Source organism: Streptomyces sp. B8-7 (genome assembly GCF_058833805.1).
Map to the genome: position 1 here is coordinate 173,015 of NZ_JBYRRL010000002.1, position 57,671 is coordinate 230,685.

Genomic DNA, 57,671 nt, shown 5'->3' on the forward strand with positions numbered 1-57,671 from the left:
GGCGTGCCCGCCGGGCAGATCCCCTCCGCCGGGGACCAGCGCGCCGGCCTCTACCGCTCCCTGCTCGCCCAGCGCAGGCTCCTGGTGCTGCTGGAGAACGTGCACAGCGAACGCCAGGTCCGCCCCCTGCTGGCCGACTCCGCGACCAGCGTCACCCTCGTGGTGGCCCGCTCCGCGCTGCTCGGCCTCAGGGACGTCCACCGGGTCCGGCTGGATCTGCTCCCGCGGGCCGACTCCGTCGCGCTGATCGCCCGCGGTCTGCCCGAGCGCGCCCTGGCCGACCCGGCCGGCGCCGACCGGCTCGCCGAGCTGTGCGGCGACCTGCCCCTGGCGCTGGACATCGCCACCCGCAAGCTGCTCGCCCACCCCGAGATGTCGCTGCGCTGGGCCGTCAACCGGCTGGACCACCCCGAGGCGCTGCTGGACTGGCTGAACGTCGGCGACCTGCGCATGCGCGAGGTCCTCGACGCTGCCCACGCCCGGCTCAGCGACGGCGCCCGCGAGCTCCTGGACCGGCTGGTCCGGCTGCCGCAGCAGGAGCTCAGGGCCGACGAATCAATCCTCGCCGGCGCCGACCAGTTGATCGACGAACTCGCCGAGGGAGGCATGCTCCGGCCCACCGAGCGGCTCGGGGCGTACCGGCTCGACGCGCTGGCCCGGACCTTCGCCGCGAGCGGCGGCCCGGAGGGCGACCTGCGCTCCCGCCGCCCGGTGCCGTTCGCCCGCATCCGGCCCCTGACGGAGGCGCCGCAGCTGACCTGACCGGCCGAACAACCCCGCCCCACCCCGCGTTGATTGTCCGAATCGGACAAGTCTGTCGATCAATGGCCGTCTTCGTTGTACTCGTCCTACCGAACGGATCCGAACAGCAGAACGGCCGTTCACCTGCCTGCTCGAACGGGCGGTAGGACGAGTAGCGAGGTGGCAGAGCATGACCAACCATGAGGTCGAGGTCCTGGCGATCGGCGCCGGCCCGTCCAACCTGGCCCTGGCGGTGGCGATCGAGGAGTCCGGCGCCACGGGCCTGGCATCCGACACCCTGATCCTGGAGCAGCACCCGGACGTCGTGTGGCAGCGCAACCTGCTGCTGCCGTTCGCCCGCAGCCAGGTGTCCTTCATCAAGGACCTGGTGACGCTGCGCAACCCCCAGAGCCGGTTCTCCTTCCTCTCCTTCCTGCACGCCAAGGGCCGACTCGACGAGTTCGTCAACCTCGGCACCTTCAACCCCTTCCGCAAGGAGATCTCCGAATACCTCCAGTGGGTGGCCAACTCCCTGGACCACGTGGACATCCGCTACAACACCAAGGTGCAGGGCGTCACCCCGCGCAAGGCCGACGACGGCACCGTCGTCGGCTGGCGGGTCAGCCTCGCCGGCGGTGACACCGTGGACGCCCGCGACCTCGTGGTCGGCACCGGCCGCGACGCGCACATTCCCGCGGAGTTCGCCGACCTGCCCCGCGACCGGGTCATCCACAGCACCCAGTACTCCACCCGGATCGCCCAGTACCCCATCGACCGGCCCGTGCGGGTCGTCGTGATCGGCGCCGCGCAGAGCGCCGCCGAGATGTTCGTCTCGGTGCACCAGGACCTGCCGCTCAGCCAGCCGACCCTGGTGCACCGCTCGATCGGCCTGATGAACTACCAGACCAGCAAGTTCGTCAACGAGCTGTTCTTCCCGTCCTTCGTCGACGAGTTCCACTCCAGCTCGGCCCAGGCCCGCAAGCAGATCCTGGACGAGGTGAGGCTGACCAACTACGCCGGTCTGGCCGCGCCGTTCCTGGACCAGACCTACATGATGCTCTACGAGCAGAAGCTGACGGGCTCCCAGCGCTCCGCGGTCCGCTCGATGACCGAGGTCGTCTCCGCCCGCGAGGAGGACGGCGAGGTCGTCCTGATGCTGCGCGACCGCAAGACCGGCGACGTCGAGCCGTGCCGCTGCGACCTGGTCCTGCTCGGCACCGGCTACGACCAGCGGATGCCCGCCATGGTCCGCAAGCTCGCCGGACAGGTCGGCCTGGACGACGTCTCCGTCAACCGCCGCTACCGGGTCCAGCTCGGCGACGAGACCCGCGCCGGCCTCTACCTCCAGGGCTTCAACGAGGCCACCCACGGCATCTCCGACTCGCTGCTCAGCGTCCTCGCGCAGCGCTCCCACGAGATCACCAAGGACCTGCTGGACCGCCGCAGCGTGGCCGCGACCGCAGGGGCCCGCTGATGGAGATCCGCCGACTGGACCGAGCCGGCCTCACCCCCGCCTACGGCATCGAGGGCGAGCGCCTGAAGCCCTGGGACGTGCTCAACGCCCCCTTCGAGGGCGCCTGGTGCGTCGTCCGGGCCGGGGGCGAGTCCACCCCGCACCACCACCACGAGTACGAGATCTTCATCGCGATGAGCGGCAGCGCCGCCCTGGTGGTGGACGGCGAGCAGCACGAGTTCGTCGCCGGCGACATCGTCCACCTGCCCCCGGGCTGCACCCACAAGGTGGTCAACCCCTCCGCCGAGGACTTCGAGTACTACGGGATCTGGTGGGACTCCGGCATGTCGGAGGACTTCCTGACCCGCCATCAGAAGGAGACCGCAGTATGAGCAAGCGTGTGGCGGTGATATCCCCCGCCCCGACCGCCAACGGCGATCTGCACCTCGGGCACCTGGCCGGGCCGTTCCTGGCCGCCGACGTCTTCACCCGCTACCAGCGCGCCGCCGGCCGGGACACCGTCTTCGGCTCCGGCGCCCAGGACACCTCCACCTTCGTGGTCACCACCGCCCGGCGGCTCGGCACCACCGCGAAGGCCCTGGTCACCGACTCCACCGCCAAGATCGAGGCCACGCTCGCCGCGATGGGCATCGAGGTGGACGGCTTCACCAGGGACGAGGAGCGCTTCACCAAGGCCGTGCTGAGGTTCGTCAGCCGGCTGCACGAGGAGGGCAGGCTCGTCCTGCGGCCCACCCTCTTCCCCTACTCGCCCGCCACCGGGCAGTACCTCGTCGACGGCTTCGTCAAGGGCGGCTGCCGCAACTGCCTGGCCGAGGGCTGCGCCGGACTCTGCGAGAGCTGCGGCCACCCGCTCCCGGCCGGTGAACTCATCGACCCCCGCTCCACCGAGAACCCCGAGGAGGTCCTCGAACTGCGCGAGGTGCCCGTGCTCGTGCTCCCCCTGGAGGAGTACCGGGAGCAGCTGCGCGAGTACTTCGCGAGCACCGGCGCCGCCCTGCGCCCGCACATGGCGCAGGCCGTCGCCGAGATGCTGGCCCGGCCGCTGCCCGACTTCCCCGTCACCTACCCGATCTCCTGGGGCATCCCCGCCCCCTTCCCCGAGGTCGCCGGGCAGTCGGTCAACCCCAACGCCGAGACGATGGCCTGGTCCATCCACACCACCGGCGTCGCCGCCGAGCGGCGCGGCGAGGTCCTCGCGGCCGACGACCAGATGTGGTGGCCGGAGTCCGGGACCGAGGCCGTCTACTTCCTCGGCTTCGACAACACCTTCCCGTTCGCCATCGCCGGGGCGGCCATGCTGCTCGCCCTGCAGGACCGGTACGCCCTGCCCGCCCGGTTCGTCACCAACGAGTTCTACGAGCTCGAACACCAGAAGTTCTCCACCAGCCGGGGCCACCTGGTCTGGGGGCGGGAGCTCGCCGAGCGGCTCCCCCGCGACGTGGGGCGCTACCACCTGGCCGCCACCAGCCCCGAGAACCAGCGCACCGACTTCGGCTGGCCGGCGCTGCCCGCCGTCACCGGAGCCCGGCTGATCGAGCCGTGGAACCGGGTCGCCGCCAGGGCAGCCGCCTGGGCCGGGCAGACCCTGCCGGTGTCGGCCGCCTCCCGTGAGGCCGCCGACCGGATCACCGAGCGGTTCGCCGCCTCCTACGAGCTGGACACCTTCAGCCTCGTACGGGCGGCGGAGACGCTGGCCGAGCAGCTGGGCCGGCTGGACCGCTGGGAGCCGGCCGAGGCGCAGGCGGGCGACTTCTGCCACCAGGTGGAGGCCGTGCTGCGCAACGCCGCACCGATCCTGATCGACCTCGCCGAACAGGCCGGCATCGACACCCGGCTGACCCGCGGCGACCGGACGACCGAGATCACGGTGCGGGAACTGCCGCGGCTGGACGGCGGGGCGGTGTGACATGCCCACCGACGCACGTCGGGTCCTGGTGGTCGGCGCCGGTGTGACCGGACTGCTCTCCGCGGTACGGTGCGCGCTGGCCGGACACCAGGTCACCATCCTGGACCGGGACGCCATCCCGAACCCCGGCTCCACCTCCTTCGACCAGCACCGGGCCGTCCGCGCCCTGGACACGCACGACCTCGCCGCGTCCCGGCGGATCGCGGTGGCGCACCGGCGCTGGATGGGGCTGGAGGCGCTGACCGGCGCCAGGTTCTACCGCCGGGTCGGCATGATCACCGCCTGGGCGGCCGACGAGGTCGACGAGGTGATGTCGGCGGCGAAGGCCGTCGACCTCCCCGTCAGCGTCGTGGAACCGGACACCCTGCCCCACGTCCGGTTCCCGGAGGGCTCCGTCGGGGTGCTGGAGCGGCACGGCGGCATCCTGCTGGCGGACCACGCACTGCAGGTGCTGGTCCGCTGGCTGACCGAGCAGCCGAACGTGACGCTCCGCCCCTGGCAGGAGGTCAAGGCGGTGGACGCGGAGACCGGCCGGGTGTACCTGCCCGACGCCGAGATCCTCGACGCCGACCTGACCCTGGTCGCCACCGGCCCCTGGTCCAAGGACCTGGTCGACCTGCCGATGGTGCTGCACCGGCAGACGCTGGTGTACCTCAAGCCGCCGGAGCAGCTGGCCGAGGCGTGGGAGCACACCCCCGGCGTCGGCCGGATCGGCACCTCGGGGCTGGCCTGGCTGCTGCCCCCGGGCGACGGCACGCTGCTGAAGGTCAGCTCCGCCACCGCCTGCCGGGAGGCCACCGTGGTCACCGCCGGCACGCCGGAGGAGGAGCGCCAGTGGGCCGAGCAGGTGCTCTCCGAGCAGTTCCTGGGCGAGCCCGACCGGTACACCGTGATGGCGGTCAAGCGCTGCCACTACCTGGTGGACGCCCAGACCGGCTCCGCCCACCTGGTCCGGATCGGCCCGAGCACCTGGGCCCGGACCGCCAGCGGCGGGGACGGCTTCCGCACCGCGCCGCTGGTCGCCGAACGGATTCTCGAAGCACTCACCACCGACTTCCGGGAGGAGACGATATGACCGCCGACGACCGCGTGCTGCTGGTGATCGGCAGCGGGCTGAAGGTCTACCGCGAGTACCTGATCGAGTCCGCGGCCCGGCGGGCCGCCGAACTCGACCTGAAACTGGTGCTCGTCAACAACCTCAAGCCCACCTGGCAGCAGGAGTACTTCGACGAGATCACCGTCGTCAACGTCTTCGACCACGACGAACTGCGGGCCGCCGCACGGGAGATCGCCTCCCGCCGGAACGTCGTCGGGCTGTTCTGCTACGACGAGCCGCTGGTGATGCCGTCCGCCGAGCTGGCCGCCGAGTTCGGCGTCCCGGGCCTCGGCCCCGACGGGGTGCAGGGCTGCCGCGACAAGCACCGCACCCGGTCCCTGCTGACCGCGGCCGGCCTGCCCCAGCCCGGCTTCGAACTCACCGACACCCTGGAGCAGGCCCGGGCGACCGCGGCCCGCATCGGCTACCCGGTGGTCGTCAAGCCGCGGGCGCTCGGCGCCTCGATGGGCGTCGTGCTCGCCGAGGACGAGTCCCAGCTGGACCAGGCCTACCTCGTCGCCTCCAACGCCAGCCTGGTCGGCGACGAGCCGTACCGGGGCGGGGCGATCGTGGAGGGCTACGCCGACGGCCCCGAGATCAGCGTCGACGGCGTCGTCCACCAGGGCGAGTACCGGGTGATGTTCGTGGCCCGCAAGGAGACCGGCCACCACCCGTACTTCGAGGAGGTCGGCCATGTCGTGGACGCCGCCGACCCGCTGCTCGCCGACCAGGAGCTGACCGACGTCCTCACCAAGGCGCACGAGGTGATCGGCGTCGAGAACGGCCTCACCCACACCGAGGTCAAGCTCACCTCCCACGGCCCGGTGATCATCGAGATCAACGGCCGGCTCGGCGGGGACCTGATCCCCTTCCTCGGCCGGATCGCCACCGGCATCGACCCCGGCGAACTGCTGGTGGAGGTCGCCTCCGGACACCGTCCGGACACCTCCTTCACCCGGCACGGCGTGGCCGGCATCCGCTTCGGCTACCCCGCCGAGGACGTCACCGTCCGCGCGGTGCGGGTCCCCGAGGGCCTGCCCGGACTGGTGACGGCCTCCCCGATGGTGGAGCCGGGCACCGAGCTGCGGCTCCCGCCCGGCGGCTACCTGGCCCGGCACTCCTTCGTGGTGTGCTCCGGCGAGGACCGGCAGACCTGCCGGGAGCGGCTGGACGCCGCCGTCGCGGCCGTCGGGCTGGACGCGGAGCCGCTGGAGCGCAAGGACGTCACCGCACGGCTGGAGATGCCCGCCGGACTGCTGGACGTGGACGAATGACCATCGACTACGACGGACGCCGGTTCCGCAAGCTGGCCGCCGCGGACGGGGTGACGGCCCGCTACCACCAGAAGGGCGACCTGGTCTGGGCGGACTTCGCCGGCGGACCGGTCCGGCGGGGCAGCGTCAACGGGGTCTGCGGTCCCGACGGCACCCTCCGACTCGCCTACACGATGGTGCTGACCGGGGGCGACGTGATCTCCGGCAGCACCGTCAACACCCCCGAGCGCGGCGCCGACGGCGGACTGCTGCTGCGGGAGGAGTGGGAGCGCTACGGGCCGCACGCCGAGACCGGAGTCTCGTACCTGGCCGAAGTGACGGAACCGGAGGAAGCCCGATGACCGACTGGCAGAGCCTGCGCGAGCAGGTCGACGGAACGGTGCGGCTGCCGGGGGAGACCGGCTTCGAGGAGAACAGCAGCGCCTTCAACAAGCGCTACGCGGACGTCCGCGCCGCCGGGGTCCTCTCGGTGGCGAGCGTCCGGGACGTCGCCCGGGGCATCGCCTGGGCCCGCGGGCAGGGCATCCCGGTGGTGGCCCGCGGCGGCGGCCACAGCTACTCCGGCCAGGCCGCCACCACGGGACTCGTGCTCGACCTGCACGGTCTGAACACCGTCGCCGTGGACCCCGACCGGGAACTGGTCACGGTCGCCGGCGGGGCCCGCTCCGGCGACCTGTACGCCGCGCTCCAGCAGCACGACCTGGCGGTGCCGCTGGGCAACTCCGACGAGGTCGGCATCGGCGGCCTCACCCTCGGCGGCGGCGTCGCCGCGGTCTCCCGGGCCTTCGGCCTGACCTGCGACTCGCTGGTGGAGACCGAGGTCGTGCTCGCCGACGGCACGGTGGTCACCTGCAACGAGACCGACCATCCCGACCTGTTCTGGGCCTGCAAGGGGGGCGGCGGCGGCAACTTCGGCGTCAACACCTCCTTCACCTTCCAGGCCCGCCCCACCGTCCCCAGCGCCACCTGCCTGCTGCTGTGGCCGCTGGAGGACGCCGAGGCGGTGCTGCCGGTCATGCAGCGCATCATGCGGGACGCCCCGGACCGCTTCGCCGCCCGGATCGGCGTCAGCCGCTCCGCCGGCGACGACGGGGTCGTCTCGGTGATCGGCCAGCACCTGGGCCCCGCCTCGGAGCTGCGCGAACTGCTCGCACCCGCACTGGCGACCGGCACCCCGTCCAAGGCCGACATCGAGGACCGCACCTACTGGGAGGCGAAGGACTACCTGCGCCACGAGACCTCCGGCGACCCCTTCGCGGTCCGCACCCGCACCATCGGTGAGCCGCTCACCGAAGCCGGCGTCGACACCCTCCTCACCGCCCTCGCCAAGTGGCCGGGCAGCAGCAACCCCGACGGCGCCGGCATCGCCCTGTTCACCTGGGGCGGCGCCATCAACCGGGTGCCCGTCACCGAGACCGCCTTCCCCCACCGCGACGTCCTCTTCCTGATCTCCATGGACGCCTCCTGGTCCACCGACGACCCCGCGGACGTGCGGCAGGCCAACCTCGACTGGCTGACCGACCTGCACGCCGCGATGGGCGAGCACGCCCGGGACGCCTCCTACGTCAACTTCGCCGACCCCGACCTGACCGAGGCCCAGAGCGCGTACTACGGGCCCAACCTGGACCGGCTTCGAGAGATCAAGCGCCGCTACGACCCCGACCGGGTCTTCACCTTCCACCAGGCCGTCTAGCTTCAGAGAAGGAGCGTCATGTCACCCGATCTGCGCGGCGCGATGCGTAATTTCGCCACCGGAGTGTGCGTCGCCACCACCTACGCGGACCACGAGGGCCTCCGCCGCCACGACGCGGTGACACTCAACTCGCTGTCCTCGGTGTCGCTCGACCCGCCGCTGGTCTCCCTGTCGCTGCACCGCGACTCCCAGTTCCTGGGCGATCTGCTGGAGACCAAGAAGTGGGCGGTCTCGATCCTGGACAGCGACGCCGAGTCCCTGGCCCGGCAGCTCGCCAGGGGCCGCGGCGACCGCGCGGAAGCGGTCGCCGCCCTGCGGGCCAACCCCGGGCCGGCCACCGGAGCCCTGATGCTGGACGCCCAGAGCGCCCTGGAGTGCGTGCTCTGCGACAGCTTCGACCTCGGCGACCACACGATGGTCATCGGCGAGGTGGTCTCCACCGGCATCCGCGACCACCAGCCCCCCCTGCTCTTCCTGCACGGCAAGTTCCAGCAACTGGCGACCGCTTCCACCAAGGAGTCCTGAACATGACGAACAACCGAGCGGTCCCCAACACCGCCGCCGGCATCCTCGCCGCCGCCAAGGCGCTCGCCCCGCAGCTGCGTGAGCGCGCCACCGAGATCGAGCACAACCGCCGCCTGCCCGCCGACGTCGTCGAACTCATCCGCGCCACCGGCGCGTTCCGGATGGGATTCAGCCGCGCCTGGGGCGGCCCCGAGCTCACCTCCGCCGAGCAGACCGAGGTGGTCGAGGCCCTCGCCTACGGCGACGCCTCGGCCGGCTGGGCGGCCATGATCGGCATGGACTCCGGCCTGTACGCCTCCTTCCTCGACGAGACCGTGGCCAAGGAGATGTTCCCCCGGCTCGACATGACCACCGCCGGACTGCTCTTCCCCACCGGCCGCGCCGAGAAGACCGACGGCGGCTACCGCCTCACCGGCCGCTGGCAGTTCGGCAGCGGCATCACCCACGCCGACTGGGTCATCTCCGGCGCCTTCATCTACCAGGACGGCGAGCCCTGCCTGGCCGACGGCGCCCACGACTCCGTCCTGCTGATGGTGCCGCGCTCCGAGGTCGAGATCATCGACACCTGGAACACCACCGGCCTGGCCGGCAGCGGCAGCTGCGACTACGCCATCCACGACGTGTTCGTCCCCGAGGGCCGCACCCTCACCTTCGGCACCGTCCGCGGCGACGAGGGCCCGCTGGCGCAGCCCGAGGTCCACATGCGCAACATGCCCGGCGTGCCCCTCGGCGTCGCCCGCGCCGCCCTGGACTGGGTGCGCGAACAGGTCGTCGCCAAGTCCCGCCCCGGCGGCGGAGGCTGGAACGACACCTGGCGGGTGCAGGTCACCCTCGCCGAGTGCGAGGCCGACTTCCACGCCACCCGCAGCGCCGTCTACGCCGCCCTGGACCGCCAGTGGCAGGTGCTGTCGGCGGGCGGCACCCTCGACGACCTCACCTCCGAGGAGCGCGCCGCGCTGCCGCTGTCCCGGCTGCACGCCTTCCGCACCGCCCGCTCCATCGTGATGAAGCTCTACGACCTGATGCAGACCGCCGCCATCTACAAGCCCAGCCCGCTGGACCGCTGGCTGCGCGACACCATGACGATGTGCCAGCACGTCGTGGCCCAGGACAAGATCCTGCAGTCCGCGGGCGCCCACCTGCTCGGCAGCCGGCCCAGCTTCCCGCTCAGTCTCGGGATCACCTCCTGACCGGGCCTGCCCCGGCACCACCCGCACCTCCCCCGCACCTCCCCCGCACCTCCCCCGCACCCCACCACCGGAAGGACACCCGCATGACCGGTCTCCTCGCGCCCGAGGCGAACCCGACCCGGCGCAAGGCGCGCCTGCGCAACTTCGCGATGTGCCGCCCCGACCATTTCGAGGTCACCTACAGCATCAACCCCTGGATGGACCCGCAGAAGCCCACCGACAGGGAACTCGCCCTCGCCCAGTGGGAGAACCTCCGCAACCTGTACGCCGAACTCGGCCACTACGTGCAGACCATCGACGCCGCCCCCGGGCTGCCGGACATGGTGTTCGCCGCCAACGGCGCCCTCGTGGTGGACGACAAGGTCCTCATCTCCCGGTTCCGCCACCCCGAGCGCCAGGCCGAGGCCGAGCTGTGGGCCGCCTGGTTCCGCGACCACGGCTACCGGGAGGTCGTCCAGGCCGACTACACCAGCGAGGGCGAGGGCGACTACGTCACCACCCGCGCCGCCATCCTGGCCGGCAACGGCTTCCGCTCCGACCCCCGTTCCCAGGCCGAGGCCGAGGCCCTGTTCGACCGCCCGGTCGTCAGCCTGAGACTCGTCGACCCGCGCTTCTACCACCTGGACACCGCGCTCGCCGCCCTCGACGACGACCACATCGTCTACTACCCCGGAGCCTTCGACGCCGAGAGCCTGCGCGCGCTGCAGACGCTGTACCCGGACGCCGTCCTCGCCGACGAGGAGGACGCCCTGCTCTTCGGGCTCAACCTGGTCTCCGACGGCTGCAACGTGATCCTGCCCGAACCCGCCACCGCCCTGGCCGCCGCACTCCGCGACCACGGCTACCTCACCCACCACGTCGACCTGTCGGAACTGCTCAAGGCCGGCGGCAGCGTCAAGTGCTGCACGCTGGAGATCCGCCACCCCTGACCCGCACCTTCCTCCGCCTCTGGAGAAGCCATGACCGAACAACCCTGGATCATCGTCGGATACGTCAACGTCCTGCCGTACATCAAGGAGTTCGCCCCCGGCTCGGTGATCGTCGTCGACGAGCCCGACGTGATCCGCAAGCGCGACGTCAAGAACGCCCTGGAGGGCGCCGGGATGCTGCGCGAGCTGATCGAATGGGAGTACCAGCTGCCCGCCGCGGCCGACGAGTTCTACAACACCTACCCCGACCTCGACCCGGCCGTGGTCGCCCCGCTCGTCGAGTACGCCACCCCGTTCGCCGCCCGGCTGGCCGAGCGCTACGGCGTGCCCGGCGCCGGCGCCGGGGCGTCCCAGGTGCTGCGCGACAAGTCGCTGCTGCGCCGCGTGTCCCGGGCCGCGGGCGTCCTCAACCCGGCCTCCGCCGAGGTCGCCTCGCCCGACGAGGTGCGCGCGTTCGCCGCCGCCCACCCCGGCTCCCTCGTCCTCAAGCCCGCCAACCGGCAGGCCTCCGTGGGCACCAAGGTGCTGCACTCCCTGGACGGCCTGGACTCCACCTGGGCGGAGTGCACCAGCCAGGACGAGGGCAGCTTCGTCCCGGACCGCGAGCGCGAACTGCGCATGCTGATCGAGGAGTTCGTCCAGGGGGCCGAGTACAGCGTCGAACTCCTCGTGCACGAGGGGGAAGTGCTCTTCTCCAACGTCACCGGCAAGCTGCTCTACCCCGGCCCGCGCCCCATCGAGCGCGGCCACACCGTCCCGGCCGCCGGCATCCCGGACGAGCTGAACGAGCTGCTGGTCTCCCAGACCGAGACGGTGGTGCGCGCGGTCGGCTTCGGCAGCGGCATCGTGCACTGCGAGTGGATCGTCAGCGACGGCCGCCCGTACCTGGTGGAGTGCGCCGGCCGGTTCCCCGGGGACGGCATCCCGATGCTCATCGAGGAGGCCTACCGGATCAACCTGGCCGGAGCCTTCTACGAGGTCATGCAGGGCCGCCGCCCCGAGCGGCTCCCGCAGTCGGCGGCGGGCGGCGCCGCCGTCCGCTTCATCGACGCCGAGCCCGGCGAGGTCGTCACCGTCGACGGCACCGAGGAGGCCGGCAAGCTGCCCGGTGTGCTCTCGCTCTCCCTGCATCTCGCCCCCGGCGACACCGTCCGCGAACTGCGCAGCTCCTGGGACCGCGTGGGCTCGGTGATGACCCGGGGGGCCACCTCGGCGGACGCCCTGGCCAACGCGGAGGCGGTGGTCGACGCGATCCGCATCGCCACTGCCTGAGCGGGTGCCCGAGGCCAGGCCGCCACGATCCGCAGGACGGCACCACCACCGCACGACGGCACCACCCGCGCCGGGACTCCACGCCACCCACGGCACCCCGCACACCGGGGCACCGTCCGCACGACGGCACGACGCCACGACGCCACGACGCCACGTCGGCGCGTCGGCGCGTCGGCACGGCGGCACGACGGCGCGACGCCACGACGCCACGACGCCACGTCGGCGCGTCGGCGCGTCGGCGCGTCGGCGCGTCGGCACGGCGGCACGACGGCACGACGGCACGACGGCACGACGGCGCGACTCACACCACGGCACCGCGGCGCACCACGGCACCACCCGCGCCCGGCGGCCGGCGGCCGGCGGCGAGGCCGGAGATGGCTGCCCTTGGACGGGCACCACCGGACTCGCCGCTTCCGGCTGTCACCCGTCCGGGTCCCCACCCGGCGGAACAAGGCCCCCGGCCCGGCAAGGCCCCCTATAATCCAGGGCATTGACACAGGGGGACGTATGGCGCAGGTAGTGATGTGTCACGGCATCGGTTACCAGTACAAGCATCGGGAGACGTCACTCACCGGCTGGTACGAGGAACTGCGCCGCTCGATGCACGACGCGGCGCTGCCCGTGCCGGCGCCCGGCCAGGTCGACGCCGTCTACTACGGCAACTGCTACCGCAGCCTCGCCGGCAAGGGCGTTACGGCCGACGAGGACGAGTTCGCCGGCATCCCCGGCCTCACCTCCGACGACGTGACGCTGCCGCTGGAGAGCGAACTGCTGGAGGCCTTCGCCGAAGGACTCGGCCCCGCCCCGGCGGGCGGCAAGGGCATGGTCCAGGCCGCGCTGCGCCGGCTGGCGAGGTCCGAGAGGCTCGGGCGTCCGGCGGAGGAGTGGGTGATCTGGCTGGTCCGCCAGGTGCGCCGCTACCTCGACCCCGGGGACGGCGTCCGCGCCTGCGCCCAGCAGCGGTTCGCCCGCGTCGTCACCCCCGGCACCAGGGTCGTCGTCGCCCACTCGCTCGGCTCCGTCGTCGCCTACGAGGCGCTGTGCGCGCACCCGGACTGGAACGTCGACACCTTCGTCACCCTCGGCTCACCCCTGGGACTGGGCACGATCCGCGACCGCCTGGTGCTGCCGGACGACGTGACCTGGCCGCCCGTCCGCCGCTGGGTCAACATCGCGGCCGAGGACGACCCGGTCGCCCTGGTCAAGAAGCTCGCCCCGCTCTACGGCGACCGCCTGGAGGACCGGCCGGTCGTCAACACCCCCTGGTACAGCCCCGCCAAGTACACCCTCGGCGGTCACGCCCTGCCGCGCTACCTCACCACCGCCGAACTGGCCGAGTCCGTCGCCGACGCGCTGAGAGCCCCCGAGCGGTGACCGTCGCGGCGGAGCAGGGCGGGGCGGGCGCCGCGCGTGCCGAACGCGTCGCCCTGGTCCTGGGATCCAGCGACTTCGGCGGCGGCTTCGAACGGCTGATCCGGGTCCCCGACGAACTGCGCATGATGAAGGCCGTCCTGGCGGAGACGGCGGGCTACGCCATCCACCCCGACTCCCGCCTCAACCCCTCGAAGACCGAACTGGAGGGCAGCTTCCGCCGGGCCGTGCGCGGCGACGGCGCCACCCCGCCCCCCGACGTCCTGCTCTTCTACTACTCCGGACACGCCTTCGAGAACAGCAGGGGCACACTCACCATCGCCGCGGCCGACAGCCACAAGGACGCGGACGAGACGCTCTTCGAGGTCGACGCCCTCTTCAAGGTGCTCACCGCGACCCGCAGGCCCCGCCCGCGCGAGGTGGTCATCCTGCTCGACGCCTGCCACGCCGGGCTCGCCGTGGCCCACCTCGAGAAGCGGGTCGGGGAGGAGCGGGTCAGGGGCACGCCGCTGCCGGTCCTGACCGCCATCGGCGCCATCGACCGCCTCCGGGAGGCCCGGCAGCTCCAGTTCGTCGACTCCTTCGCCGCGGCCCTGCGCACGACCGTGGCCGGCGACGAGGAGAAGTACCTGCCGATGGCGCGGCTGTGCACCGAACTCACCGTCCGCATGAAGCAGCTGGACGGCGACGAGGGCCCGCCGCTGCCCGAGCCGCTCCAGGCGGCCGAGGAGTCCCGGGCGTTCCTCAACCCCCGCTACCTGCCCCGGACCCGCCTACGCCGCCCGCTGGAGGCCACCGAGTCCAGCGGATGGGCGTTCTGCGGGCGCGCCGCGGCCGTCGACGCGGTCGTCTCCCACCTGACCGACGGGGCCGGGGAAGCCCTGTTCGTCACCGGGGCGGCCGGCTCGGGCAAGTCGGTGCTGCTCGACTGGATCCACACCGGCTCCCGCGGCGGCAGGCCGCTGCCGTCCGGCCCCGGCGCCCCCGGACCCGCCCCGCGGAACTGCCTCGACACCCTGGTGGACGTCCGCGGGACGACCCTCGACGGCGTGCTGTGGAAGCTGGACGCCCAGTACCCGGTGCACGACTCCGACGAACTCACCGCCCAGACCCTGCTCGACGCCGTCGCCCGCGCGGCCGAGCAGCGGCCCCTCCGGCTGTGCTTCGACTCCCTGGACGCCGCCCGCGACCCCCACGAGCTGTACGCCACCCTGCTGGCCCCGCTGGCCGCCCTGGACAACGTGGGCGTCGTGCTCGCCGGCAGCAGCGTCCCGTCCGGCTTCACCGGCCGCGTGGCCGACCTCGCCGGGCCCGAGTTCTTCGCCGCACAGGACGTCGCCGCGCTCGTCGCCCACGTGCTGCGCCACCGCGCCGGCACCCGGTGGGGGCACGAGAACCAGCAGACGGTCGACGACATCGCGCACAAGACGGCACAGGCGGCCGGCCGGTCCTGGCTGAGGGCGTATCTTTTCGCCGTGTCCTTCAGCTCCGAGGACCCGGCCGACGCGCGGCTGCAGGCCGACAAGACCACCGCGGACCTCTTCCTGGAGCAGCTCGGATCGCTCGCCGAGGACGAGGACGACCCGCGGTGGGCACCCGACCTGCTGCTCCCGGTGGCCCTCGCACAGGGTGAGGGCCTGCCCGCGGACGGACTGCTCTGGACGGCCGTGGCCGAGGCCGTGACCGGCCGGAGCGTGCCGCCCGCCGAACTGGCACTGCTGCAGGACAAGGCACGCGAGATCCTCGCTGCTCCGGAGGGCGGCATGCACGGACACGGCTGGCGGTTCCAGGGTTCCGCCCAGGCCGAATACCTCGTCCGCGACCGGGGGGAGGCCACCGCGCACGCGGCGTTCGTCGACGCCATGACCGGCCGGCTGCCCAGGCGCGCCTCGGACGACTCGCCCGACTGGACGGCCGCCGACCGCTACACCCGCGAGCACTTCGCCCACCACGCCCGGCTGGCCGGACTGCTGCGCGGCTACCTCGACGACCCCGAGTTCCTGCTGATGATGAACGCCGAGGCCCTGCACCGGGCGCTGACGCTCACCCAGGAGGACGCCCGGGACCCGGTCGCCCACGTCCGCCGGCTCTGCACGGAGCTGCGCCGCGCGGACCGCACCGACGGCAACACCCTGTCCCGGGTGGCCCTGCTCGCACAGGTGCACGGGCTCTCCGGCCTCGCCCGGCGGGCCGCCGAAGCGGCCAACGGCTGGCAGCCCTCGCTCACCTACCGACAGGGCCCGGTCCGCACCGTGCACTGCCTGCCCGGCGGAGGCGAGGTCCTGCTCGACGACGAGGGCGACGTGCAGCTGCGCACCGGCACCGCCTGGCGGAGCGTCGGCCTGCCGCTGCGCCGCGGCGTGGTCACGACCACCTCGCTGATCGACGCGGGCGGCCCCGCCCTGTTCGCGGGGGAGGTCACCGGCCGCGCCTGGGTCCAGCGCCTCGATCAGCCCGACGCGTGCCAGGTCTTCGACGACCTGGAGCTCGACTGCGAACTCGTCGCCTGCCGACTGACGGAGGCAGGCCTGCTGTTCGCGGGCACCGAGGGCTGGCAGTGGCGTGCGGACGGCACCACCGGCCCCGTCGTCCCCCGGCGCGACCTGCGCCTGGGCGGGGCCACGGCCGCGGTCGCGGACGGCGTGCCGCACGTCGCCGCGCGCACCGCGCGGGAGGTCTGCGTCTGGCGCGCCGACGGCACCTTCCTGCACAGCTACCGGCCCGACCAGAGACGGGCCCTCACCGCCATCGCCTCCGACCACGAGGGCGTCTACACCGGCGCCGGCGACGGCACCGTGCAGTGGACGTCCTGGGACGGCGCCTGGACCGAGGACGTCACCCGGCACGGCAGCCCGGTCGCCCAGCTCCGCGTGCACGCCGACGCCGACGGCCCGCTGCTGGTCAGCGCGGGCAGCAAGGGCGACATCCGGCTGACCCCGCTCCCCGGCAGCACCGGGACACCGTACGAAGTGGTCCTCGGGCTGAACGTCAGCTCCGTGGACGTCGACAGCTCCGCGGACATCGGCGCGCAGCAGCGGCTCGTCGTCGGCACCAGCGCGGGCGTGGTCCGTATCGCCCGCTGAACAGCAAGCGGCGCGCCCCCGGGCACGCCGACCGAGGGAGGACACACCGTGACCGTCGCGGACGCCGCAACGCACCCCTTACAGCGGGAGAGCGCCCTGGAGTACGAACTGCGCATGGCGCTGCACGCCCTGGCGCGCGCCGTCGAGCAGAGGCCGGCCGACGCCGGCCGCGTCGAGCAGCTGCTCCGCACCGTCATCGACCTCGGCCGGCGCACCCTGCGCACCGCGGCCCTTCCCGAACGCCCCTTCGAGTACGCCGCGCCCCGGCCGCTCGGAGCGGGCGCCCTCCTCGCCGAGTACCTCGACGGCGGCAACACCCCGCTCACCTCGCTCGTGCGGCGGCTGGACCCGGGACTCCTCACGGAACTGGCCGAGCTCGTCACCGCCGCCGAGACACCCCCCGCCCCGGCCGCCACCGTGCCGGGCGCCCGCTCCGCGGTGAGCGCCGACGAGGTCCCGCTGCTCATGGACCCCCTCGACGACTGGTACGCCGTCGCCCGCGCCACCGTACGCTTCACCACCCCCGCGCCCCCGGCGACCCCCGCGCCCCCGGCGACCCCCGTGACCCCCGCGCCCCCGGCGACCTCCGCGCCCGCCGCCCCCGCCCCCGCCCCCGCCCCCGCCCGCGACGGCGCCGAGCGCGCGGTCCGCACCGCCTGGACCGTGCTGCCGTCCTCCGTGGGAGCCGAGGTGGAGCGCGGGCTCGACGCCGCGCGCCGGCTCGTGGACGACGTCGGCCGGGCCCAGCCGCCCGCCGTCCACGCCTGGGTCGACGTCCGCGGGGCGGTGCCTCCCTCGCAGGTCGCCCCGCACGCCTGCGCCGCCGCCGTGGCCCTCACCTACCTGGCCCGTCAGGGCGACCTGCCCACCCCCGCCCAACTCGGCGTGCTGCCCCTGGCCGGCTGCACCGACGACGGCGACTGGACCCCGTACGACCGGGCCGGCCGGACCGCCGCCGCGGCCGCCGCGGCCGGGCTGCGCCGCCTGTGGCGCGAGGAGGGCGGCTGGTGGCTGGAGACCGGCACCGGCACCGGGCACGACCCCGCCCCCGGCCTGGAGGGCGCCGCCCGCCTGCTGTGGGGCGAGCGCTGGGAGCGGACCCGCCGCGGCTGGGCGCGCGAGACCCTCGACACCCACCAGTGGAGCCTGCTGCACAGCACCGGCGGCGACGACCCCTGGCTGCGCGGCGACGGCACCCGCCTCGTCGACCTCGACCAGGCGGCCTTCCTCGCCGCCCACTTCCGCAGGTGGAACACCGCCCGCGTCATCCAGTCGGGCACCGAGAACAGCGGCAAGAGCGTGTGCGCGCGGCAGCTCGTCACCACACTGGAGCGGCTCCAGTGGCAGACCGTCGTCGTCGCGCCGCGACAGCGCCACCTGCCCACCGACGGCAGCCTGCCCGGCATCGTCCGGGCCGCCCTGATCGACGCCGGCACCGCCCCCGGCCGCCCCACCCTCGTCGTCCTGGAGGACCTCCAGCCGCTCAACGACGGCCGCGTCGGCGAGGCCCTGGAGTCCCTCGGCGAGCTCGACGTCGGCGTCCTGGCCCTCACCCGCTACGTCGACGGCGCCACCAGCAACTGGGAGAGCAACGGCGTCCTCCACTACATGACGCCGCTGGCCGCCGAGGAGATCCCCGGCTTCGCCCGCCGCCTGCTGCGCACCCACCCCGACGTGTACCGGGCATCCGGCGGAGAGGCCGCCGTCACCGTCGCCACGGACGCGGCCCAGGGTGACCTGAGCGTTCTCACCTGGCTGCTGCGCGACGGCGTGGGCGCCGTCCCCGGCCCCGAGACCGGACGCCGGGACGCCGCCGTCCGCGTGCTGCGCGGCCAGGCCGAACAGGCCTGCGCCGGCCTCCCCGAGGAGGCCCGGGCCGCGGTGTGCCGGCTGGCCGCGGTGTCCATGATGGACGACGGCGTGCCCACCGCCCACCTGGCCGCCGTGCCCGCGGAGACGCTCACCGCACTCCGCGTCGTCGAGTTCCGCGGCCTGACCCGCATCCCCAGCGAGATCCGCGCCCGCGCCGTCCTGGACTGCGTGAACACGGACGCCGCGTCCGGCCCGCTCCCGCACGCCGAGCGCTACATCGTCGACGTGCTGCGCGAGGACGACGGCCATGAACGCGTGGCCGCCCTGCTCGCCAACCGCGCCGCCTACGCGCCCGACCATCTCGTCGAGCTGCTGGCGCGCGACCCGGTCCGGCAGGCCCTCACCGACTGGGCCGCCGCGGCACCCGCGCCCACCGCACTGCGCCTGCTGCGGCTGTGCGCACGGCAGGGCGATCCCGCCTGGATCGGCGCCGCCCTGCCCGCCGTCGTGACCCGCGTCCCCGGCACGCCCGCTCTGACCGTCCGCGACCTCACCACGGCGCTGAAGTCGCTGTGGGACCACCAGTACCAGATGCCCGGCACCGAGATAGCCGACCTGCTCACCTGGACCGGCCGCGACGGCCTCGACGCCGTCCTCGCCCGCCCGGCCACCGTCCGCGACCGCTACCAGCTGGCCCGCGCGCTGCTCCGGCTCGCCGGCGAGGACACCACCCCCGTCGGCACCGTCTGCGACTGGCTGCGCGACCGCGCCGACGCCCTGGTCCAGGGAGCCGACCCACGGCGGGCCGGGGACCTCATCCACATCCGCAGGCTCGACGAACTCATCCACCGCTGGTCCCGCGAGGCGGCGGGCCCCAGCCCCGAACTCGGCACCCAGCTCCGCCCGCTGGAGAGGCCGGCCGTGTGGATCCTGGACCACAACAAGCCCACCCGCGAGAGCCGGCTCGCGACCGTCCTCGCCTGGATGTCCCTGTATCTGCACTACCGCGCCGCCGACGACTGGGACGACCTCATCCGGGAGTACGAGGGCCCGCTCAAGGCGGGTCTGGCGCACGCCGACGCGATCCAGATCAGCAGCGCCCTGCACGACCTGGCCCGCAACAACCGCGGCCTGTGCAACCGGCTGCTGAACAACCTCCAGCCCGGCAGGGCGCTGGCCCGGGTGCTGCGCGCCGCCACCCCGGCCGAGGCGGCGATCCTCATCGCCACCGTCCGCAACATCCACGGCGCCACCATCAAGGGCCTGCTCTACCGGGGTGCCGCCGGAGGCAGCCCCACCGCCGACCCCGACCTCGCCCGGGACCTCGCCCGGTCCATCGCCCAGCTCCGGGACGGACGCGGCGCGGGCATGCTCCTGAGCAGCGTGGCCAAGGCCGACGACCTGTACTGCGACACCCGCGAGGGGTTCGGCCACCGCCTGGCCGCGGAACTCGGCCCGCAGTTCGCCCGCGACCTGATGCGGCACGAGCGCCGCCCCGCGGTCATCTACTACTTCCTGCGCGGCCTGTGGGAGGCGGGCGCCGACTACCGAGACGAACTGGAGGAGCAGGCCCTGGACCTGGTCGTCACCAGCATCCAGTCCCAGCGGGGCACGGCCCGCCCGTGGGGGCCCCGCCTCGGCATGCTGCTGATCGAGGACGACTACTTCGGACAGCGGTTCCTGGAGCGGCTCGCGCAGCGCCTGGAGACGCGACTGCTCGTCGACCGGATGCGCAACCCCGTCCTCGACCCGGAGAGCATGGTCCACACCCACCGCCTGGCGCTCGCCCTCGACCCCGGCATCGGGCGGGAGTTCGCCCGCCGGGTGGAGCTCGACCGGGCCGTCGGCGGGCAGACGCAGCGCAGCGCCGGCGACACGGCGCAGAAGCTCCAGGTGATGGCGAGCACCCTGCGGGCGGGCGGCCGGCGCGAGGCGGCCACCCTGGTGCTCCGGGCCTTCCGGGAGCAGAACCCCCAGTGGGACTGGACCCGCAACCTGCGTGCCGTACGCGGCATCGGTGCCTTCACCACCGCGCTCGGCCAGCTGCGCAAGCTCGCCCCCGGCGAGGCGGCCACCGCCGTGCAGGCGCTCGGCGTCCCGCAGGGCGACGAGGAGATCTCGCACCTGACGGACCTGGTGATCCGCAGCGTGGTCCATCCGCCGATGGCCGCCGACCTGCTCAGCGCCCTGGAACGCTGCGAACGCGGCCTGGGCCGGAGGGAACTGGCCTCGCTGCGCGATGTGCGGGGCAACCGCTGGGCCACCTTCACCGAGATCTTCAAGTTCGGCCAGGACCCCATCACCCAGGGGGACGTGGGCCGCAAGCTGGCCCGGCTCGGCGTGATGCCCGCCACCGAACCCCGCACCTGGATGCGGACCCTGGTCACCGACGTGTGGCAGTCCACCATGCCGCTGCTGGCCAGCCCCCGGGCGATCACGGAGATCCTGCTGCTCGGCTACACCTGGCGGCCGCAGTGGGGCGAGCAGCTCGCCGAGACCGTCGACGCCCGCCGACTCCTGCGGCGGCTGGGCGGGCACATGCGAGCCGACCTCAGGGAACTGCCCTCCCTGCTGACCGGCCTGCGGCTGACCCGGCGCGACGACATCGTCGAGGAGATCGTCCGCGAACTCCTCGGCATCGAACCCGACCGGATCGTGGAGTCGATCGGTCTCAACGACTCCGCCCGGCTGCTGAAGTCCCTGCGCCACGCCGGGCAGTCGGCGGACTTCCTGCTGCCGGCCACGGGGCGGCTCCTGGACCGCACCCTGCGCCGGCCGCTGGCGGTCGACGCCGAGAAGCACTGGACGGACATCGGCTGGGCCGCGCAGGCCCTCGCCGACTGCGGCGGGCAGAGCTGGCTGCCGGTCACCGAGCCCGTGCTGCGGCCCAACACCGTCGCCTACCCCGCCGCCGTCGCCTGGGCGGCCACCTGGCTGCCCGACACCGAGTGGTCCACCGCCGCGGCCGGCGAGGCGCTCGACTCCTTCGCCCGCGAAGGCAGCACCCACTGGCACGCCCGGGACATCTGCACGGCCCTCGTCGCGGCGGCCCGGCGGGGAGGCATCCCGGACGGGGAACCGCTCGCCACGGACTGGCTGACCGCGACCGACGCCGGCCCGGAGCTGATCACCCTGCTGTGCCGCGAGGCGGACCGCACGCCGGCCGTCGCCGCGCACCTCAGGGCGCCGAACGTCGCCGGACGGCTGCGCGGGCTGGTGAAGGCCCCGGGCGTGTCCACGCACACCTGCTACGAGGAACTGCGCGCCGCCGTCCGGCGCCTGTGCCCGCCGCCCCCCGGGCCGACCCCCGGACCGCGTCCGGGCCTGGGGCTGTGAGCGCGCCGCCGCGCGGGCGGGTCCGCCCGTCGGCGCGGCGGCGCGACGGTCCTCCCGCGGGGCGGGCCCGACCGGTCCGCCTCGTCGGGTCCGCCCGGTCCGCCTCGTCGGGTCCGCCCGGTCGCCCACCGTGTCGTTGTTGGGCCGAACGGGTGACATGGCGTAAGAATTGGCTGGTGCAGGAGATGAACGCGAGTCGGATCGGGGGGAGCCGGTGAACAGCCACGACGTCACCGATGAACAGTGGGAGGGGCTCGCCCAGGTCGTGCCGCTGCGTGGCCGTGACGCCTGGCCGTCGTCGGTGGGCCACCGCTCCCTGCCGGACGCGGAGACCGAGACCCGGCGCCGCTTCGTGGTGCTGCGGGTCAACGTCTTCGCGGACGCCCGCGAGGTGGCCGAGACGCTGATGGCGGGCATCCCGGTGCTGCTGGACCTCACCGGAGCCGAAGGCGACGTCGCCAAGCGGGTCCTGGACTTCAGCACCGGCGTCGTCTTCGGTCTCGCCAGCGGGATGCACCGGGTGGACCGCAACGTCTTCCTGCTGACCCCGCCCGGCACGGAGGTCCGGGGCCTGATCGAGAGTGCGACGATGCCCGGCGTGTGACCCCTCCCGGCCCGGCGGGCCGGGCGTGCCGGTGGTGCGGCCCGGAGCGCGGGGACGCGGTGTGCCGGGCAGGCGGCAGGGGACAGGTGCGTGGCGGAGGCGGGCCGGCGGGCCTCGGACGGCCGGTGGGGGAGGCGCGGCGTGCGGTCGCCCGATCGTAGGAAGGCCGCTCCGGTGGAACGGTTCGCCTGAACACGGCGCCGTACCGTCCGGACATGGCCGTACCTTCTGGGTCCCCTTCCGCCGCGCCGTCCCGCACCGCACGCCCCGAGACCGTCCCGGCGCCGCGCGCGGCACCTGCCGAACCCGCCCCGCCCGTGCCCGCCCCGCCCGTGCCCGCCTCACCCCGGCCCGGGCCGGCCGACGGCGCCGCCGCCCGGCCCCGGCTCACCGAGCTGCGGCTGTCGGCGTTCGCCGGGCACCGGCGGGCCGGGTTTCCGCTCGGGCCGTTCACCCTGTTCGCAGGGGGCAGCGGCAGCGGGAAGACCACCGCGCTCAGGGCGTACGAGGCCCTCGCCCGGCTCGCCGGAGGGGCCGGGCTGTACGAGGTGTTCCCCGACCCCGGGGCCTGCGTACCGGATCGGGCCCGGCCCGACGCCCAGGGCCGCCGCGGCTTCCGCATCGGCTGCACGGCCGACGGCCCGCAGGGCCCGGTCCGGCTCGACCTCGCCGTCCAGGCCGAGCCCGACCTGCGCATCGTGGGAGAGCGGCTGACCTCGGACGGGGTCGTGCTGCTGCAGACGGCGCTGTGCGACCCCGGCAGGCCCGTCGTGCACGCCGCGTGGCACACCGCCGGGAACGCCCCCGTCACCCGTGCCCCGCTGCCCGACGACCGGCTCGCCACCGCGCTGCTCCCGCTGCGCGTCTCGGGCCGCACCGACGGGCAGCGGCGGGTGCTCGCCGCCGCCGAGCAGATGGTGGTCGCGCTGCGCTCGGTCTTCGCCTGCGACCCACGGCCCGACACCATGCGCGAGCCGGTGCCGGCCGGCTCCGGTCGGCTGCACCCCGGCTGCGGCAATCTCGCCGACGTGCTCCGGCGCACCCGCGCCGAGTGTGCCCGGCGGCACGCCCGGCTCGTCGCCGCCGCGGGAGCCGGCTGTGCGGGCCCCGTGCTGGACGTGGTCGCCGAACCCGTCGGACGCGGCACGGTCCGGGCCCTGCTGGACCGGGGCGGCGGGCCGCGCACGGAGTTCGGCCGGCTCGGCGACGGCGAACTGCGCTTTCTCGCCCTTGCCCTGGTCCTGCTCACCGGCCCCGGCGTCCTCGACGTCGACACGCCGGGAGAGGTGCCCGACGCGATGCGGGCGCTCACCGTGCTCGCGGACGGGTTCGACCGGGCGCTCGACCCCCGGCAGCGGGCGGAACTGGCCTCGCTGGCCGGGCGCATGGCGGAGCCGGGTCACATCCGGTGCGTCGGCGCGGTCGCCGACGCCTCGTGGGCGGCCGGGACACCGGGCCTGACCGTGGTACACCTGGACGGATGACAGAAGACCGGCGGCCGCTGGACGTGGCCGGACTCCAGCGCAGGCTCACCGGGTTCGCGGCCGCTCGCCGCTGGGAGCCGTACCACACCCCCAAGAACCTGGCCTCCGCGCTGAGCGTGGAGGCGTCGGAACTGCTGGAGATCTTCCAGTGGCTGACACCCGAGGAGTCGGCCCGGGTGATGGACGACCCCGCGACCGCGCACCGCGTCAGCGACGAGGTGGCGGACGTACTGGCCTATCTGCTCCAGTTCTGCGCCGTGCTGGGGGTCGATCCGCTGGCGGCTCTCGACGCCAAGATCGACCGCAACGAGGAGCGTTTCCCGGCCCCTTGAAGACGCTGAAGACTCAACTCCACTTTCACTCAGTGTAGTTGAAAGAGGGATCGCAGCCGAATCGTTGTCCGCAGATTTCCGCCTTCCTCTGGCTTTTCGTTCCAGACGCCCTCACTCTGGGTAGTGAACAAGGGAGTTCGGGCGGACGCGCGGCGGAGCGCGTCCGGACAGAACGGGGGCAGCCCATGGACGCGGTGCGGCTCATCCTGACGAGCAGACGGGCCCTGGCGGGGTGCGGCGAGGTGCGCCAGATCATGGTGGAGGTGTGGCAGGCCCAGTCGCTGGCCCAGGCCATCGGCAGCCGGCTGGCGGTCTTCGGCCCGCCCCGGCTCAGAGGCGAGGCGCTCGGCCTGACCGAACTGGCGGGCCGCGGGTGCGGCGTCCTCGGCGAACCCGGCCTCGGCCCGGGCGAACTGCGCGCCGCGCAGCTCACCGAGCTCGGCGACGCCCGCCAGGCCCTGCTCGGCCTGGGCAGCCTCCTCGGCGAGGTGGGCATGGCCCTGGTGGGGGTGGCCAGCGCCAGTGCCGACGAGGGCACCTACTGGCAGTGTGTGGAGGCCATCGACGCGGCGGACGAGTCCCGGGACCGGGTCCTGGAGATGCTCAGACGGCTCGCGGACGGCGAGGAGGCGCTGGCCGCCGCGCCCCGCGGCGCGGGACGGTGAGGGCCCGCCGCACCGCACGGCCGGGCCGCCGCGCGCCCCGGCCCGCCTGCCCGCGGCACCGGACTCCGACCGGAGGGTGCGCACCACGTCACCCGCGCGTCCCCCCGCACCGCGCGCCAGGCCCCGCCCGCCAGGCCCCGTGCGGCCGCGGAATCCCGCCGCGGGCCGGCGGGAGCACCCCCCGTTCTCCCACCCCGGGTGCGGATGACGGCACCGTGCCGCCCCGGGCCGTGTCGCTCCGGGTCGTGTCGCTCCGGGCCGTGCCGCTGCGGGTCGTGCCACCCCGGAGCGGGCCTCACTCCACCGGCGCCGGCCCCTCGCCGCCCGGTACCGGCCCCGAGGCCTGGAGATCCGCATCGAGTGCGGAGAGATCCGCGTTCAACGCCGCCATGAGCTCCTCCATCTGCTGAAGCAACCCCTTCGGCACGGCTTCCTCGGACATCGACGGCCTCCCGGCCCTGCGCACGCGACCGGACGTTCCGGCCTGCTCCGCCCAGCCAACGATCACCACGACACCGGGTCACTGGCGGGCCACGGCGTTCCACAGCCCGGGTGACAGGAGGGCAGGATGGGGGCATGGACTTGCGCATCTTCACCGAGCCCCAGCAGGGCGCCACCTACGACACGCTCCTCACCGTGGCCAAGGCCACCGAAGACCTGGGCTTCGACGCCTTCTTCCGCTCCGACCACTACCTCGCCATGGGTTCCGGGGACGGCCTTCCCGGCCCCACCGACGCCTGGATCACCCTCGCCGGCCTGGCCCGCGAGACCCGGCGGATCCGGCTCGGCACCCTGATGACCGCCGCCACGTTCCGGCTGCCGGGCGTGCTCGCCGTCCAGGTCGCCCAGGTCGACCAGATGTCCGGCGGACGCATCGAACTCGGCCTCGGCGCGGGCTGGTTCGAGCAGGAGCACACCGCCTACGGCATCCCCTTCCCGAAGGAGAGGTTCGGCCGGCTGGAGGAGCAGCTGGAGATCGTCACCGGACTGTGGGCCACGCCGCAGGACAAGACGTACGACTTCCACGGCACCTACTACGACCTCACCGACTCGCCCGCCCTGCCCAAGCCCGCCCAGGACAGGGTGCCGGTCCTCATCGGCGGTCACGGCGCGGCCCGAACGCCGCGGCTGGCCGCCCGGTTCGCGGACGAGTTCAACATGCCGTTCGCCTCCGCCGAGGACAGCGCCCGCCAGTTCACCCGGGTCCGCACCGCCGCCCAGGCCGCCGGCCGCCCGGCCGACGACCTGGTCCTCTCCAACGCCCTCGTCGTCTGCGTCGGCAGGGACGACGCGGAGGTCGCCCGCCGTGCCGCCGCGATCGGCCGCGACGTCGACGAGCTGAAGGCCAACGGCCTGGCCGGCTCCCCGGCGGAGGTCGTCGACAAGATCGGCCGGTACGCCGCCGTCGGCTCCACGCGCCTGTACCTCCAGGTGCTCGACCTGCACGACCTGGACCACCTGGAACTGATCTCCGCCCAGGTGCGGCCGCAGCTGGCCCGACAAGCGCCCGAATAAGCGAAGGCGCCGGTCACAGGCGGTGTGCGAGAGTGGGACCGGCGTCCGGCCGGGCCCCCGGGGAGCACCACGTACCGGGGGCTCCGGCACGCCGAGACCCCCCTGTCCACCGGCCGGAGAGGCCCCGCCCGTGTTTCTGACGATCACGACCACCGGAACCACCGAACGCCCCGCCACCGACCTCGGTTTCCTGCTGCACAAGCACCCGGACAAGGCGCAGGCGTTCTCCACCTCGCACGGCACGGCCCACGTCCTCTACCCCGAGGCGCGGCCCGAGCGCTGCACGGCGGCCCTGCTGCTGGAGGTCGATCCGGTGGCCCTGGTCCGCAAGGGCAGGGGACGCGGCCCGGCCCCCGACACGGCGCTCGCCCAGTACGTCAACGACCGCCCCTACGCGGCGTCCTCGCTGCTCGCGGTCGCCCTCGGCGGGGTCTTCTCCAGCGCCCTGCGAGGCGTCTGCCGGGCGCGGCCCGAGCTGCCCGGGGAGCCGCGCCCGCTGACCGTCGACGTGCCCGCGCTGCCCGCCCGCGGCGGACCCGCCCTGGTGCGGCGCCTGTTCGAGCCGCTGGGCTGGGCGGTCACCGCCGAACCGGTCGCCCTGGACGCCGAGTTCCCCGAGTGGGGCGAGTCGCGCTACGTCCACCTGGTGCTGGAGTCCCGGGCGCTGACCGTGGCCGAGGCGCTGCGGCACCTGTACGTGCTGCTGCCGGTGCTCGACGACGCCAAGCACTACTGGGTCGCCCCGGACGAGGTCGACAAGCTGCTGCGGGTCGGCGAGGACTGGCTGCCCGGCCACCCCGAGCACCGGCTGATCACCAGCCGCTACCTCGCCCGCCGCTGGTCGCTGACCCGGCAGGCGCTGGAACGGCTGGAGCTGGTGCGGCTGGCCGAGGCCGACGACAGCGAGGTCGAGGACCTCGACAACGCCGTCACGGCGGAGACCGGGGACGCCGTGGAGGCCGTGGAGGCCGGGGAGTCCGGGGCCGAGGAGCGGCCGGCCTCGCTCGCCGTGCGGCGGCGGGAGGCGATCCTGGCCGCGCTGCGGGCCGCGGGCGCCGCCCGGGTGCTCGACCTCGGCTGCGGACAGGGCCAGTTGGTGCAGGCCCTGCTGAAGGACCCGCGCCACACCGAGATCGTCGCCGTGGACGTCTCGATGCGCGCGCTGGCCATCGCCGCCCGGCGGCTGAAGCTGGACCGGCTGGGCGAACGGCAGGCCTCCCGGGTCCGGCTGCTCCAGGGTTCGCTCGCCTACACCGACCGCCGCCTCGCGGGTTACGACGCCGCGGTGCTCAGCGAGGTCGTCGAGCACGTCGACCCGCCCCGGCTGCCCGCCCTGGAGTACGCCGTGTTCGGCGCGGCCCGGCCGGGAACCGTCCTGGTGACGACGCCGAACGCCGAGTACAACGTGCGCTGGGAGTCCCTGCCGGCCGGGCGGCTGCGCCATGGCGACCACCGGTTCGAGTGGACCCGTGAGGAGTTCCGCCGCTGGGCCGGGACGGTGGCCGAACGGCACGGCTACGGCGTGGAGTTCGTCCCCGTCGGGCCCGAGGACCCTCAGGTGGGGCCGCCCACCCAGATGGCCGTCTTCCGCCTCGCCGACCGCGCCGCGTCCGGCTGTGGAGACACCCCCGCCGACCGCACCACCGGCGACGCCGAGGGCGGCACCGCCGCCACCGCCGTCACCGGTGGCACCCGCGACACCCCCGACACCGACACCCGCACCGACACCCGCACCACCGGCGGCATCCGCACCACCGGCAAGGAGGAGGACGCATGACCGAGACCGAAGGGCGCACCCTGCCCGTCACCGACCTCTGCCTGGTCGTCCTGGTGGGCGCGTCCGGCTCCGGCAAGTCCACCTTCGCCCGGCGTCACTTCACACCGACCGAGGTGATCTCCTCGGACTTCTGCCGGGGCCTGGTCGCCGACGACGAGAACGACCAGAGCGCCAGCAAGGACGCCTTCGACGTCCTGCACCACATCGCGGGCAAGCGTCTCGCGGCGGGCCGGCGCACCGTTGTCGACGCCACCAGCGTCCAGCCCGAGGCCCGCAAGCAGCTGATCGCCCTCGCCCGGGAGCACGACGTGCTGCCCGTCGCCATCGTGCTGGACGTGCCGGAGGAGGTGTGCGCCGAGCGCAACGCGGGCCGCGCGGGCCGCGCCGACATGCCACGCCGGGTCATCCAGCGGCACATCCGTGAACTCCGGCGCTCGCTGCGCCACCTGGAGCGTGAGGGCTTCCGCAGGGTGCACGTCCTGCGCGGCGCCGAGGAGGTCGAGCGGGCCCGGGTCGTCACCGAGAAGCGCTTCAACGACCTCACCCACCTCACCGGCCCGTTCGACATCATCGGCGACGTCCACGGCTGCTCCGCCGAACTGGAGTCGCTGCTTGCCGAGCTGGGCTACGCCGACGGCGCGCACCCCGAGGGACGTACCGCCGTCTTCGTCGGTGACCTCGTCGACCGCGGACCCGACAGTCCCGGCGTGCTGCGGAGGGTGATGGGCATGGTCAGGGCCGGCAGCGCACTGTGCGTGCCGGGCAACCACGAGAACAAGTACGGCCGCCACCTCAAGGGCCGCCGGGTGCGGCCCACCCACGGGCTCGCCGAGACCATCGAGCAGATGGCGGGCGAGAGCGAGGGGTTCCGCGCCGAGGTGCGGGAGTTCATCGACGGGCTGGTGAGCCACTACGTCCTCGACGGCGGACGCCTGGTGGTCTGCCACGCCGGTCTGCCGGAGAAGTACCACGGCCGCACCTCGGGCCGGGTGCGCTCGCACGCGCTGTACGGCGAGACGACGGGGGAGACCGACGAGTTCGGGCTGCCGGTGCGCTACCCGTGGGCGGAGGACTACCGGGGCCGCGCGGCCGTCGTCTACGGGCACACGCCCGTCCCGGAGGCCACCTGGCTCAACAACACCATCTGCCTGGACACCGGCGCGGTCTTCGGCGGCAGGCTGACCGCACTGCGCTGGCCGGAGCGGGAGCTGGTCGGCGTACCGGCGCGGAAGGTCTGGTACGAGCCCGCCCGGCCGCTGCGCTCCGAGGCGCCCGGCGGGCACGACGGCCGGCCGCTGGACCTGGCGGACGTGCACGGCCGGCGGACCGTGGAGACCCGGTACCAGGGGCGGATCACCGTCCGCGAGGAGAACGCGGCCGCGGCCCTGGAGGTCATGAGCCGCTTCGCGGTCGACCCGCGGCTGCTGCCCTACCTGCCGCCGACCATGGCGCCGGCGCCGGCCTCGCAGCGGGAGGGATACCTGGAGCACCCCGTGGAGGCCTTCGCGCAGTACGCGCAGGACGGCGTCGAGCGGGTGGTGTGCGAGGAGAAGCACATGGGCTCGCGCGCGGTGGCGCTGGTGTGCCGGGACGCGGCGACGGCGCGGAAGCGGTTCGGCCTGCCCGAGTCCTCCTCCGCGGGCGGACCGGCTCCGGCCGGCTCCCTCTACACGCGGACCGGGCGGCCCTTCTTCGACGACGCGGCGGTGACCGGGGCGGTCCTCGGGCGGCTGCGCGCGGCGATCGGCGCGGCCGGCCTGTGGGACGAGCTGGAGACCGACTGGCTGCTGCTGGACGCCGAGCTGATGCCGTGGTCGCTGAAGGCGTCGGGGCTGCTGCGCTCGCAGTACGCGGCCGTCGGTGCCGCCTCCGGCGCCGTCCTCCCGGGTGCCGTGGCCGCCCTGGAGGCGGCGGCGGCACGCGGCGTGCAGGTGGCGGGGCTGCTGGAGCGGCAGCGGGAGCGGGCCGCGGACGCGGCCGCGTTCACCGCCGCCTACCGCCGCTACTGCTGGACCACCGACGGCCTGGACGGGGTCCGCCTGGCTCCGTTCCAGATCCTCGCCTCCCGCGGGCGCAGCCTGGCCCGTCTGCCGCACGACCGCCAGCTCGCGCTGCTGGACCGGCTGGTGGAGCACGACGGCACCGGCCTGCTGCAGACCACCCGGCGGCTCTACGTCGACACCGGCGACCCCGGCTCCGTGGGCGCGGGCGTCGACTGGTGGCTGGAGATGACCGGACGCGGCGGCGAGGGCATGGTCGTCAAGCCGGTGGGCGCCGTGGTCCGCGACGAGCGGGGACGGCTGGTGCAGCCCGGCGTCAAGGTCCGGGGCCGGGAGTACCTGCGCATCATCTACGGTCCCGAGTACGCCCGCCCCGGCCGGCTCACCCGGCTGCGCCGCCGCTCCCTGCAGCACAAGCGGTCCCTCGCGCTGCGCGAGTACGCCCTCGGCCTGGAGGCCCTGGACCGGCTGGCCGCGGACGAACCGCTGTGGCGGGTGCACGAGGTGGTGTTCGGTGTGCTGGCGCTGGAGTCGGAGCCGGTGGACCCGCGGCTCTGACCGCGGCCGTGGCGTGTGGCCGCGGCGTGTGGCGGGAGCGGTCCCCGCGCCCGCCGCACCCTCGTTGTCGTCGTGAGGACGAGAACCGGGGGGCGGCGAACAGGAGACCGCGGAAACGGACGAGAAGCGGGTGAACCCGGCCGGCGGTGGTCAGGATGGAGTCATGGGACTCCATGTCGACTCCGAGGCCGGGCGGCTCCGTCGCGTCATCCTGCACCGGCCGGATCTAGAGCTCAAGAGGCTCACCCCCAGCAACAAGGACACCCTGCTCTTCGACGACGTGCTGTGGGTGCGCCGGGCGCGCGCCGAGCACGACGGGTTCGCGGACGTGCTGCGCGACCGCGGGGTCGCCGTGCACCTCTTCGGGGACCTGCTCGCCGAGGCCATGGCGGTCCCCGCGGCTCGCGCCCTCGTCCTGGACCGGGTGTTCGACGAGAAGGAGTACGGCCCGCTGGCCACCGACCACCTGCGGTCGGTGTTCGAGTCGCTGCCCGCCCCGGAGCTCGCCGAGGCCCTGGTGGGCGGGATGACCAAGCGGGAGTTCCTGGCGGCGCACGCCGAGCCCGTCTCCGTGCGCTTCCACGTCATGGACCTCGACGACTTCCTGCTGGACCCGTTGCCCAACCACCTCTTCACCCGGGACACCTCCGCCTGGATCTACGACGGTGTGTCCATCAACGCGATGCGGTGGCCGGCCCGGCAGCGTGAGACGGTGCACTTCGAGGCGATCTACCGGCACCACCCGCTCTTCCGCGAGGAGGCCTTCCACGTCTGGTCCGAGGGGCAGGCCGACTACCCGTCCACCATCGAGGGCGGCGACGTGCTGGTCATCGGCAGCGGCGCGGTCCTCATCGGCATGAGCGAGCGCACCACCCCGCAGGCCGTCGAGATGCTCGCGCACAAGCTGTTCGCGGCCGGCTCCGCCCGGACCATTGTGGCGCTCGACATGCCGAAGCGGCGTGCCCTGATGCACCTCGACACGGTGATGACCATGGTCGACCGGGACGTGTTCACCCAGTACGCCGGTCTGGGCATGCTGCGCTCCTACACCATCGAGCCCGGGGCGGGAGAGCGGGAGCTCAAGGTCACCGACCATCCGCCGGAGCACATGCACCGGGCGATCGCCGCCGCGCTCGGGCTGAGCGAGATCCGGGTGCTGACCGCCACGCAGGACGTGCACTCCGCCGAGCGGGAGCAGTGGGACGACGGCTGCAACGTGCTCGCCGTCGAGCCGGGCGTGGTCGTCGCCTACGAGCGCAACTCCACCACCAACACGCATCTGCGCAAGCAGGGCGTCGAGGTGATCGAGATCCCCGGCAGCGAACTCGGCCGGGGCCGGGGCGGGCCGCGCTGCATGAGCTGCCCGGTGGAGCGCGACGCCGTGTAGGGGCGCCCGGGGAGGCGTTCCGGGGCCGGCGCCCGGAGGGGCACCCGGGGTCTGTATAGAAATTCTAGGAGTCGTATAGTATTCCACGGTCCCTGTTCCCGTATCCCTGGAGCGCCCGCCATGGCGACTGCCCCGACCGCCCTCGCCGGGCGCCACGTCCTCAAGGAGCTGGACCTGACCGCGCAGGAGTTCCGCGGTCTGATCGGGCTGGCCTCCCAGCTGAAGGCGGAGAAGCGGGCGGGGGCCGAAGAGCGGCGGCTGACCGGCAAGAACATCGCCCTGATCTTCGAGAAGACCTCGACGCGCACCCGCTGCGCGTTCGAGGTGGCCGCCGCCGACCAGGGTGCCTTCACGACCTATCTCGACCCGGCGGGCTCCCAGATCGGGCACAAGGAGTCCGTGAAGGACACCGCCCGCGTCCTCGGCCGGATGTTCGACGGCATCCAGTACCGCGGGGACAGCCAGGCCAAGGTGGAGGAGCTGGCGGCACACGCCGGCGTGCCGGTGTACAACGGGCTCACCGACGACTGGCACCCCACCCAGATGCTCGCCGACGTGCTCACCATGACCGAGTACAGCCGCAAGCCGCTCGACGGGACCACCCTCGCCTACCTGGGCGACGCCCGCTTCAACATGGGGAACTCCTACCTGGTCACCGGCGCCCTGCTCGGCATGGACGTCCGCATCGTCGCGCCCCGGGCCTACTGGCCCGCCCGGGAGGTCGTCGACCGGGCGCGCGAGCTGGCCGCGGCCAGCGGGGCCCGGGTGACCCTCACCGAGTCCGTGGCGGACGGCGTCCGGGGGGCCGACTTCGTCGCCACCGACGTCTGGGTCTCCATGGGCGAGCCGAAGGCGGTCTGGGACGAGCGCATCGCCGCGCTCTCCCCGTACGCCGTGACCATGGACGTGCTGCGGGCCACCGGCAATCCGGACGTGAGGTTCCTGCACTGCCTGCCGGCCTTCCACGACCTGGGCACCACGGTCGGCCGCGAACTGTACGAGTCCCACGGCCTGACCTCGCTGGAGGTCACCGACGAGGTCTTCGAGTCGGCGCACTCGGTCGTCTTCGACGAGGCCGAGAACCGCATGCACACGATCAAGGCCCTGCTGGTGGCCACCCTGGCCGCCCCGGAACGGGCCGCCCGGGCCACCCTCTGACGGGGCCGCGCGGCCCCGCGCCCCCGAACGGGGCGCGGGGACCCTGCTGTCCGGCCACGGCGGCGCGGCCCGTCGCCGCCCGCTGCCCGGCGGCGCCGCTCCCGCCCGACGGCCGTCACGCCGGCCGAGCGCGTCGCTGAGGGGGCAGTGCGGGCAGGGTGAACCACACCGCCTTGCCGGACGAGGTGGGGCGGTGCCCGCAGGACGAGCTGAGGGCGCGGATCAGCAGCAGTCCCCGGCCGTGCTCCTGCCACGGGTCCGGCGCCTCGTCCGCGGCGTGGGCGAGATCGCCGGGCGGGGCCGGGTCGGGGTCGTGCACCTCGACCTGGCACGCGGTCGGCAGCAGCTCCACCACCAGCTCTATGGGCCTCGCTCCGGAGGTGTGCTCCACGGCGTTCGCCACCAGTTCGGCGGTCAGCAGCTCGGCGGTGTCACGGCAGGCGCCGTGTCCGCGTTCGGAGAGGGCCGTGCGGACCAGCGCGCGGGCCACCGGCACCGCCGCCGTGGAGTGCGGCAGCGCGATGCGCCAGGAGCCCGTCGGGCGGGACGGCAGGCCGTGCCCGCGTCCAGGAGGGTGGCCGGGCACCGGTGGGGAGTGGCGTTCGTGCAAGGCGAGTCCGTTCATGACGCAGGCCTGTCCCGAAGCGATCATCAGGCTGTCCTGCCTTCAACCTCAGGAATGGTACGGGGCCCCCGGCGGAGTCGCACGACGGGCGCCGTCCGGGGCCTTCGGCCCCGCTGCCCCGGGGCTACCCCGCGCCGCCGCCCGGCTCCCGCCGCCCTGCCCGCTGTTACGGGCCCGCGGGACAGCCGTCGGCGCCCGGTGACGGATGTGACATAACAGATGTGACATATATGACGTACATGACGTACATGACGTACATGACGCACAGGGCGCACTCGGCGGACCGGCAGAGGAGGCGCGCACGGGGTGTGTGGGGTGGGTGGGGTCTGTGAGGTGAGCGGGGCGAGAGGGGCGGAGCGGCAGGGGGGAGCGAGAGGGACGGAGCGGCAGGGGGGAGTGAGAGGGATGGAGCGAGAGGGACGGAGCGGGAGGGAGGAGCGAGAGGGGCGGAGTGGGTAGGGGGGAGCGAGAGGGACGGAGCGGCAGGGGGGGTGAGAGGGGCGGACGAGGCGGTCCCGGCGCGCACGGCAGGGTCGTGAACGGCGTGGACGGGCCGGATCCCCCCGGACCATCCTGTCGTGCCATCGTGACGACAGTCAGGAATCGGTGATAACTTCGAGGCGTCGAGCCCCGTGAGGAAGTGCCCGCCCGAGGAGGCCGCACCCCATGAGTCCCTTCACCGGCTCCGCCGCCCGCACCCCGCAGTGGCGGCATCTGCGCCTCGACGTCACCGACGGGGTCGCCACCGTCACCCTGGCCCGCCCCGCCAAGCTCAACGCCCTCACCTTCGGCGCCTACGCCGACCTCCGCGACCTGCTCGCCGAGCTGGCGCGGGAGCGCTCGGTGCGGGCGCTGGTCCTGGCGGGGGAGGGGCGCGGCTTCTGCTCGGGCGGCGACGTCGACGAGATCATCGGCGCCACCCTCGCCCTGGACACCGCCCGGCTCCTCGACTTCAACCGGATGACCGGGCAGGTGGTGCGGGCGATCAGAGAGGCCCCCTTCCCGGTGGTCGCCGCGCTGCACGGGGTGGCGGCCGGCGCCGGAGCGGTCCTCGCGCTGGCCGCCGACTTCCGGGTGGCCGACCCCACCACCCGCTTCGTCTTCCTCTTCACCCGCGTCGGCCTCTCCGGCGGCGACATGGGCGCGGCGTACCTGCTGCCCCGTGTGGTGGGCCTCGGCCACGCCACCCGGCTGCTGATGCTCGGCGACCCGGTCCGCGCCGCCGAGGCCGAGCGGATCGGCCTGATCAGCGAGACGGCCGAGGAGAGCCGCGCCGACGAGGCGGCTGCCGCGCTGGCCCACCGCCTGGCCCGGGGCCCCGCGCTGGCGTACGCACAGACCAAGGCCCTGCTGACGGCGGAGCTGGACATGCCGCTCTCGGCGGCCGTGGAGCTGGACGCCTCGACGCAGGCGCTGCTCATGCACGGCGAGGACTACGCGGAGTTCCACGCCGCGTTCACCGAGAGGCGTGACCCGAAGTGGCAGGGGAGGTGACCGTGGCGGGAGGAAGCGCGGCGCGCCCCGCGCCGGCCCGTCCGGGGGCCCACCGGGTCGCGGTCATCGGCGGCGGACCGGGCGGACTCCACGCGGCCGCGCTCCTCAAGCGCCTCGACCCCACCCGGGAGGTGACCCTCTGGGAACGCAACGCCCCCGACGACACCTTCGGCTTCGGCGTGGTCCTCTCCGACGAGACCCTCGGCGGCATCGAGCACGCCGACCCCGACGTGCACGCGGCGCTCCAGCGGCACTTCGTCCGCTGGGACGACATCGACATCGTGCACCGCGGCACCCGCCACACCTCCGGCGGTCACGGCTTCGCCGCCCTCGGCCGCAAGCGCCTGCTGCAGATCCTGCACGCCCGCTGCGCCGGCCTCGGCGTCACCCTGAACTTCCGCACCCCGGCACCGGACCCGGCCCGCCTCATGGCGACCCACGACCTCGTCGTCGCCGCCGACGGCGTCCACAGCGCCACCCGCGAGGCCCACGCCGACGTCTTCCGCCCCCGGGTGGAGACCCACCGCTGCCGCTACATCTGGCTCGCCGCCGACTTCCCCTTCGAGGCCTTCCGCTTCGAGATCGCCGAGACCCCGCACGGGGTCATGCAACTGCACGGCTACCCCTACTCCGACGACGCCTCCACCGTGATCGTCGAGATGCGCGAGGAGGTGTGGCGGGCGGCCGGCTTCGACGAGAGGGACACCGTTGAATCCGCCGGCGCCTGCGCCAAGATCTTCGCCGAGGCGCTGCGCGGCCGGCCGCTGCGCTCCAACAACTCCTCCTGGACCGTGTTCCGCACCGTCGTCAACGACCGCTGGTCCAACGGCAACCTGGTCCTCCTCGGCGACGCCGCCCACACCGCCCACTTCTCCGTCGGCTCCGGCACCAAGCTGGCCGTGGAGGACGCCCTCGCCCTCGCCGGCTGCCTCGGGCGGCAGCCGGACACGGCCGCCGCGCTGGCGGCGTACGAGGAGGAACGACGCCCGGTCGTGGCCTCCACCCAGCGCGCGGCGCGGGCCAGCCTGGAGTGGTTCGAGGACCTCGCCCGCCATCTCGGGCAGCCGTCCCGCCAGTTCGCGTTCAACCTGCTCACCCGCAGCCGCCGGGTCACCCACGACAACCTGCGGCTGCGCGACGCCCGCTTCACCGAGTCCGTGGAGCGGGAGTTCGGCTGCCCGCCCGGCACACCCCCGATGTTCACCCCCTTCCGGCTGCGCGGGCTGACCCTGCGCAACCGCGTCGTGGTGTCCCCGATGGACATGTACTCGGCCCGGGACGGTGTGCCCGGCGACTTCCACCTGGTGCACCTGGGCGCGCGGGCCCTCGGCGGGGCGGCCCTGGTGATGACCGAGATGGTGTGCGTGAGCGAGCAGGGCAGGATCACCCCGGGCTGCGCGGGCCTGTACACCGGCCGGCAGGGCGAGGCGTGGCGGCGGATCGTCGGCTTCGTGCACCGACAGGCCCCCGGCACCGCGATCGGCGTGCAACTCGGCCACAGTGGCCGCAAGGGCTCCACCAGGCTGATGTGGGAGGGCATCGACGACCCCCTGCCCGAGGGCAACTGGCCGCTGGTGGCCGCCTCCCCGCTGCCCTACAAGCCGGGCAGCCAGACCCCGCGGCAGCTGACCCGTGCCCAGCTCACCGACATCCGCGAGCAGTTCACCGCGGCTGCCGTCCGGGCCGCGCGCGCCGGGTTCGACCTGCTCGAACTGCACTGCGCGCACGGCTATCTGCTCTCGGGGTTCCTCTCCCCGCTGACCAACCTGCGCACCGACGCCTACGGCGGCTCGCTGGAGCGGCGCCTGCGCTTCCCGCTGGAGGTCTTCGACGCGGTACGGGCCGTGTGGCCCGAGGAGCGGCCGATGACGGTACGGATCTCCGCCACCGACTGGGCCGAGGGCGGCACCACCGGCGAGGACGCGGTCCGGATCGCCCGCGCCTTCGCCGCGCACGGCGCCGACGCCATCGACGTGTCGACGGGGCAGGTGGTGTCCCACGAGGAGCCCCGCTTCGGCAGGTCGTACCAGACGCCGTTCGCCGACCGCATCCGCCACGAGGCCCGGGTCCCGGTGATCGCCGTCGGCGCCATCTCCTCCTGGGACGACGTCAACTCCCTGATCCTGGCCGGCCGTACGGACCTCTGCGCGCTGGCCCGCCCCCACCTCTACGATCCGAACTGGACCCTCCACGCAGCCGCGGAACAGGGCTACACCGGCCCGGCAGCCCCCTGGCCCACCCCCTACCTGGCCGGCCACCGCCCGCCCAACACCGGCACCCCCCGCACCCCCCGCACCCCCCGCACCCCCCGCTGACCCCTCGACACCACGCGTCGGCGACCTCCCCGGGAGTCCGGCGCATTCGCCCCGCCTGTGCGACGCGGCGCCGGCCCGACTCCCTCAGGGCGCGGGGAACCGCGCGCCCGGCCACCGCGGCCCCGCAGCCACGCCGAGGGACGGCCCCGCCTGCCGCGGGCGGGGCGCTCAGCGGGGGAGCACCCCCACGAACTCGGCCCCCGCGTCGCGCAACCGCGCATGCAGCCCCCGGAACACCCGGGCCGACCGCACCCCCGGCCAGTCCGCAGGCAGCAGCCGCGCGGGCAGTCCGGGATCCGCGTAGGGCAGCTGCCGCCAGGAGTCCAGCGCGAGGAGGTAGTCGTGGTAGGCCTCCTCGGCGGGAGTGCCGGCCCGCCGCTCCCACGCCTGCAGGACCGGCGCGTGGCGGTCCAGGAACGCCTCGTGCTCCTTGGCCACGGCCGCGAGGTCCCACCACCGCCCCACCGCCTCCACCGTGGGCGCGAACCCGAGATGCTCACCGCGGAAGAGGTCGACGTAGCCCTCCAGCTGCAGTCGCCGCAGCGTGTGCCGGGTCTCCTCGTACAGCCGCGCCGGCGCGATCCACACGCCCGGCGCGGCCGTGCCGAACCCCAGCCCGGCCAGCCGCGACCGCAGCACATGCCGCTTCTGCCGCTCGGACTCGGGCACCGAGAACACCGCGAGCACCCAGCCCTCGTCCTCCGGCGGCGCGTCCGCGTAGATCCGCCGGTCGCCGTCCGCCAGCAACTGCCGCGCGTCCGGCGAGAGGGCGTACCCCGCGGCGCCCTCGGCGGTGCGGGCCGGCACCAGCAGGCCGCGGCGTTTGAGCCGCGACACCGACGACCGCACGGAGGGCGCGTCCACGCCCACCGCCGCGAGCAGCCGGATCAGCTCGGCGACGGGTACGGGGCCGGGGAAGAGGCGGCCGTACGCGCCGTAGAGCGTGACGATCAATGACCGTGGGGCATGCTGGTCGGACACGTTGATCATCTTAGGTCGTCGGGGTCAGCGGCCGCCGCCCTCCGTGCGGAGCCGGAACCGCTGGAGTTTGCCGGTGGCCGTGCGGGGCAGCGCGTCGAGGAAGACGACCTCACGCGGGCACTTGTACGGTGCCAGCTCCTCCTTGACGAAGGCGCGCAGGGCGTCGGGGTCGCGGGGGGCGCCCGCACGCAGCACGGCGTAGGCCACGGCGATCTGCCCGCGGTCGTCGTCGGGCCGGCCCACCACGGCCGCCTCCACCACGTCGGGATGGCGCAGCAGCGCCTCCTCCACCTCGGGGCCGGCGATGTTGTAGCCAGCCGAGACGATCATGTCGTCGGCGCGGGCGACGTAGCGGAAGTAGCCGTCGGGTTCGCGGACGTAGGTGTCGCCGGTGACGTTCCAGCCGTCCCGCACGTACACGCTCTGGCGCGGGTCGGCGAGGTAGCGGCAGCCGACCGGGCCGCGCACGGCCAGCAGGCCGGGCTCCCCGTCGGGCACGGGAGCGCCGTCGCCGTCCTGGACGCGGGCCTGCCAGCCGGGCACGGGCAGGCCGGTCAGGCCGGGCCGTGCGGCGTCGTCGGCGGCCGAGATGAAGATGTGCAGCAGTTCGGTGGCGCCGATGCCGTTGATGATCCGCAGGCCGGTCCGCTCGTGCCAGGCGTGCCAGGTGCCGGCCGGCAGGTTCTCCCCGGCGGAGACGCAGCGGCGCAGGGAGCCGAGATCGTGGCCGTCGGCGTCGGCGAGCATCGCCCGGTACGCGGTCGGCGCGGTGAACAGCACCGACACCCGGTGCCGGGCGATCGCGGGCAGCAGCTGCCGGGGGCCGGCCTGTTCCAGCAGCAGCGCGCTGGCGCCGGCCCGCATCGGGAAGACGACGAGGCCGCCGAGCCCGAAGGTGAAGCCGAGTGGGGGGCTGCCCGCGAACACGTCGTCCCGGTGCGGCCGGAGCACGTGCCGGGAGAAGGTGTCGGCGACCGCGAGGAGGTCGCGGTGGAAGTGCACGCACCCCTTGGGGCGGCCGGTGGTGCCGGAGGTGAACGCGATGAGCGCCACGTCGTCGGCCGCGGTGTCCGCCGCGCGGAACTCCGCGGCCGCCGGGGAGCCCGGGATCCCCGGGCCCGGTGCGGGCCGGCGCAGCAGGTCGTCGTCGGCGTCGCCGCCGTACGTCGTGACGGCCAGACCCGGCACCTGAGCCTTGACGAGGTCGTCGACCGCGCGGACGTCGCACAGCGCGTGCCGGACGCGGGCCATCTCGCACATGGTGCGCAGCTCGTGCGGGCGCTGCTGGGCGAGCACGGTCACGGCGATCGCGCCCGCCTTGAGCACGGCGAGCCAGCAGGCGGCGAGCCACGGGCCGGTGGGCCCGCGCAGCAGTACCCGGTTGCCGGGCACCACCCCGAGGCCGCCGGTCAGCAGGTGCGCGATCCGGTCGACCCGCTCGCGCAGCTCGCCGTACGTCCAGCTGCCGTCCGGGGTGTGGAACACCGGGCGCCCGCCGGGCGGTCCGTCGAGGAGTTCGGCGGCGCAGTTCAGCCGTTCGGGGTAGTGCAGCTCCGGCAGGTCGAAGCAGAGCTCGGGCCACTGCGCGCGCGGCGGAAGACGGTCGCGCGCGAAGGTGTCGAGATGGGCCGACTCGTTCATGGCGGTTCGCCCCCTGGGTGGAGTGGGCTCGCACAAGGGCTCCGGTGGACAGCGCCCCTGGAGCGTATCGCCTTGATGACGACAGTCAAGACAGCGCGATAGGGTCGTGTGCAGGCCTGGAAGAGGGGACCGGCATGACCGCATTCTCGCTCGAACCGGCGCAAACCGCCTGGTGTGCCGAACTGCGTGCCCTGGCCGCGCGGCAGCTGCGCCCGCTCGCCGACCAGGGCGAGGAGGGCCGCGTCAACCGTGCCCTCCTCGGCGAACTGGGCCGCCTCGGCCTGCTCGGGCGCCTGTTCACCTCCGGTGCCCTCGATCTCTGTCTGATGCGCGAGTCCCTCGCCCACGCCTGCACGGAGGCCGAGACCGCCCTCGCCCTCCAGGGCCTCGGCGCCCACCCCGTGCACGCGCACGGCACCCCCGCGCAGCGCGAGCGCTGGCTGCCCGGCGTCGCCGACGGCTCCGCCGTCGCCGCGTTCGCGCTCACCGAGCCCGGGGCGGGCTCCGACGCGGCCGCGCTGTCGCTGGCGGCCGCGCCCGACGGCCCCGGCCGCTGGCGGCTCACCGGTGAGAAGCGGTGGATCTCCAACGCCCCCGAGGCCGACTTCTACACGGTCTTCGCCCGCACCGCCCCCGGCTCGCACGGGGTGACGGCCTTCCTCGTCCCCGCCGGCCGGCCCGGCCTCACCGGCGCCGCCCTCGACATGCTCTGCCCGCACCCCGTCGGCAGCCTCGCCTTCGACGTCGTACCGGTGACCGCCGCCGACGTCCTCGGGGACACCGGCCGCGGCCTGCGGGTCGCGCTCGGCACCCTCACCCTGTTCCGGCCCAGCGTCGGGGCCTTCGCCGTCGGCATGGCCCAGGCCGCCCTCGACGCGGCGGTCGCCCACACGGCCGAACGGGAGGCCTTCGGCGGCCCGCTGAGCGACCTCCAGGCCGTCTCCCACCAGGTCGCCGAGATGGCGCTGCGCACCGAGGCGGCCCGGCTGATGGTGTACGCGGCGGCCGCCGCGCACGACCGCGGCGACCGGGACGTGCCGCGCCGTGCGGCGATGGCCAAGCTGCTCGCCACCGAGACGGCGCAGTACGTCGTCGACGCCGCGGTCCAGTTGCACGGCGCCCGTGCCCTCCGGCGCGGACACCTCCTGGAGCACCTCTACCGCGAGGTCCGGGCGCCGAGGATCTACGAGGGGGCCAGCGAGGTGCAGCGCGGGATCATCGCCAAGGAGACCTACCGGACGGCGGCGAGGAGGCCGGGCGCATGAGTGTCGAGCGGGTCAACCCGGAGGGGCTGGCGCCGCCGGCCGGCTTCTCGCACGCGGTCGTGGCGACCGGGACCCGGGTGGTGTTCCTCGCCGGGCAGACCGCCCTGGACGCCGACGGCGGGATCGTGGGGCAGACGCTCCCGGAGCAGTTCGAACGGGCCCTGGGCAACCTGCTCGCCGCCCTCGCGGCGGCCGGCGGCACCCCGGCCGACCTCGCCCGGGTCACCGTCTACGCCACGGACGTCGCCGAGTACCGGACCCACGCCGCGGAACTGGGCCGCACCTGGCGGAGGCTGGCCGGGCGGGAGTACCCGGCGATGGCGGTCGTGCAGATCGCACGGCTGTGGGACGAGACGGCCCGGGTGGAGCTGGACGGCTTCGCGGTTCTGCCGTAAGGGTGTTCGGCATATGCCGGTGGCCGTGGGCCCGGCGTCAACACGCCGACGGAGGGGTGACGGTCACCGGCGCGGACACGGACGCCGGGTACCAGTGGAAGCCCCACAACCGGAGGTCTCCCCCCATGACTTATCGTTCCTTCCTCGGCGCCGCTGCCGCTGCCGCCGCCGGTACCGCCCTCCTGCTCGCCGCGCCCGCCGCGCCCGCGGCGGCCGCCGCGGCGGGCCCCTACGAGACCGTCACCGTCGACCCCGTCGGACGGATCGCTCCCGACGGCACGGTCACCCTGTCCGGCACCTACCGCTGTGCGGGCGGCGCCGGGCCGGTGTTCGTCAGCTCCAGCGTCGCCCAGGACCGGCCGTCCGTGCGGCACGGCGTCGGCGGCACGCGCGCGGTGTGCGACGGTGCCGAACACCGCTGGGCGAACCAGGGCCGGACCGCGCCCGGTTCCCTGCGGCCGGGGGCCGCCCGCGTCGAGGCCACCCTGATGGAACTGCGCACCCAGGGCGGCCTCCCGCTGCCGGCCTTCCACGCGACCCGGCAGCAGGACATCGCCCTCACCGAGGGCTGACCGGCCGGCGGAGGGCGCGAGGGCCGGGCGGACCGGGCCGCGCGGCCCGGCGGAGCCGACGGCGCGCCCGGCCCGCGCCGCCCGGGCGACCGTGCCGCCGCGAGGCGTCGACCCCGCCGCGGCAGGCGGCGCAGCCGGCCGGGTGGGGCTCGAACGCCGCCCCCTCCGCGGCCGGCAGCGCGTGCGGCGCACGGGCGGCCGCTCCGACAGCATCCCCGCCGCGGCGGGTACCCTGCGGGGCGCGTACACGTACTCCTTCACCTACACGCCCACCGGCAACCCGGCCACCACGACGCTGCCCGCCGGCGGCGGCCTGACGGCCGAGAAGCTGATCACCCGCTACGACGACCAGGGCCTCGCCCTGTCCACCTCCGGTCCCGACTGGTACGTCAACGACACCCGGTACGACCCGGAGGGACGGGTCCTGCGGACCAGTTCGGGCAGCGCCCCGTACCGGCTGTGGACGACGGACTTCTACGACCCGCACACCGGCAGGCTGACGCAGAGCGTCGACGACCGCGAGATCCCCGACCACCGCGTCAGCGACGTCCGGTACGCGTACGACACCAGCGGGAACGTCAAGAAGATCACGGAGCACACGGGCAGCGGGACCGGCAAGGTCTCCGACACCCAGTGCTTCGCCTACGACGGCCTGCGGCAGCTCACCGCCCGGGGTGGAAGCGGGAGAGCCGAGAAGGGGAACCGATGCCGGACAGCGAGATGGACCGGGACGCCGTGCAGTCCTGGGAGGCGCCGGGGCCGCTGGAGCCCCGTGTGCTGCCCGAGGGCGCCGAGGCCGACCGGGTGGCCGCGGCGCAGCTGATGCTCGGCCGCTACGGCGCGCTGCTGGCGCCGCCGGTCTCCTCGCCCTGGCACGGCACGGTGCGCGACGGGATGAGCCGGGCCCATGACACGGCCGGGGCCATGCTGCGGTTCGGCTACGGCGAGGGCGAGGACCAGATCGCGCCGTTCCAGGTCGGGTTCGCCCGGCAGGACCTCGCCGACGCGATCGAGGCGCTGGCCGGTGGGCACGCACCCCGCGAGGCGGCCGTGGAGCTGGTCCTCGAACTCGCCCGGACCGTCTACGACCTGGTGGCCGCACCCGCCGACACCGCGCTGTTCGACGCCGCGTGCACCCTCGCCGACCGGCTCGGCGGGGAGCGGGAGCGCGCCCTGCGGGAGAGGGACCTGGCCGAGCCGGCCACCGCCCGCGAGGCGGGCCGCACCGCCTCCGCCGCGGCCATGTGGGACCGCGACGCCGCGTACGCCGCCGCCTTCGCGGACCGGGTCCGTGACGAACTGCGCGCCCGGGGCCACCACTTCGGCACCCTGCTGACCGGGATGACGATTCCCGTCTCCGAGGAGGGTCTGGACCTGGTGCGGGAGATCGTCGCCGCGATGGCCGCCCGCTTCCGGATCAGCGACGAGGAGGCGCTGACCCGCGTCACCGCCTACTTCACCGGCTGGGACCTCACCGACGAGTCCGACGCGGGAGACCTCGACCACATCGGCCACCAGACCCCCGCGGAATGGGCGGGCAGCATCTACCTGGGCCTGCCCTTCCACGAGGTCCAGCCGGACGCCGACCTCACCGGCCGCACGCCCCGGCCGCTGCCCTGAGCCGGCTCTCCCGGGGGAGCGGGCCGTGTCCGGCGCCCCGTTCCGCGGTGAACTCCGGCTCCCGTTGGGGCGTTGCGGCGGTGGCCGCGTTCCTCCGCTCGCCGCGCCGCGTTCCCCGGACGGACCCTTCCGCGTCGCGGCGCTCCGCACCCGGCCTGCGCGGACCGGCGCCGCTGCCCGCGGGGGTCGGCGGGGCCCTGCGGAGGTCCCCGTGTGCGGAGGATCCGGGTCAGGGGCGCGGACTTTCCGAGGGCGCTGTGCCCGGCCGCGTTCTTGGCTAGGGTGGCTCGCAGAGACCGACCGACGCCGACCGACGCCGACCGACTCCAACCGACGCCAACCGACGCCGACTGGCGCCGACTTACTCCGAGTGACGCCGACGCCCTTGACCAGGGGAGACAGGACGCCGCTGACGTATGGCCGCCCACCGGTCGGACGAAGGGCCGCACGCTCACCTCGCTCCCGGAGGGCGAGTCCCGGAACACCGTGGGACCGGCCCTGCGGCCCCCGCGGTGCTGCCTCCGTCGCTGCGCAGGCCGCTCGGGCTGGTCGCGGCCCTCGCCGCGCTGGTGGTCCTCGCGCTCGGGGTGCGCTACGCCGGCGACGGAGAGCCGGGCACGGTGGACGCGCGGATCGGGGCGGTGGCGTACGGCGTGGGGACGCCGTGGCGGCATCTCGCGCTGGCCACGGACTTCCTGGGCGAGCCCGCCGGAGCGGCGATGCTGGTCGCGGCCACCGTGACGGGCTGTCTGCTGCTGCGGCGGCCTCGCGCGGCGGTGCTCGCGGTGGCCGCCGCCGCCCTGACGGTGGGGGCGGCGACGCTGCTCAAGTCACTGGTGGGGCGCACCATCCACGGCGGGAGCCTGTCCTACCCGAGCGGGCACACCGCCTTCCTCACCGGACTCGCCCTCGTGGCGGCGCTGACCGCGGCCGGCCGGCTCGGCCTCGGCAGGACGGCCGGCACGCTCCTCGTGCTCGGCGCGGCGCTGGCGGCCGGCGCCGCCATGGGCTGGGCGCAGGTCGCCCTGGGCGCGCACTACCCGACCGACACCCTCGGCGGCTGGTCGACCGCCCTGGCGGCGACACCGGCGACCGCATGGCTGGTCGACCGGGCGGCCGACCGGACAGGTGCCCGGCGGGCCGCCCGGCCGGCCGGCGGGGCGGCCGGCACCGGGCCGCAGCAACCTCGCTGACGCCGCGCCGGGACAGGGCGTCCACCGGGACAGGGCGCCCGCCGGGACAGGGCGCCCGCCGGGACAGGGCGCCCGCCGGGTCACGGCGTCCGCCGGGACAGGGCGCCCGCCGGGTCACGGCGTCCGCCGGGACAGGGCGCCCGCCGGGTCACGTCACGCCGAGCGGCGGAACACGGGCTTGACCGGCCGTCCGCCCAGCCAGGGGGTGGGGTCACCGGCGTCCAGGGCCTTCCGGTACACCGCGCACGCCTGGCCCACCACGTCGACGGTGTGCTCGATGTCGGCGTCGTCGAGCGCGCTGCTCACCACGAACGAAGGGGCCAGCACCCCGCCCATGAGGAGTCGGCGCAGGAACAGGGTGCGGTACTGCTGCGACGGCCGCCCGTGCGCGTCGAGCGTCGCGAAGACCAGGTTGCTGGCCCGGCCCCGGAGGACGACGTGGTCGCCGACGCCCGCCTGGGCCGCGGCCTCGCGGACCCCGGCGGCCAGCCGTTCGCCGAGGGCGTGCAGCCGCGCGGTGACGCCCTCTTCGACGTAGGTGGTGAGCACGGCCGTCGCGGCCGCCAGGGAGTGCGTCTCCGCGCCGTGCGTGGTGGACAGCAGGAACACCCGGTCGCCGGAGTGGCGCAGCCCGCCCCGCTCCATCAGGTCGCGGCGCCCGGCCAGCGCGGACACGGCGAATCCGTTGCCCAGCGCCTTGCCGAACGTGGAGAGGTCGGGGACGACGCCGTACAGGCCCTGCGCGCCGGCCTCGGACCAGCGGAAGCCGGTGATCATCTCGTCGAAGACCAGCACGCAGCCGTACCGGTCGGCCAGCTCGCGCAGCCCGGCGAGGTAGCCGGGCGGCGGCTCGGTGTGGGTGGCGGGTTCGAGGACCAGGCAGGCGATCTCGTCCCGGTACCGGGTGAGCAGCTCCTGGGTGGCCGCCAGGTCCCCGTACGGGAACGTCACCGTCAGCTCGTTGGCCGCCGCCGGTGTCCCGGCGGACATCGGCGTGGTGCCGATGAACCAGTCGTCCACGGAGAAGAACGGATGGTCGGCGCAGAGCGCCACCCGCGGGCGCCCGGTGGCGGCGCGGGCCAGGCGCACCGCGGCGGTGGTGGCGTCGGAGCCGTTCTTCGCGAACTTCACCATCTCGGCGGTCGGCACCGTCGCCAGGAAGCGCTCCGCGGCGTCGACCTCCACGACGGACGGCCGGACGAAGTTGCTGCCGCGGTCGAGTTCCCGCCGCACCGCCTCGGTCACGCGGGGGTGGGCGTGGCCGAGGCTGACCGACCGCAGGCCGGAGCCGTACTCGACGTAGCGGTTGCCGTCGACGTCCCACACATGGGCACCGCGGCCGTGGCTGATCACCGGAGCCAGACCGTCCGGGTACTGGTCGTCGCCCTTGGCGTAGGTGTGCGCGCCCCCGGGGACCATGGCGTGCAGCCGCTCGTTCGCCGCCCGCGACCTGGGCAGCAGGAGCTCCGCGGAGCCTGCGGTGTCCCCGGCGCCGGGGGTGCCCGGGGTGCCCGGGGTGCCCGGGGTGTCGGCGGCGCCTGCGGCGCCTGTGGCGCCTGTGGCGCCTGTGGCGCCTGTGGCGCCTGTGGCGCCTGTGGCGCCTGTGGCGCCTGTGGCGCCTGCGGTGTCTGTGGTGGTCACGTCTGCCTCAGCTCTCTCTGTGCTTCAGGACCTCGGCGAGGCTCGGCGCCTCGCGGTCGCGCCGGGACATCGACGTGACCGGCAGCGGCCAGGGAACGGCGAGCTCCGGGTCGTCGAAGGCGATCGTCACGTCCTCGGCCGGGTCGTGCCGGCGGTCGATCCGGTACGAGACGTCGGCGGTCGCGGTCAGCGCCTGGAAGCCGTGCGCGCACCCCGCCGGGATGTACAGGGTCTCCTGGGTGTCGTCGGACAGCTCGAAGAAGGCCCGGTTGCGGTAGGTCGGCGAGTCCGTCCGCAGGTCCACGACCACGTCGAAGATCTTCCCGTACGAGCAGCGCACCAGCTTGGCCTCGCCGGCGCCGGAGCGCAGGTGCAGGCCGCGCAGCACGCCCCGGACCGAGCGGGACAGGCTGTCCTGGACGAAGGCGTCCGGGTCGAGGCCGGCCGAGCGGACCACGTCGGCGTCGAAGGTGCGGCAGAAGAAGCCGCGTTCGTCGGCGTACGGGGTCGGCCGGAACAGGAACGCGCCGGCGATCGCCGGGACTTCGGTCGCCTTCATGGAGTCTCCCGCGTGGCGTGGGTGTGGTCGGCCGCCGGGAATGCCGGGAACAGGGCCGTGGTCAGGGCGGTGAACTGGTGCTCCAGGCGCCGGGCGGCGGCCCGGTTGCGCTCGGCGAGGGTCTGCCGCAGCCGCGCCGACTCCTTCTCCAGCGCCCGGAACTGCTCGATCAGCCGGTCGGCGTCGACCTCGCGCGCCGGGTGGCAGTACGCGTCCAGCCCCATCTGCGCCATGAGCGCGTCACTCTTGGCCGCATAGCTGAGGGCCAGCGTCGGCGTGCCCGTCTTCAGGGCGCAGACCAGGTTGTGGTAGCGGGTCGCCACCACGGCGTCGGCGGCCGCGGTCTCCCTCATGAGGTCGTCCAGCGAGGCCGCCCGGGCAGCGGTGACCAGCGGCGAGCCGACCGCTTCGAGGATCGCGTCGACCACCGGCACGTCGCAGCCGTCACCGGTGAGCAGCCGGACCGGCCTGCCCTCCTCGACCAGGGCGCGCACGAAGCGCGTCGTCCCGTCGAGATAGCGCCGGTGGATCTCCTCCGCCCGGGCGCGGTCGTCGTTGCCGCCGTGGAAGGCCATGACGCCGACGCAGACCCGGCCCGGCGGGTCCGGGGGCGCGCTCGCGGGCGGTGCCGGCAGGGCGAAGGCGAGGTCCGGGTGGACCTCGTCGCGCCCGGTGTCCACCCCCATCGCCCGCATCGCGTCCCGGGACAGGGTGTCCCGGTACGACCGGTAGGAGGCCAGCCGCGCCGACCAGCGCACCAGGGCCCGGGTCGGCCGGTCGCCGATCGCGGCGGCGCCGACGCCGACCAGCGCGACCCGGGTGCCGAACAGCCGGCCGGCCGCGCAGAGCAGGAACAGCGAGTACGGGAAGCCCCACGGCCGCAACGGCAGCGTGGCCTCCAGGACGCCCATGCCCGGCACGATCACCACGTCGTGCCGGCGCACCCAGGCGGCGGTGCGGAAGACGTCGACCAGCTTGCCCAGGCCCTTGCCCACGACGGCGCCCGCCCGTGACGCGGTCCGGTACTCCCCGCGGTACCAGTGCAGTCGCGTCGCGGGGATCCCGTACCGGGCCGTGACGACCCCGGGCCCGCCGCACAGCGCGTCCACGGCCGCCTCCGGGTGCCGGAGCCGGAGGTAGCCGAGCACGGCCTCCAGCGACCCGTCGTTGCCGAGGTTGCCGGAGCCGAGCAGGCCGAACACCCCGACACGCACCGGGGTTCCGCGTGCGGGCGTCATGCCCGCCTCCCCTCGCGGCCGGCGACCAGCGCGTCGACGGAGACGGCGAGCCGGCCCGGATCGACGGGGGCGCGGTCCTCGACCCGCTCGCCGGCGCCCGGCCGGACCCGGCTGGTCATCCACGCGGCCAGATGGCGGTAGCAGGCGCGCCGGTCGGCAGGGGACAGCGGCGCCCGCCGGACCGCCGAGACGAAGCCCCACACGTACTCCGCGAGCAGCCGGGGCGTCGGGTGCAGCGGGCCCGCCCGGCGCGGGTCGAGGTTGACACACCGGGCGCGCTTGCCCGGGTTCGCCCGCTCGGCGCGGGTGGGGTGGTCGCGGCGGAAGTACAACAGCTCGGGCACCTGGTGGAACGGCCCGTGCAGGGTGATCTCGGCGACGAACGTGCGGTCCGCGTGGTGGTAGCTGTCGTGCGGCTTCACCCGGCGCAGCACGTCGGCCCGCATCACCCCGTAGAAGTCGTCGCCACCGGGCTCGAACAGCAGGCTGCGGAAGCGCTCCGGCGCGTGCGGCGAGTCGGTGGCGAGCCCGTACTCGTAGGGGACCTTCACCCGGCCGTCGCCGTCGATGACCGCCTGGCCGGTGTGCGCCAGGATCACCTCCGGCCGCTCGTCCAGCGCCTCGACGCAGCGCCGCAGCAGGTCCCGGGCGTACAGGTCGTCGTGCGAGGCCCACTTGAACAACTCGCCGCGGCACTCGGTGAACACGTGGTTGTGGTTCGGCGCCGCGCCGATGTTCCGGGGCAGCCGGAGGTAGCGGATGCGCGAGTCCCGCGCGGCGTAGCGGCGGCAGATGTCCTCGGTCCCGTCGGTCGAGGCGTTGTCGGAGACGACCAGCTCGAAGTCCTCGTAGGTCTGGCCGAGCAGGGCCTCCAGCGACTCGGCGAGGTACTCCTCGCCGTTGTACACGGGCAGGCCGATGCTCAACCGGGGCTGGGCGGTCATGGCGTCCTCACTTCATTGCTTCATCGCTTCACTGCTTCACTGCTTCACTGCTGCGGTGCTTCATTGCTTCATCGCTTCACTGCTTCATCGCTTCACTGCTGCGGTGCTTCACTGCTCGGCTGCCGCGGTGTGTCACCGCCGCGGGGCGTCACCGCGTCGTCGACGAAGTCCCGGCGGCGCTCGCGCAGGGCGGCCCGCAGCTGCAGCCACCACACCGCGGAGCTGCCGACGGTCGCGGCGGCCACCCCCCAGGCCGAGCCGGACGTGCCGGCCAGGGCCGCACCGCCGAGCCCGCCGGCGACGTAGCAGGCGGAGGCGAACAGCTGGCTGCGCAGGCTGCGCCGGGCCGCGGCGAGCGCGCGCAGCCCGGCCGCCGCGCCGGTGCCCAGGCCCGCGCCCGCGACGCCGAGGGTGGCCGGCACGATGAGCCCGGCCGCGGAGTGCCAGACGCCGCCGAGGACCAGCTCGCCGGCGCGGTCCGGCATCAGCAGCAGCGCGGCGCCCCAGAGCAGGGCGGCGACGGCCTGTCCGCCGCCCAGCAGCAGGCAGAACGGGCCCAGCCGGTGCGGGGACCGCCGCAGCACCCGCGCCGCCTCCGCGACCGTCACCAGCGACAGCCCCATCAGCACCGCGAGGAACGGCCCGAGCAGCAGCTCGGCCCCCCGGACCGCACCCACCGCGCCGACCCCGGCGATCGCGCCGAGCCCGTACGCCCGCAGCTGGCTCGCGCCGCTGACGCAGGTGTTCTCGGCCAGGTACCGGTAGCCGAGGTCCCGGTGGTCGCGCACCCACGCGCGGGCCCCGGTCAGCCGGGGCCGGAGCCCGGACTGGAAGCAGCCGTACACCGCGGCGACCGCGGCGGACGCGCCCCAGGCGAGCACGAACGCGGCCACACCGCCCACGCGCGCCGCCACCACCAGGGCCGGGACCAGCGCGACGCCCCACACGAGGTCGTTGACGAACGCCTTGCGCCCGGTGCCGGCGGCGAAGAACGAGTACCGCCAGGCGTCCTGGAGCATCAGCCCCGGCAGCATGACGCCGAGGCACGCGAACGCGGCCCCCACCTGGCCGCCGAGGGCCGTCCCGGCCGCCAGGCACGCCACGCCGGTGGCGGCCCCGACGCCGAGCGCGGTACCCGAGGACCGGGCCACCGCCGAGCGCCAGGCGGACTCCGGCACGCCGCTGAAGCGCACCACGAGCGGGTCGGTGGCCAGCCCGCGGGAGACGCTGAGCACCACGCCGTACGTCACCCAGGCCAGGCTGAACACGCCGAACGCGGCCAGCCCGAGCGAGCGGGCCACGTAGATGCCCACCGCGAAGTTGGTCACGCTGGAGGCCGCCTGGTCGGCCAGCCCCCAGGACAGCCGGCCCACCACGGCCCGCCTGGCGCTCCGCCCGGTGGGCCCGGGCGGTGCCGCCGCTGCCGTCGCCTTCTCCTCCCCGGTGGTCATCGGCGTCACGCCTTGATCAGCCCGGCGCCGTGCAGCGCCCCGGCCGCGGCGGCGACGGTGTCGAACGGCAGCCCGGACCGCTCGGCGACGTCCAGCAGACCGTGCTCGCCGTCCGAGAGGCTGAGCACCCAGAGCATCGCCATCTGGGCCTCCTTGGCGTCGCTGCGGCCGCCGAGCGCGTCGTACAGCCCGCGCCGGCCCAGCTGCGGTTCGCCGTAGGGGCTGAGGTTGACGTACCGCCGGTTGCGGTCCAGCACGCCGAACGCCTCACGGCACAGGGCGAGCGTGTCCGCCATCGCCTCCGGGGAGACGAAGTCCAGGTCGTCCGCCGAGGTGTGGTACTCGGGGTAGCCGGCGTACGGGGTCCGGCTGAGCGAGCCCACGCCGAGATCGAACCCGGGCGAGCAGAACTGCCGCTCGTCGTAGCCGTACGGGGTGAACTCGGTGACCCGGTGCGGGCGTCCGGAGGCGCGCAGCACATGCCGCATCACCCGGTCGATCTCCGCGTCGCCGCGCCTGCTCCGCTTGTACGTCAGCTGCCCCCGGTCGCCGGCGCAGGCCAGCACCAGCCCGTGCCTGACCCGCTGCACCCGCTCGGCGTTGCGGGCCAGCCAGGTGATCGCCCCGATGGTGCCGGGCGCGAACAGGAACCGGTAGGTGTACCAGGGCGTCCGCTCCGCCAGCGCCCGGGCCAGGAACACCGCCACCGCGATGCCGGCCAGGTTGTCGTTGGCCAGCGACGGATGGCAGACGTGGCAGGAGACGATCACCTCGTCGGCGACCTGCCCGGGGACCACGTGCTCGGCGTAGGTGAGGTGGCCGGCTTCCAGCGTGGAGTCGATACGCACCTCGTACTCGCCGTCCGGCAGCGCGTCCAGGGTCTCCTGGGCCAGGCAGAACCCCCACTGCGGCTGGTAGTAGCTGGTGCGGTAGGGCACCCAGGACGGGTGCTCGGGCAGGGTGTGCAGATGTCCGCGCAGCTCGGCCAGCGGCATGGTCGCCGACACCGGCACGCTGTAGCCGAGCACATGCAGGCTGGACGCGGCGAAGTCGACGACCCGGCGGCCGGAGGCGTCGGCGATGTACGCGTCCCGGATGTTCCACTCCTTCGGCACCGTCCAGTCGAGCACCTGGGTCCCGGTCGGCACCTCGTGCACCTGCAGCGGCACGTACTCGCCGACGATGTCCAAGGTGGCGCGCACCCCGTCGCCGGTGATGCTCCGGCACAGCGGGTACAACCGCTCCACCAGCCGGTGCATCTCCTCGCCGGCCGCGGTCATCGGCGCCACCGCAGGGTGTCGTCGACGGCGCCGGCCTCGGACGCCGCGCGCAGCACGGCCAGCCGGGTGAAGCGCTGCTCGAAGTCCTCCCGGGTCAGTCCGTGCTTCCGGTAGGCCTCGGCGAGTTCGAGCGCGCCCCGCTTCACCGTCCACGCGCAGTCGAACCCGGGAATCGCGGCGCGGAACCGGGAGAAGTCCACCCGGTAGGACCGCGGGTCGGCACCGGTCTCCCCGGTGATCACCACCTTCGCGCCGGACACCGCCTCGGCGACCTGCTCGGCGATCTCCGCGACCGTGACGTTGTTGGTCTCGCTGCCGATGTTGAACGCCCGGTCGTGGACCGCCTCCCGCGGCGCGACCAGCGCCGCCGCGAAGGCCCGCGCGATGTCGGCGGCGTGCACCAGCGGACGCCAGGGCGTGCCGTCGGAGAGCACCAGCACCTCACCGGACAGCAGCGCGTGACCGACGAGGTTGTTCAGCACGATGTCGGCGCGCAGCCGGGGGGAGTGGCCGAAGGCGGTCGCGTTGCGCAGGTACACGGGGCTGAAGTCGCCGTCGGCGAGCTCGTGCAGGTCGTCCTCCACCCGCACCTTGGACTCCGCGTACGGCGTCACCGGGCGCAGCGGGGCGTCCTCGCCCACCAGCTCGTCCCCGCCCGCGGCGCCGTAGACCGAGCACGTCGACGCGTACAGGAAGCGCCGCACCCCGGCGTCGCGGGCCAGCCGGGCCAGCCGCACGGACGCGTGGTGGTTGATGTCGTAGGTGAGCTCCGGAGCGAGCGCCCCGAGCGGGTCGTTGGACAGGGCGGCCAGGTGGATCACGGCGTCCACCCCGGCCACGTGCTCGGCCGTGACGTCACGCAGGTCCACCCGCGTCCCCGGCGGGTCCGCGGGCGGCGGGCCGAGCACGCAGTCGGCGAACAGGCCGGCGTCCAGCCCGACGACCTCGTGCCCGGCGGCCGTGAGGACGGGCGCCATGACGGTTCCCAGGTAGCCCTGGTGCCCGGTGAGCAGTACGCGCAAGGTTCATTCCCCCAGATCGAGAGTGAGTTTGGTGACGGCGAACGCCTCGGCGTAGCGCGCGTGGCATTCGATGCCGCGGATCCGGGCCAGCCCGAGGAAGGCCTCCCGGTCGTACCAGGGCCGGTGCCGCTGCGAGGGGTAGTGCTCCTGCAGCAGTCGCACCTTGCGTTCGGCGTTCTCCGGCGTCAGCGGCTGGTACGCCGCCGGGCGGCCGAGGTCGCCGTCCCACTTGACGATCTCGTAGCCCAGCACGAGGTGGTCGCGGTACGCGGTGGACACCAGCTTCGCCAGGCCGCGGTGGTCCTGGTGCGCGTCGTCCGTGCGCGGGGCCAGCACGAGTTGCGGCTCGGTGCGGGCGCGCAGTTCCTCGACGGCGGCCTTGGCCTCCTCCCAGTGCGCCGGCAGCCGGCCGTCCGGCAGCTTGAGCACGGTCAGCCGCAGGTCGGCGCCCGGGCAGAAGGCGGCGAGCGCGGCCTGCTCCTCCTGCTCCCGCTCGCCGCCGCCGCCGGAGAGCACCAGCGCGTCGACGCGGACACCCGGCCGCGCCCGGCACAGCGTCAGCAGCGTGCCGCCGGCGCCGATCGCGATGTCGTCGCAGTGCGCGCCCACCGCGACGACCCGGTCCAGGGGCCCGGCCCCGAGCCGGATCACGCGCCCGCTCCCGAGCCGTACCCGGCGCCGGCCGCGCCCGCCGTCACCGCGTCCCGCTCCCACACGGCCCACGGGCGGTCGCCCCGGGTGTAGGCCTCGTCGAGCGCGGCACGCTCCTTCACGGTGTCGGTCGGCTTCCAGAAGCCGCGGTGCTGGTGTGCCACCAGCCTTCCGCGCTTGGCCAGTTGGGTGCATCCGTCGGCGACCAGGTCACCGTTCTCCGGGATGTGGTCGAAGATCTCCTGACGGAGCACGAAGTAGCCGCCGTTCTCCCACAGCGGCAGTTCGCTCACCGCGGTGATGCCCCCCACCAGCCCGTCGTCGCCCAGGTCCACGCAGTGGAACGAGGACTGCGGCGGCACCACCATCATCGAGGCGCCCGCGTCCCGCCGGGCGAACCGGTCGATCATCTCCGGCAGCGGGGCGTCGGTGAGCACGTCGGCGTAGTTGGCGAGGAACATCTCGTCGCCGTCCAGGTGGTGGCGCACCCGGCGCAGCCGCTCCCCGATCGGCGACTCGATGCCGGTCTGCACGAAGGTGATCGTCCAGGAGGCGATGTCGGTGGACAGCAGCTCCGTCCGCCCGCCCCGCAGCACGAAGTCGTTGGACGTCGTCTCCTCGTAGTTGAGGAAGAAGTCCTTGATGTGGTGGGCCCCGTAGCCGAGGCACAGGATGAACTCCGTGTGCCCGAAGTGCGCGTAGTAGCGCATGACGTGCCAGATCAGCGGGCGCGGGCCGACCATCGCCATCGGTTTGGGCACGTCGTCGGAGGCGCCGTTGCGCATCCGCATCCCGTAACCGCCGCAGAACAGTACGACCTTCATGACTTGACCTCGACAATGCTGAGTTCCGGAATGGGAAAGACCAGCCGGCCGCCCCAGTCGTGCACGAAGGACAACTGCTCGACCAGCTCGGCCCGCAGGTTCCAGGGGAGGACGAGGACGTAGTCCGGCTTGTCGGCGGCTATCCGCTCGGGCGGCAGGATCGGGATGCGGGTGCCCGGGGTGAACCTGCCGTGCTTGTAGGGGTTGCGGTCGACCGTGTAGGGCAGCAGGTCGGGCCGGATGCCGCAGTGGTTGAGCAGGGTGTTGCCCTTGCCGGGGGCGCCGTAGCCGACCACCGTCTCACCGCGCTCGGCCGCCTCGACGAGGAACCGCAGCAGGTCCCGGCGCACCCGGGCCACCCGGGCGGAGAACTCGGCGTACCCGGACAGCTCCTGCAGGCCGGCGGCCTTCTCCCGGTCCAGCACCTCGGCCACCCGCCGGGTCGGCTCCCCGGCCGCCTCGGCCGGCCGGGCCCACAGCCGGATCGACCCGCCGTGCGTGGGCAGCAGTTCGACGTCCACGAGCGTGAGTCCGCCGCTCGCCAGCGCCCGGGCCGCGGACGCGACCGTGTAGTACTGGAAGTGCTCGTGGTAGATCGTGTCGTACTGGTTCTCCTCGATCAGGGTCAGCAGGTGCTGCACCTCGATGGAGACCCAGCCGTCGTCGGCGACCAGGGCGCGCAGCCCCCGGGTGAAGCCGACCACGTCGGGGATGTGCGCGTACACGTTGTTCGCCACGACCAGGTCCGCCGGGCCGTGCTCGGCGCGGACGGCCGAACCGGTGTCGGGGTCCAGGAACGCGGTGAGGGTGGGCACCCCCGCGTCCCGCGCCGCGGCGCCGACGTTCACCGACGGCTCGATGCCGAGGCAGCGGATCTGGCGGTCCACCAGGTGCCTCAGCAGGTACCCGTCGTTGCTCGCGACCTCCACCACGAACGCGTCGGTGCCGAGACCCAGCCGCCGCACGGCGCCGTCGACGAACGTGCGCGCGTGCTCCACCCAGGACGTCGAGTAGGAGGAGAAGTAGGCGTACTGCGTGAACGTCTCCTCCGGCGTGATCAGCGGAGGGATCTGGGCGAGCCAGCAGTCGGTGCAGACCCGCAGGTGCAGCGGGTACGCCGGCTCCGGCCGGTCCAGTTGGTCCGCCGCGAGAAAGCTCTCGCACGGCGGGGTCGCCCCCAGGTCGACGACGCTCGCCAGCGCCTCCGAGCCGCAGAGTCGGCATCGTGTCATCTACTGCCCCCATCCCGCTCGCGCGGCTGCGCCCGCCGCGAGCCAGTGCTCGTGTCCCCTTGCAGCGGCGGGCCGTCCCCGCCGCCGGACCGTCCCGCGATCGCGGTGCGGTAGCCGTCCACCAGGCGCTCCAGCCCGACAGCCGGGCTGAAGTCCTGCTCGTACCGGCGCCGGGCCGCCTCCCCCATCTCCCGGTTGCGGTCCGCCCCGGCCGTGATCCGGCGCAGCGCGGACGCGAGCGAGGCCGGATCGCCCGGGCGGTGCAGCAGCCCGGTCACCCCGTCCTCGACGAGTTCGACGAAGGCGCCGTGACCGGCGGCGACGGTCGGCACGCCGGCCGCCATCGCCTCCACGACCACCAGGCCGAACGCCTCCAGCCAGGTGGAGGGAGCCACCACGGCGACCGACCGTGCGACGGCCCTGCGGCACTCCGCCTGGTCGTACAGGCCGGCGTAGCGCACGTCGTCCCGGCCCGCCGCCCAGGCGGTCACCTCCCGCTCCAGCGGCCCCGTGCCGGCGATCACCAGCGGTACGCCCGCACCGCCCTGCGCGGCGATCTCGTCCCACGCGGCCATCAGCAGCCGTACGCCCTTGGCCTCCGCGAGCCGGCCGAGATAGAGCAGGTGCTCGCCGGGGCCGGTCCGGCGCACGCCCGGTTCCGGCACGAAGTTGTGCTTCACCGCCAGCCGCCCGGCCGGCATGCCGGCCCCCGCCAGGACGTCGCGCTGCGCCGCGGAGATGCAGAAGAACCGCTCCACGCCGGACCACCACCGGCGCCGGTTGACCGACAGGCTGACCGCGAGCGGCACCGTCGCCAGCCGGGAGTTGCGGTAGCAGCCGTGCCGGACGGCGGGCAGCGGCGCGGACCCGACGCACTCGGTGCACGGCCGGCCGTCCCGCTGCAGCGTGCCGGGCGGGCAGACCTGGGTGTAGTTGTGCAGCGTGGCCACCGCGGGCACGCCGGCGTCGGCGCACGCGGCCAGCACCGCCGGCGACAGCAGCGGGAAGACGTTGTGCACGTGCACAACGTCCGGCCGTTCGGCCCTCAGCCGCGTGGCGAGCTCCGAACGGACCGCCGGGTTCCACGGCACCAGCAGCGGCAGCACGGCCTTGCCCGGCAGGGACCGGGCGGCGATGTCGTCGCTGCGCCGCTCGAACAGCCCCACCCGGTGGCCCGCCTCGCGCAGCAGCGCCACCTCCTGGTCGACGACCTTGTTCTCCCCGCTCGGCTGCGCCGATGCGTAGCGGTTGTGCACCACCAGGACGTGCATGCTCAGGTCACCTCCGGTCTGCGGGCCCACAGCGGGACACGTCGTCGGGGAACGCCGGCCGCCGGCCCGGCGGCGCCGGGCGTGGACAGGGTGTCGCCGGGCGTGGACAGGGTGTCGCCGGGCGGGGGCAGGGTGTCGCCGGGCGGGGGCAGGGTGTCGCCGGGCGGGGGCGGCGCGGTGGCCGCGGCAGGCGCCGCCAGCAGCGAGGCGGCCACCGCCAGGTGCAGCAGATACGGCGAGGCGTCACCCAGCCCGGCCTCGGTGTACGACGCGAT

48 protein-coding genes (2 of these 48 running past the window's edge) are annotated in these 57,671 nt (G+C 74.3%); 32 read left to right on the top strand and 16 right to left on the bottom strand.

All coding sequences use genetic code 11. The features are described from left to right. The 19 genes from AC5K6T_RS09695 to AC5K6T_RS09785 form a co-directional block, all read left to right on the top strand. Positions 1-762, top strand: the 3' portion of a protein-coding gene (locus tag AC5K6T_RS09695) for an XRE family transcriptional regulator (protein WP_493207585.1). It extends 627 nt beyond the left edge of the window; only the last 762 of its 1,389 coding nucleotides appear in the window; the start codon falls outside the window, past its left edge; its stop codon occupies positions 760-762. Positions 763-931: 169 nt separating this feature from the next. Beyond that, entirely contained in the window at positions 932-2,215 is a 1,284-nt protein-coding gene (locus AC5K6T_RS09700) for a lysine N(6)-hydroxylase/L-ornithine N(5)-oxygenase family protein (protein WP_493207586.1), read from the top strand. Then, positions 2,215-2,586 (top strand): cupin domain-containing protein, encoded by a 372-nt coding sequence (locus AC5K6T_RS09705; RefSeq protein ID WP_493207587.1) that lies wholly within the window; start codon positions 2,215-2,217, stop codon positions 2,584-2,586. Before AC5K6T_RS09700 ends, AC5K6T_RS09705 begins: the two co-directional genes overlap by 1 nt. Further along, positions 2,583-4,121: a class I tRNA ligase family protein gene (locus AC5K6T_RS09710; protein WP_493207589.1), complete on the top strand. Its 1,539-nt coding sequence runs from the start codon at positions 2,583-2,585 to the stop codon at positions 4,119-4,121. The genes AC5K6T_RS09705 and AC5K6T_RS09710 overlap by 4 nt, the downstream gene beginning before the upstream one ends. 1 nt (position 4,122) lies before the next feature. Then, entirely contained in the window at positions 4,123-5,196 is a 1,074-nt protein-coding gene (locus AC5K6T_RS09715) for an NAD(P)/FAD-dependent oxidoreductase (protein ID WP_493207590.1), read from the top strand. Then, on the top strand, positions 5,193-6,491 hold the full coding sequence (locus AC5K6T_RS09720; RefSeq protein ID WP_493207591.1) for an ATP-grasp domain-containing protein: 1,299 nt from the start codon (positions 5,193-5,195) through the stop codon (positions 6,489-6,491). The genes AC5K6T_RS09715 and AC5K6T_RS09720 overlap by 4 nt, the downstream gene beginning before the upstream one ends. Next, positions 6,488-6,832, top strand: a complete 345-nt coding sequence (locus tag AC5K6T_RS09725) for an avidin-fold protein (protein ID WP_493207592.1) — start codon at positions 6,488-6,490, stop codon at positions 6,830-6,832. The genes AC5K6T_RS09720 and AC5K6T_RS09725 overlap by 4 nt, the downstream gene beginning before the upstream one ends. Continuing rightward, positions 6,829-8,184, top strand: a complete 1,356-nt coding sequence (locus AC5K6T_RS09730; RefSeq protein ID WP_493207593.1) for an FAD-binding oxidoreductase — start codon at positions 6,829-6,831, stop codon at positions 8,182-8,184. The genes AC5K6T_RS09725 and AC5K6T_RS09730 overlap by 4 nt, the downstream gene beginning before the upstream one ends. An 18-nt stretch (positions 8,185-8,202) precedes the next feature. Then, complete coding sequence (locus tag AC5K6T_RS09735) at positions 8,203-8,709, top strand: flavin reductase family protein (RefSeq protein ID WP_493207594.1); 507 nt, start codon at positions 8,203-8,205, stop codon at positions 8,707-8,709. Positions 8,710-8,711: 2 nt separating this feature from the next. Beyond that, complete coding sequence (locus tag AC5K6T_RS09740) at positions 8,712-9,899, top strand: acyl-CoA dehydrogenase family protein (RefSeq protein ID WP_493207595.1); 1,188 nt, start codon at positions 8,712-8,714, stop codon at positions 9,897-9,899. An 83-nt stretch (positions 9,900-9,982) separates the two neighbouring features. Beyond that, positions 9,983-10,828 (top strand): dimethylargininase, encoded by an 846-nt coding sequence (ddaH, locus tag AC5K6T_RS09745; RefSeq protein WP_493207596.1) that lies wholly within the window; start codon positions 9,983-9,985, stop codon positions 10,826-10,828. Between the two features lie 30 nt (positions 10,829-10,858). Next, the gene (locus tag AC5K6T_RS09750; protein ID WP_493207597.1) at positions 10,859-12,100 is read left to right on the top strand and encodes an ATP-grasp domain-containing protein; all 1,242 of its coding nucleotides are present in this window, start codon (positions 10,859-10,861) and stop codon (positions 12,098-12,100) included. 507 nt (positions 12,101-12,607) lie between these two features. Further along, the gene (locus AC5K6T_RS09755) at positions 12,608-13,474 is read left to right on the top strand and encodes a lipase family protein (protein WP_493207598.1); all 867 of its coding nucleotides are present in this window, start codon (positions 12,608-12,610) and stop codon (positions 13,472-13,474) included. Then, positions 13,471-16,554: a caspase family protein gene (locus tag AC5K6T_RS09760; RefSeq protein ID WP_493207599.1), complete on the top strand. Its 3,084-nt coding sequence runs from the start codon at positions 13,471-13,473 to the stop codon at positions 16,552-16,554. The genes AC5K6T_RS09755 and AC5K6T_RS09760 overlap by 4 nt, the downstream gene beginning before the upstream one ends. Before the next feature lie 48 nt (positions 16,555-16,602). After that, positions 16,603-21,702: a hypothetical protein gene (locus AC5K6T_RS09765; protein ID WP_493207600.1), complete on the top strand. Its 5,100-nt coding sequence runs from the start codon at positions 16,603-16,605 to the stop codon at positions 21,700-21,702. Between the two features lie 214 nt (positions 21,703-21,916). Continuing rightward, entirely contained in the window at positions 21,917-22,306 is a 390-nt protein-coding gene (locus AC5K6T_RS09770) for a cell division protein SepF (protein ID WP_493207601.1), read from the top strand. A gap of 215 nt (positions 22,307-22,521) precedes the next feature. After that, complete coding sequence (locus AC5K6T_RS09775; protein ID WP_493207602.1) at positions 22,522-23,790, top strand: AAA family ATPase; 1,269 nt, start codon at positions 22,522-22,524, stop codon at positions 23,788-23,790. Further along, positions 23,787-24,122 carry a nucleotide pyrophosphohydrolase gene (locus tag AC5K6T_RS09780; protein WP_493207603.1) on the top strand — a complete coding sequence of 112 codons (336 nt, stop codon included), beginning with the start codon at positions 23,787-23,789 and terminating at the stop codon, positions 24,120-24,122. Before AC5K6T_RS09775 ends, AC5K6T_RS09780 begins: the two co-directional genes overlap by 4 nt. 185 nt (positions 24,123-24,307) lie before the next feature. Then, entirely contained in the window at positions 24,308-24,787 is a 480-nt protein-coding gene (locus AC5K6T_RS09785; protein ID WP_493207604.1) for a DUF6099 family protein, read from the top strand. Positions 24,788-25,082: 295 nt separating this feature from the next. On the opposite strand, the gene AC5K6T_RS09790 is transcribed toward AC5K6T_RS09785, so the two are convergent. Continuing rightward, positions 25,083-25,229, bottom strand: coding sequence for a hypothetical protein (locus AC5K6T_RS09790; protein ID WP_493207605.1), 147 nt, complete (start codon positions 25,227-25,229; stop codon positions 25,083-25,085). A 134-nt stretch (positions 25,230-25,363) separates the two neighbouring features. On the opposite strand from AC5K6T_RS09790, the gene AC5K6T_RS09795 reads away from it, so the two are divergent. The 5 genes from AC5K6T_RS09795 (at position 25,364) to argF (ending at position 33,182) form a co-directional block, all read left to right on the top strand. Then, entirely contained in the window at positions 25,364-26,302 is a 939-nt protein-coding gene (locus tag AC5K6T_RS09795; protein ID WP_493207606.1) for an LLM class F420-dependent oxidoreductase, read from the top strand. A gap of 130 nt (positions 26,303-26,432) precedes the next feature. Beyond that, positions 26,433-28,079 (top strand): 3' terminal RNA ribose 2'-O-methyltransferase Hen1, encoded by a 1,647-nt coding sequence (locus tag AC5K6T_RS09800; RefSeq protein ID WP_493207607.1) that lies wholly within the window; start codon positions 26,433-26,435, stop codon positions 28,077-28,079. Continuing rightward, complete coding sequence (locus AC5K6T_RS09805; protein ID WP_493207608.1) at positions 28,076-30,637, top strand: polynucleotide kinase-phosphatase; 2,562 nt, start codon at positions 28,076-28,078, stop codon at positions 30,635-30,637. Before AC5K6T_RS09800 ends, AC5K6T_RS09805 begins: the two co-directional genes overlap by 4 nt. 163 nt (positions 30,638-30,800) lie before the next feature. Further along, positions 30,801-32,024, top strand: a complete 1,224-nt coding sequence (locus tag AC5K6T_RS09810; RefSeq protein ID WP_493207609.1) for an arginine deiminase — start codon at positions 30,801-30,803, stop codon at positions 32,022-32,024. Positions 32,025-32,144: 120 nt separating this feature from the next. Continuing rightward, a complete protein-coding gene (argF, locus tag AC5K6T_RS09815) occupies positions 32,145-33,182 on the top strand; it encodes an ornithine carbamoyltransferase (RefSeq protein ID WP_493207610.1) in 1,038 nt (345 codons plus the stop codon). A 115-nt stretch (positions 33,183-33,297) separates the two neighbouring features. Here argF and AC5K6T_RS09820 read toward each other — a convergent pair whose 3' ends face one another. Beyond that, positions 33,298-33,807 (bottom strand): ATP-binding protein, encoded by a 510-nt coding sequence (locus AC5K6T_RS09820; protein WP_493209258.1) that lies wholly within the window; start codon positions 33,805-33,807, stop codon positions 33,298-33,300. A 666-nt stretch (positions 33,808-34,473) separates the two neighbouring features. On the opposite strand from AC5K6T_RS09820, the gene AC5K6T_RS09825 reads away from it, so the two are divergent. Both AC5K6T_RS09825 and AC5K6T_RS09830 read left to right on the top strand, forming a co-directional pair. Continuing rightward, the gene (locus AC5K6T_RS09825; protein ID WP_493207611.1) at positions 34,474-35,301 is read left to right on the top strand and encodes an enoyl-CoA hydratase family protein; all 828 of its coding nucleotides are present in this window, start codon (positions 34,474-34,476) and stop codon (positions 35,299-35,301) included. Next, positions 35,286-37,616 carry a bifunctional salicylyl-CoA 5-hydroxylase/oxidoreductase gene (locus AC5K6T_RS09830; RefSeq protein ID WP_493207612.1) on the top strand — a complete coding sequence of 777 codons (2,331 nt, stop codon included), beginning with the start codon at positions 35,286-35,288 and terminating at the stop codon, positions 37,614-37,616. Before AC5K6T_RS09825 ends, AC5K6T_RS09830 begins: the two co-directional genes overlap by 16 nt. 168 nt (positions 37,617-37,784) lie before the next feature. Here AC5K6T_RS09830 and AC5K6T_RS09835 read toward each other — a convergent pair whose 3' ends face one another. After that, entirely contained in the window at positions 37,785-38,606 is an 822-nt protein-coding gene (locus tag AC5K6T_RS09835; RefSeq protein ID WP_493207613.1) for a PaaX family transcriptional regulator, read from the bottom strand. A 15-nt stretch (positions 38,607-38,621) separates the two neighbouring features. Next, a complete protein-coding gene (locus AC5K6T_RS09840) occupies positions 38,622-40,238 on the bottom strand; it encodes an AMP-binding protein (protein WP_493207614.1) in 1,617 nt (538 codons plus the stop codon). Positions 40,239-40,372: 134 nt separating this feature from the next. Between AC5K6T_RS09840 and AC5K6T_RS09845 the strand changes: the two genes are divergently transcribed. From AC5K6T_RS09845 to AC5K6T_RS09870, 6 genes are all read left to right on the top strand, one after another. Then, the gene (locus AC5K6T_RS09845) at positions 40,373-41,503 is read left to right on the top strand and encodes an acyl-CoA dehydrogenase family protein (RefSeq protein ID WP_493207615.1); all 1,131 of its coding nucleotides are present in this window, start codon (positions 40,373-40,375) and stop codon (positions 41,501-41,503) included. Then, positions 41,500-41,898 carry a RidA family protein gene (locus AC5K6T_RS09850; protein ID WP_493207616.1) on the top strand — a complete coding sequence of 133 codons (399 nt, stop codon included), beginning with the start codon at positions 41,500-41,502 and terminating at the stop codon, positions 41,896-41,898. Before AC5K6T_RS09845 ends, AC5K6T_RS09850 begins: the two co-directional genes overlap by 4 nt. Positions 41,899-42,023: 125 nt before the next feature. Beyond that, positions 42,024-42,470 carry a DUF6299 family protein gene (locus AC5K6T_RS09855; protein WP_493207618.1) on the top strand — a complete coding sequence of 149 codons (447 nt, stop codon included), beginning with the start codon at positions 42,024-42,026 and terminating at the stop codon, positions 42,468-42,470. Positions 42,471-42,612: 142 nt separating this feature from the next. Further along, the gene (locus AC5K6T_RS09860) at positions 42,613-43,293 is read left to right on the top strand and encodes a hypothetical protein (protein ID WP_493207619.1); all 681 of its coding nucleotides are present in this window, start codon (positions 42,613-42,615) and stop codon (positions 43,291-43,293) included. Beyond that, the gene (locus AC5K6T_RS09865) at positions 43,176-44,090 is read left to right on the top strand and encodes a hypothetical protein (protein WP_493207620.1); all 915 of its coding nucleotides are present in this window, start codon (positions 43,176-43,178) and stop codon (positions 44,088-44,090) included. The genes AC5K6T_RS09860 and AC5K6T_RS09865 overlap by 118 nt, the downstream gene beginning before the upstream one ends. 512 nt (positions 44,091-44,602) lie before the next feature. Further along, complete coding sequence (locus tag AC5K6T_RS09870; protein WP_493207621.1) at positions 44,603-45,283, top strand: phosphatase PAP2 family protein; 681 nt, start codon at positions 44,603-44,605, stop codon at positions 45,281-45,283. 153 nt (positions 45,284-45,436) lie between these two features. Here the strand turns inward: AC5K6T_RS09870 and AC5K6T_RS09875 are convergent, their stop codons facing one another. The 12 genes from AC5K6T_RS09875 to AC5K6T_RS09930 form a co-directional block, all read right to left on the bottom strand. Beyond that, the gene (locus tag AC5K6T_RS09875) at positions 45,437-46,744 is read right to left on the bottom strand and encodes a glutamate-1-semialdehyde 2,1-aminomutase (RefSeq protein ID WP_493209259.1); all 1,308 of its coding nucleotides are present in this window, start codon (positions 46,742-46,744) and stop codon (positions 45,437-45,439) included. Between the two features lie 187 nt (positions 46,745-46,931). Beyond that, positions 46,932-47,483, bottom strand: a complete 552-nt coding sequence (gene rfbC / locus AC5K6T_RS09880) for a dTDP-4-dehydrorhamnose 3,5-epimerase (RefSeq protein ID WP_493207623.1) — start codon at positions 47,481-47,483, stop codon at positions 46,932-46,934. Next, positions 47,480-48,721: a polysaccharide pyruvyl transferase family protein gene (locus tag AC5K6T_RS09885; RefSeq protein WP_493207625.1), complete on the bottom strand. Its 1,242-nt coding sequence runs from the start codon at positions 48,719-48,721 to the stop codon at positions 47,480-47,482. Before AC5K6T_RS09885 ends, rfbC begins: the two co-directional genes overlap by 4 nt. Next, positions 48,718-49,665: a glycosyltransferase family 2 protein gene (locus AC5K6T_RS09890; protein WP_493207627.1), complete on the bottom strand. Its 948-nt coding sequence runs from the start codon at positions 49,663-49,665 to the stop codon at positions 48,718-48,720. The genes AC5K6T_RS09885 and AC5K6T_RS09890 overlap by 4 nt, the downstream gene beginning before the upstream one ends. A gap of 92 nt (positions 49,666-49,757) precedes the next feature. Continuing rightward, a complete protein-coding gene (locus AC5K6T_RS09895; protein WP_493207629.1) occupies positions 49,758-51,116 on the bottom strand; it encodes a hypothetical protein in 1,359 nt (452 codons plus the stop codon). A gap of 5 nt (positions 51,117-51,121) precedes the next feature. Further along, the gene (locus AC5K6T_RS09900) at positions 51,122-52,405 is read right to left on the bottom strand and encodes a DUF4910 domain-containing protein (protein ID WP_493207631.1); all 1,284 of its coding nucleotides are present in this window, start codon (positions 52,403-52,405) and stop codon (positions 51,122-51,124) included. Next, entirely contained in the window at positions 52,393-53,418 is a 1,026-nt protein-coding gene (locus tag AC5K6T_RS09905; protein ID WP_493207633.1) for an NAD-dependent epimerase/dehydratase family protein, read from the bottom strand. The genes AC5K6T_RS09900 and AC5K6T_RS09905 overlap by 13 nt, the downstream gene beginning before the upstream one ends. Before the next feature lie 3 nt (positions 53,419-53,421). Then, entirely contained in the window at positions 53,422-54,069 is a 648-nt protein-coding gene (locus AC5K6T_RS09910) for a PIG-L deacetylase family protein (RefSeq protein WP_493207636.1), read from the bottom strand. Next, positions 54,066-54,893: a glycosyltransferase family protein gene (locus AC5K6T_RS09915; protein ID WP_493207638.1), complete on the bottom strand. Its 828-nt coding sequence runs from the start codon at positions 54,891-54,893 to the stop codon at positions 54,066-54,068. The genes AC5K6T_RS09910 and AC5K6T_RS09915 overlap by 4 nt, the downstream gene beginning before the upstream one ends. Then, a complete protein-coding gene (locus AC5K6T_RS09920; RefSeq protein ID WP_493207640.1) occupies positions 54,890-56,125 on the bottom strand; it encodes a class I SAM-dependent methyltransferase in 1,236 nt (411 codons plus the stop codon). The genes AC5K6T_RS09915 and AC5K6T_RS09920 overlap by 4 nt, the downstream gene beginning before the upstream one ends. After that, entirely contained in the window at positions 56,122-57,396 is a 1,275-nt protein-coding gene (locus AC5K6T_RS09925; RefSeq protein WP_493207642.1) for a glycosyltransferase, read from the bottom strand. Before AC5K6T_RS09925 ends, AC5K6T_RS09920 begins: the two co-directional genes overlap by 4 nt. A gap of 2 nt (positions 57,397-57,398) precedes the next feature. After that, positions 57,399-57,671, bottom strand: the final stretch of a protein-coding gene (locus AC5K6T_RS09930) for an O-antigen ligase domain-containing protein (protein WP_493207644.1). It continues 1,065 nt past the right edge of the window; only the last 273 of its 1,338 coding nucleotides appear in the window; its start codon lies beyond the right edge, outside the window; the stop codon is at positions 57,399-57,401.

Bases quoted from the DNA above. Each gene is read 5' to 3' on its own strand.
- AC5K6T_RS09925 (WP_493207642.1), bottom strand. From the start codon at position 57,396: ATGCACGTCCTGGTGGTGCACAACCGCTACGCATCGGCGCAGCCGAGC.
- AC5K6T_RS09865 (WP_493207620.1), top strand. From the start codon at position 43,176: ATGCCGGACAGCGAGATGGACCGGGACGCCGTGCAGTCCTGGGAGGCG.
- AC5K6T_RS09730 (WP_493207593.1), top strand. From the start codon at position 6,829: ATGACCGACTGGCAGAGCCTGCGCGAGCAGGTCGACGGAACGGTGCGG.
- argF (WP_493207610.1), top strand. From the start codon at position 32,145: ATGGCGACTGCCCCGACCGCCCTCGCCGGGCGCCACGTCCTCAAGGAG.
- ddaH (WP_493207596.1), top strand. From the start codon at position 9,983: ATGACCGGTCTCCTCGCGCCCGAGGCGAACCCGACCCGGCGCAAGGCG.
- AC5K6T_RS09915 (WP_493207638.1), bottom strand. From the start codon at position 54,893: ATGAAGGTCGTACTGTTCTGCGGCGGTTACGGGATGCGGATGCGCAAC.
- AC5K6T_RS09700 (WP_493207586.1), top strand. From the start codon at position 932: ATGACCAACCATGAGGTCGAGGTCCTGGCGATCGGCGCCGGCCCGTCC.
- AC5K6T_RS09785 (WP_493207604.1), top strand. From the start codon at position 24,308: ATGGACGCGGTGCGGCTCATCCTGACGAGCAGACGGGCCCTGGCGGGG.
- AC5K6T_RS09810 (WP_493207609.1), top strand. From the start codon at position 30,801: ATGGGACTCCATGTCGACTCCGAGGCCGGGCGGCTCCGTCGCGTCATC.
- AC5K6T_RS09780 (WP_493207603.1), top strand. From the start codon at position 23,787: ATGACAGAAGACCGGCGGCCGCTGGACGTGGCCGGACTCCAGCGCAGG.
- AC5K6T_RS09790 (WP_493207605.1), bottom strand. From the start codon at position 25,229: ATGTCCGAGGAAGCCGTGCCGAAGGGGTTGCTTCAGCAGATGGAGGAG.
- AC5K6T_RS09890 (WP_493207627.1), bottom strand. From the start codon at position 49,665: ATGACCGCCCAGCCCCGGTTGAGCATCGGCCTGCCCGTGTACAACGGC.
- AC5K6T_RS09750 (WP_493207597.1), top strand. From the start codon at position 10,859: ATGACCGAACAACCCTGGATCATCGTCGGATACGTCAACGTCCTGCCG.
- AC5K6T_RS09885 (WP_493207625.1), bottom strand. From the start codon at position 48,721: ATGACGCCCGCACGCGGAACCCCGGTGCGTGTCGGGGTGTTCGGCCTG.
- AC5K6T_RS09725 (WP_493207592.1), top strand. From the start codon at position 6,488: ATGACCATCGACTACGACGGACGCCGGTTCCGCAAGCTGGCCGCCGCG.
- AC5K6T_RS09855 (WP_493207618.1), top strand. From the start codon at position 42,024: ATGACTTATCGTTCCTTCCTCGGCGCCGCTGCCGCTGCCGCCGCCGGT.
- AC5K6T_RS09850 (WP_493207616.1), top strand. From the start codon at position 41,500: ATGAGTGTCGAGCGGGTCAACCCGGAGGGGCTGGCGCCGCCGGCCGGC.
- AC5K6T_RS09805 (WP_493207608.1), top strand. From the start codon at position 28,076: ATGACCGAGACCGAAGGGCGCACCCTGCCCGTCACCGACCTCTGCCTG.
- AC5K6T_RS09820 (WP_493209258.1), bottom strand. From the start codon at position 33,807: ATGAACGGACTCGCCTTGCACGAACGCCACTCCCCACCGGTGCCCGGC.
- AC5K6T_RS09835 (WP_493207613.1), bottom strand. From the start codon at position 38,606: ATGATCAACGTGTCCGACCAGCATGCCCCACGGTCATTGATCGTCACG.
- rfbC (WP_493207623.1), bottom strand. From the start codon at position 47,483: ATGAAGGCGACCGAAGTCCCGGCGATCGCCGGCGCGTTCCTGTTCCGG.
- AC5K6T_RS09720 (WP_493207591.1), top strand. From the start codon at position 5,193: ATGACCGCCGACGACCGCGTGCTGCTGGTGATCGGCAGCGGGCTGAAG.
- AC5K6T_RS09795 (WP_493207606.1), top strand. From the start codon at position 25,364: ATGGACTTGCGCATCTTCACCGAGCCCCAGCAGGGCGCCACCTACGAC.
- AC5K6T_RS09920 (WP_493207640.1), bottom strand. From the start codon at position 56,125: ATGACACGATGCCGACTCTGCGGCTCGGAGGCGCTGGCGAGCGTCGTC.
- AC5K6T_RS09715 (WP_493207590.1), top strand. From the start codon at position 4,123: ATGCCCACCGACGCACGTCGGGTCCTGGTGGTCGGCGCCGGTGTGACC.
- AC5K6T_RS09735 (WP_493207594.1), top strand. From the start codon at position 8,203: ATGTCACCCGATCTGCGCGGCGCGATGCGTAATTTCGCCACCGGAGTG.
- AC5K6T_RS09710 (WP_493207589.1), top strand. From the start codon at position 2,583: ATGAGCAAGCGTGTGGCGGTGATATCCCCCGCCCCGACCGCCAACGGC.
- AC5K6T_RS09740 (WP_493207595.1), top strand. From the start codon at position 8,712: ATGACGAACAACCGAGCGGTCCCCAACACCGCCGCCGGCATCCTCGCC.
- AC5K6T_RS09705 (WP_493207587.1), top strand. From the start codon at position 2,215: ATGGAGATCCGCCGACTGGACCGAGCCGGCCTCACCCCCGCCTACGGC.
- AC5K6T_RS09775 (WP_493207602.1), top strand. From the start codon at position 22,522: ATGGCCGTACCTTCTGGGTCCCCTTCCGCCGCGCCGTCCCGCACCGCA.
- AC5K6T_RS09845 (WP_493207615.1), top strand. From the start codon at position 40,373: ATGACCGCATTCTCGCTCGAACCGGCGCAAACCGCCTGGTGTGCCGAA.
- AC5K6T_RS09755 (WP_493207598.1), top strand. From the start codon at position 12,608: ATGGCGCAGGTAGTGATGTGTCACGGCATCGGTTACCAGTACAAGCAT.
- AC5K6T_RS09840 (WP_493207614.1), bottom strand. From the start codon at position 40,238: ATGAACGAGTCGGCCCATCTCGACACCTTCGCGCGCGACCGTCTTCCG.
- AC5K6T_RS09895 (WP_493207629.1), bottom strand. From the start codon at position 51,116: ATGACCACCGGGGAGGAGAAGGCGACGGCAGCGGCGGCACCGCCCGGG.
- AC5K6T_RS09825 (WP_493207611.1), top strand. From the start codon at position 34,474: ATGAGTCCCTTCACCGGCTCCGCCGCCCGCACCCCGCAGTGGCGGCAT.